45 protein-coding genes, 6 pseudogenes and 1 other annotated feature (1 of these 52 running past the window's edge) are annotated in these 57,671 nt (G+C 50.3%); of the genes and pseudogenes, 45 read left to right on the forward strand and 6 right to left on the reverse strand.

All coding sequences use genetic code 11. From position 1 onward, the window contains the following. Positions 1-210 precede the first annotated feature (210 nt). The 13 genes and pseudogenes from DXA97_RS22265 to leuS all read left to right on the forward strand — a co-directional run bounded on the left by DXA97_RS22265 (position 211) and on the right by leuS (position 15,271). On the forward strand, positions 211-924 hold the full coding sequence (locus DXA97_RS22265) for a DEAD/DEAH box helicase (protein WP_347561604.1): 714 nt from the start codon (positions 211-213) through the stop codon (positions 922-924). Continuing rightward, positions 921-2,255 (forward strand): RecQ family ATP-dependent DNA helicase, encoded by a 1,335-nt coding sequence (locus DXA97_RS12895; protein WP_347561605.1) that lies wholly within the window; start codon positions 921-923, stop codon positions 2,253-2,255. The genes DXA97_RS22265 and DXA97_RS12895 overlap by 4 nt, the downstream gene beginning before the upstream one ends. 130 nt (positions 2,256-2,385) lie before the next feature. After that, a complete protein-coding gene (locus DXA97_RS12900) occupies positions 2,386-3,621 on the forward strand; it encodes a DNA polymerase IV (RefSeq protein WP_118720535.1) in 1,236 nt (411 codons plus the stop codon). A gap of 47 nt (positions 3,622-3,668) precedes the next feature. Continuing rightward, positions 3,669-4,433: a tRNA-dihydrouridine synthase family protein gene (locus DXA97_RS12905; RefSeq protein WP_347561606.1), complete on the forward strand. Its 765-nt coding sequence runs from the start codon at positions 3,669-3,671 to the stop codon at positions 4,431-4,433. 348 nt (positions 4,434-4,781) lie between these two features. Further along, positions 4,782-5,171: a response regulator gene (locus DXA97_RS12910; RefSeq protein WP_118720608.1), complete on the forward strand. Its 390-nt coding sequence runs from the start codon at positions 4,782-4,784 to the stop codon at positions 5,169-5,171. A gap of 78 nt (positions 5,172-5,249) precedes the next feature. Further along, positions 5,250-6,407, forward strand: coding sequence for an FprA family A-type flavoprotein (locus tag DXA97_RS12915; protein ID WP_118720537.1), 1,158 nt, complete (start codon positions 5,250-5,252; stop codon positions 6,405-6,407). Between the two features lie 169 nt (positions 6,408-6,576). After that, complete coding sequence (locus tag DXA97_RS12920) at positions 6,577-6,963, forward strand: metalloregulator ArsR/SmtB family transcription factor (RefSeq protein ID WP_118541015.1); 387 nt, start codon at positions 6,577-6,579, stop codon at positions 6,961-6,963. 64 nt (positions 6,964-7,027) lie between these two features. Continuing rightward, positions 7,028-7,252: a cation transporter gene (locus tag DXA97_RS12925; RefSeq protein WP_118720539.1), complete on the forward strand. Its 225-nt coding sequence runs from the start codon at positions 7,028-7,030 to the stop codon at positions 7,250-7,252. Positions 7,253-7,288: 36 nt separating this feature from the next. Then, positions 7,289-9,150, forward strand: a pseudogene (locus DXA97_RS12930) (heavy metal translocating P-type ATPase). Positions 9,151-9,514: 364 nt separating this feature from the next. Next, complete coding sequence (gene glnA, locus DXA97_RS12935) at positions 9,515-10,852, forward strand: type I glutamate--ammonia ligase (protein ID WP_118720541.1); 1,338 nt, start codon at positions 9,515-9,517, stop codon at positions 10,850-10,852. 68 nt (positions 10,853-10,920) lie between these two features. Further along, entirely contained in the window at positions 10,921-11,463 is a 543-nt protein-coding gene (locus tag DXA97_RS12940; RefSeq protein WP_118720543.1) for an ANTAR domain-containing protein, read from the forward strand. Between the two features lie 93 nt (positions 11,464-11,556). Continuing rightward, positions 11,557-12,372, forward strand: coding sequence for a diaminopimelate epimerase (gene dapF, locus DXA97_RS12945; protein ID WP_118720545.1), 816 nt, complete (start codon positions 11,557-11,559; stop codon positions 12,370-12,372). A gap of 147 nt (positions 12,373-12,519) precedes the next feature. Next, positions 12,520-12,795 (forward strand) — a binding site (T-box leader). A 64-nt stretch (positions 12,796-12,859) separates the two neighbouring features. Then, positions 12,860-15,271 carry a leucine--tRNA ligase gene (gene leuS / locus DXA97_RS12950; RefSeq protein ID WP_118720547.1) on the forward strand — a complete coding sequence of 804 codons (2,412 nt, stop codon included), beginning with the start codon at positions 12,860-12,862 and terminating at the stop codon, positions 15,269-15,271. 18 nt (positions 15,272-15,289) lie between these two features. On the opposite strand, the gene DXA97_RS12955 is transcribed toward leuS, so the two are convergent. Both DXA97_RS12955 and DXA97_RS12960 read right to left on the reverse strand, forming a co-directional pair. Beyond that, complete coding sequence (locus DXA97_RS12955; protein WP_118720549.1) at positions 15,290-15,577, reverse strand: hypothetical protein; 288 nt, start codon at positions 15,575-15,577, stop codon at positions 15,290-15,292. Positions 15,578-15,617: 40 nt separating this feature from the next. Continuing rightward, positions 15,618-15,902 carry a hypothetical protein gene (locus DXA97_RS12960; protein WP_118720551.1) on the reverse strand — a complete coding sequence of 95 codons (285 nt, stop codon included), beginning with the start codon at positions 15,900-15,902 and terminating at the stop codon, positions 15,618-15,620. 217 nt (positions 15,903-16,119) lie between these two features. Between DXA97_RS12960 and DXA97_RS20230 the strand changes: the two genes are divergently transcribed. Next, a complete protein-coding gene (locus tag DXA97_RS20230; RefSeq protein ID WP_182436895.1) occupies positions 16,120-16,272 on the forward strand; it encodes a hypothetical protein in 153 nt (50 codons plus the stop codon). Between the two features lie 167 nt (positions 16,273-16,439). On the opposite strand, the gene DXA97_RS12965 is transcribed toward DXA97_RS20230, so the two are convergent. Both DXA97_RS12965 and DXA97_RS12970 read right to left on the reverse strand, forming a co-directional pair. Continuing rightward, complete coding sequence (locus tag DXA97_RS12965) at positions 16,440-16,664, reverse strand: chorion class high-cysteine HCB protein 13 (RefSeq protein ID WP_118720553.1); 225 nt, start codon at positions 16,662-16,664, stop codon at positions 16,440-16,442. A 143-nt stretch (positions 16,665-16,807) separates the two neighbouring features. After that, positions 16,808-17,044, reverse strand: a complete 237-nt coding sequence (locus DXA97_RS12970; protein ID WP_118720554.1) for a polya polymerase — start codon at positions 17,042-17,044, stop codon at positions 16,808-16,810. A gap of 300 nt (positions 17,045-17,344) precedes the next feature. Between DXA97_RS12970 and DXA97_RS12980 the strand changes: the two genes are divergently transcribed. Together DXA97_RS12980 and nifJ are read left to right on the forward strand one after the other, a co-directional pair. After that, positions 17,345-19,306, forward strand: a complete 1,962-nt coding sequence (locus tag DXA97_RS12980; protein ID WP_118720558.1) for a VanW family protein — start codon at positions 17,345-17,347, stop codon at positions 19,304-19,306. A 317-nt stretch (positions 19,307-19,623) separates the two neighbouring features. Beyond that, the gene (gene nifJ, locus DXA97_RS12985) at positions 19,624-23,163 is read left to right on the forward strand and encodes a pyruvate:ferredoxin (flavodoxin) oxidoreductase (RefSeq protein WP_118720560.1); all 3,540 of its coding nucleotides are present in this window, start codon (positions 19,624-19,626) and stop codon (positions 23,161-23,163) included. A 153-nt stretch (positions 23,164-23,316) separates the two neighbouring features. On the opposite strand, the gene DXA97_RS12990 is transcribed toward nifJ, so the two are convergent. Continuing rightward, entirely contained in the window at positions 23,317-23,826 is a 510-nt protein-coding gene (locus tag DXA97_RS12990) for a small multi-drug export protein (RefSeq protein WP_118720562.1), read from the reverse strand. 279 nt (positions 23,827-24,105) lie between these two features. Here DXA97_RS12990 and DXA97_RS12995 point away from each other — a divergent pair, with 279 nt between their 5' ends. Beyond that, positions 24,106-26,016, forward strand: coding sequence for an alkaline phosphatase family protein (locus DXA97_RS12995; protein ID WP_118720564.1), 1,911 nt, complete (start codon positions 24,106-24,108; stop codon positions 26,014-26,016). Continuing rightward, positions 26,013-27,602 carry a cardiolipin synthase gene (gene cls, locus DXA97_RS13000; protein WP_118720566.1) on the forward strand — a complete coding sequence of 530 codons (1,590 nt, stop codon included), beginning with the start codon at positions 26,013-26,015 and terminating at the stop codon, positions 27,600-27,602. Before DXA97_RS12995 ends, cls begins: the two co-directional genes overlap by 4 nt. 47 nt (positions 27,603-27,649) lie before the next feature. On the opposite strand, the gene DXA97_RS13005 is transcribed toward cls, so the two are convergent. After that, complete coding sequence (locus DXA97_RS13005) at positions 27,650-28,795, reverse strand: adenylyltransferase/cytidyltransferase family protein (protein WP_118720568.1); 1,146 nt, start codon at positions 28,793-28,795, stop codon at positions 27,650-27,652. Between the two features lie 425 nt (positions 28,796-29,220). Here DXA97_RS13005 and DXA97_RS13010 point away from each other — a divergent pair. The 27 genes and pseudogenes from DXA97_RS13010 to DXA97_RS13125 form a co-directional block, all read left to right on the forward strand. Next, positions 29,221-29,921, forward strand: a pseudogene (locus tag DXA97_RS13010) (ATP-dependent Clp protease proteolytic subunit). Positions 29,922-29,969: 48 nt separating this feature from the next. After that, the gene (locus DXA97_RS13015) at positions 29,970-33,317 is read left to right on the forward strand and encodes a DNA translocase FtsK (protein ID WP_347561607.1); all 3,348 of its coding nucleotides are present in this window, start codon (positions 29,970-29,972) and stop codon (positions 33,315-33,317) included. Between the two features lie 106 nt (positions 33,318-33,423). After that, positions 33,424-35,092, forward strand: a pseudogene (locus DXA97_RS13020) (formate--tetrahydrofolate ligase). Positions 35,093-35,218: 126 nt separating this feature from the next. Next, on the forward strand, positions 35,219-36,664 hold the full coding sequence (locus tag DXA97_RS13025; protein WP_118720570.1) for a UDP-N-acetylmuramoyl-L-alanyl-D-glutamate--2,6-diaminopimelate ligase: 1,446 nt from the start codon (positions 35,219-35,221) through the stop codon (positions 36,662-36,664). 138 nt (positions 36,665-36,802) lie between these two features. Further along, a complete protein-coding gene (gene murF / locus DXA97_RS13030; protein WP_118720572.1) occupies positions 36,803-38,179 on the forward strand; it encodes a UDP-N-acetylmuramoyl-tripeptide--D-alanyl-D-alanine ligase in 1,377 nt (458 codons plus the stop codon). A 132-nt stretch (positions 38,180-38,311) separates the two neighbouring features. After that, entirely contained in the window at positions 38,312-39,367 is a 1,056-nt protein-coding gene (locus tag DXA97_RS22270; protein WP_347561609.1) for a DEAD/DEAH box helicase, read from the forward strand. A gap of 35 nt (positions 39,368-39,402) precedes the next feature. Further along, entirely contained in the window at positions 39,403-40,155 is a 753-nt protein-coding gene (gene priA / locus DXA97_RS22275) for a primosomal protein N' (protein ID WP_347561611.1), read from the forward strand. Between the two features lie 64 nt (positions 40,156-40,219). Then, on the forward strand, positions 40,220-40,423 hold the full coding sequence (locus tag DXA97_RS22280; protein WP_347561612.1) for a hypothetical protein: 204 nt from the start codon (positions 40,220-40,222) through the stop codon (positions 40,421-40,423). Between the two features lie 97 nt (positions 40,424-40,520). After that, positions 40,521-40,999 (forward strand): annotated as a pseudogene (gene def / locus DXA97_RS13040) (peptide deformylase). 4 nt (positions 41,000-41,003) lie between these two features. Then, complete coding sequence (gene fmt, locus DXA97_RS13045) at positions 41,004-41,945, forward strand: methionyl-tRNA formyltransferase (protein ID WP_118720574.1); 942 nt, start codon at positions 41,004-41,006, stop codon at positions 41,943-41,945. A 2-nt stretch (positions 41,946-41,947) separates the two neighbouring features. Then, positions 41,948-42,663: pseudogene (locus tag DXA97_RS13050) on the forward strand (zinc metallopeptidase). Continuing rightward, positions 42,656-43,996, forward strand: a complete 1,341-nt coding sequence (rsmB, locus tag DXA97_RS13055) for a 16S rRNA (cytosine(967)-C(5))-methyltransferase RsmB (RefSeq protein ID WP_118720576.1) — start codon at positions 42,656-42,658, stop codon at positions 43,994-43,996. Before DXA97_RS13050 ends, rsmB begins: the two are co-directional and overlap by 8 nt. A 93-nt stretch (positions 43,997-44,089) precedes the next feature. After that, positions 44,090-45,142: a 23S rRNA (adenine(2503)-C(2))-methyltransferase RlmN gene (rlmN, locus tag DXA97_RS13060; protein ID WP_118720578.1), complete on the forward strand. Its 1,053-nt coding sequence runs from the start codon at positions 44,090-44,092 to the stop codon at positions 45,140-45,142. Positions 45,143-45,146: 4 nt separating this feature from the next. Then, positions 45,147-45,890 carry a Stp1/IreP family PP2C-type Ser/Thr phosphatase gene (locus DXA97_RS13065; protein WP_118720580.1) on the forward strand — a complete coding sequence of 248 codons (744 nt, stop codon included), beginning with the start codon at positions 45,147-45,149 and terminating at the stop codon, positions 45,888-45,890. After that, on the forward strand, positions 45,887-47,485 hold the full coding sequence (gene pknB / locus DXA97_RS13070; RefSeq protein ID WP_118720582.1) for a Stk1 family PASTA domain-containing Ser/Thr kinase: 1,599 nt from the start codon (positions 45,887-45,889) through the stop codon (positions 47,483-47,485). The genes DXA97_RS13065 and pknB overlap by 4 nt, the downstream gene beginning before the upstream one ends. Before the next feature lie 8 nt (positions 47,486-47,493). Continuing rightward, entirely contained in the window at positions 47,494-48,117 is a 624-nt protein-coding gene (locus tag DXA97_RS22285) for a PASTA domain-containing protein (protein ID WP_347561613.1), read from the forward strand. Positions 48,118-48,134: 17 nt separating this feature from the next. Further along, the gene (rsgA, locus tag DXA97_RS13080; protein WP_118720586.1) at positions 48,135-49,016 is read left to right on the forward strand and encodes a ribosome small subunit-dependent GTPase A; all 882 of its coding nucleotides are present in this window, start codon (positions 48,135-48,137) and stop codon (positions 49,014-49,016) included. A 92-nt stretch (positions 49,017-49,108) separates the two neighbouring features. Beyond that, a complete protein-coding gene (rpe, locus tag DXA97_RS13085; RefSeq protein ID WP_118720588.1) occupies positions 49,109-49,771 on the forward strand; it encodes a ribulose-phosphate 3-epimerase in 663 nt (220 codons plus the stop codon). Further along, complete coding sequence (locus tag DXA97_RS13090) at positions 49,772-50,428, forward strand: thiamine diphosphokinase (protein ID WP_118720590.1); 657 nt, start codon at positions 49,772-49,774, stop codon at positions 50,426-50,428. A 168-nt stretch (positions 50,429-50,596) separates the two neighbouring features. Beyond that, positions 50,597-51,193, forward strand: coding sequence for an ECF transporter S component (locus DXA97_RS13095; RefSeq protein WP_118720592.1), 597 nt, complete (start codon positions 50,597-50,599; stop codon positions 51,191-51,193). A gap of 229 nt (positions 51,194-51,422) precedes the next feature. Then, the gene (locus tag DXA97_RS13100) at positions 51,423-52,526 is read left to right on the forward strand and encodes a BMP family ABC transporter substrate-binding protein (protein ID WP_118720594.1); all 1,104 of its coding nucleotides are present in this window, start codon (positions 51,423-51,425) and stop codon (positions 52,524-52,526) included. A 251-nt stretch (positions 52,527-52,777) separates the two neighbouring features. Beyond that, positions 52,778-52,954 carry a hypothetical protein gene (locus DXA97_RS20235; protein ID WP_182436896.1) on the forward strand — a complete coding sequence of 59 codons (177 nt, stop codon included), beginning with the start codon at positions 52,778-52,780 and terminating at the stop codon, positions 52,952-52,954. Positions 52,955-53,133: 179 nt separating this feature from the next. Next, positions 53,134-53,493 (forward strand): helix-turn-helix domain-containing protein, encoded by a 360-nt coding sequence (locus tag DXA97_RS13105; RefSeq protein WP_118720596.1) that lies wholly within the window; start codon positions 53,134-53,136, stop codon positions 53,491-53,493. Positions 53,494-53,496: 3 nt separating this feature from the next. Further along, positions 53,497-54,272, forward strand: a pseudogene (gene udp / locus DXA97_RS13110) (uridine phosphorylase). 73 nt (positions 54,273-54,345) lie between these two features. Beyond that, positions 54,346-55,875 carry a YjjI family glycine radical enzyme gene (locus DXA97_RS13115; protein WP_347561616.1) on the forward strand — a complete coding sequence of 510 codons (1,530 nt, stop codon included), beginning with the start codon at positions 54,346-54,348 and terminating at the stop codon, positions 55,873-55,875. Continuing rightward, the gene (locus tag DXA97_RS13120) at positions 55,876-56,718 is read left to right on the forward strand and encodes a YjjW family glycine radical enzyme activase (RefSeq protein WP_118720600.1); all 843 of its coding nucleotides are present in this window, start codon (positions 55,876-55,878) and stop codon (positions 56,716-56,718) included. 68 nt (positions 56,719-56,786) lie between these two features. Then, a protein-coding gene (locus DXA97_RS13125) for an ABC transporter ATP-binding protein (protein WP_347561614.1) crosses the window boundary here: on the forward strand, positions 56,787-57,671 show its 5' portion. The gene runs 663 nt beyond the window's last position; 885 of the gene's 1,548 nt are visible here — the first part of the coding sequence; it begins with the start codon at positions 56,787-56,789; its stop codon lies beyond the right edge, outside the window.

Consider the following 57,671-nt stretch of genomic DNA (forward strand, 5'->3'; position numbering starts at 1 on the left):
AAGAAATTGATATGCCCGTAACCGGGCTGAGCAGTACAAAAACAATAAAAGTAGCTGTGTAACCCACCTGGGTAGCAGTAAGGGTGTCATGGACGCACCCCTGAAACTACGGAGCTATGCTTCGTAATCAGATGCTCGGTAATTCAATTGCCAATGTAGTTCACAATGTTGTACAGTACATAATGATTCAGAAAAAAAGTGGGAGTTATCATGAGCAACAATCCGAATACAAAGGATGGGTACCCGGACGATCCATCCTGGGAAAGCCTGTTTGAAATGGCCGGGGACTATGAAGGCCAATACGAAGACCAGTATGAAAACCAATACGAAGACCAGTATGCCGGGGCTGGTCCGGAAACAATGCAGGATTATGATCCGGCAAATTTTTATGAAGATTCCTCGCAGCAGGAAACGCAATACCATACGCCGGAGGAGGCCTTGAAAGTTCTGTTCGGATACGATTCCTTCCGGCCTGGGCAGAAGTCAGTCATCGACAGTATCTTATCTGGAAGGGATGCATTTGCTGTCATGCCGACCGGGGCCGGAAAGTCCGTCTGCTACCAGATCCCGGCTGTCCTGCTTCCTGGCATTACGCTCGTTGTTTCACCACTGATCTCGCTGATGCAGGATCAGGTGAAGGCATTGAACCAGGCTGGCGTTTCTGCGGCATACATCAACAGTGCACTGTCGGAGAAAGCCTTTTTTGAGACCGTGGATAAGGCAAGACAGGGCCGGTATAAGATCATTTACGTCGCGCCGGAGCGTTTGCTCACCGATGGATTTTTAAACCTTGCAAGAGAAGTCCAGATTTCCATGGTAACGGTCGATGAGGCCCATTGTATTTCGCAGTGGGGACAGGATTTCAGGCCAAGCTACATGAAAATCGTGGAATTTGTAAACCTTCTGGCAAACGGCCTGTTATGAGTGCATTTACGGCGACTGCGACAGAGCGTGTGCGGGAGGATATCGTATGCACCCTTGGACTGATCAATCCCTATACGCTGATAACTGGATTTGACCGGGAAAATTTATTTTTCCAGGTGGACAAGCCAAAAAATAAAGACCAGTATATTGTAGATTATATTGGAAAACATCCGGGTGACAGCGGGATCATTTACTGCGCAACGAGAAAAAATGTAGACAATCTGTATGAACTGCTAAAGGGCAGAGGCATCTCGGTTGCGAAATATCATGCCGGAATGGGTGCGGCCCAGCGAAAGCAGATGCAGGATGATTTTGTATTCGATTATACCAGTATCGTGGTTGCGACCAACGCGTTCGGTATGGGAATCGATAAGTCGAACGTCCGGTTTGTCATTCATTACAATATGCCGCAGAGCATGGAGAATTATTACCAGGAGGCTGGCAGAGCGGGAAGGGATGGACTGTATTCCAAGTGTATCCTGCTGTTCTCGCCGCAGGATATCGCGATCAACCGCTTTCTGTTAGACCATAAAGACCTGTCGGATCTCGATTATGCAGACCGGGAAACGGTGAAGGAGCGGGATCTGAGCCGGCTTTTGGTCATGGAACGCTACTGCTATACAACGGAATGCCTGCGTAATTATATCTTAAAATATTTTGGAGAAAACCCGGGAAAGCCCTGCGGGGATTGCGGCAACTGCCTGCGGGAATTTGAAACGCTGGATATGACGCAGGCGGCCAGGCAGATCATAAACTGTGTCTATGAAGCAAAGGGCCGGTATGGAAAGACGATCATCATCGATACGGTGGCGGGAGCAAAGACCGCACGATTAGCGGAAATCGTGGCAAATGCATATAAGTCCTATGGGGTTCTGGCTTCCTTTAAAAGAAACCTGCTGCGGCGTCTGGTGGACCAGCTGGTGCTGGAGGGTTATCTGCAGGTTGGAGACTACCAGGTGATCCGGATGGGAGATATCAGCGCCCTGAAAGATCCGGATACCAAGGTATTGGTTAAGATCACCGATGAGGATAAGATGCCGGAGAAAACGGCAAAACCGAAGAAAACAGCCAGAAGAACGGAAGCACTTACCTCTGCCGGCTTTCAGCTGTTTGATAAACTTCGTACCCTCCGCCTGGAGATCGCCCGGGAAGAGCACGTACCGCCTTATATTATTTTCAATGACAAGACTTTGATTGACATGGCTGCGAAGGCACCTGCTTCCCGGGAAGAAATGCTGGATGTGTCCGGCGTAGGCGAACACAAATATGCGAAATACGGGGAACGGTTCCTTGCTGTCATCGAGGACTGGGCGCGTGTCCGCAAACAGTAGCGGCATGGGCGTAACCGTGATCGATGCATCTACCCGAGGACTGGGCGCGTGTCCGTAAACAGTAGCAGGTGAAAAAAGTGAGAACATTGGAAACAAGTTACGATATACGATAGGAGCGGCGAGATCATATATGGACCGGTTGATTTTTCATGTTGATGTAAACAGCGCATTTTTATCCTGGGAGGCGGCAAAGCGTGTCCGGGAGGGCCTGCCCGATCTTCGGGAGATTCCGTCCTGCATTGGCGGGGACCCGAAGTCGCGGCGCGGCATTGTTGTGGCAAAGTCGATTCCGGCGAAAAAATATGGGGTAACTACGGGCGAACCCGTGTCCATGGCACTGCAAAAATGCCCGGGACTTGTCTGTGTGCCGGGTGATTTTGTGCTTTATGAAAGATGTTCCCATGCTTTTAAGGATATCTGTGCTTCCTATGCACCCGTTATGGAGTCATTTTCCATCGATGAAGTTTTCCTCGATATGAGCGGCACGCACCTGGTCTATCCGGACCCGGTGGCACTGGCACATGAGATCAAAGATAAGATCCGCGATGAGCTCGGATTTACCGTTAACATAGGAATTGGAACAAATAAGCTTCTGGCAAAGATGGCATCGGATTTTGAAAAGCCGGATAAAGTCCATACCCTGTTTCCTTCCGAAATTCCGGCAAAAATGTGGCCACTCCCGGTGCGGGATCTTTTGTTTCTGGGGAAAGCTTCCGAGCAGAAGCTTGTGCAGTCTGGGATCAGAACGATCGGGGAGCTGGCGCATTATCCGGAGGATGGACTGAAACGCCTGCTGGGGGAGAAGGCCGGGCATCAGATGCATCAGTATGCAAATGGCGCCGACGATTCCCCGGTCCGGGCAGAACGGGAAGAAGCCAAAGGCTACAGTGCGGAAACGACGACAGAGGAAGACCTTGTGACCTACGAACAGGCCTTTGCGATATTGCTGGCCCAGTGCGACGTGGTTTCTGCCAGAATGCGTCGTGATGGGAAAAAGTGCAGCTGTGTAGGTGTTACTTACCGGACGCTGGACTTTAAGACAAGATCGCATCAGAAAAAGCTTGCAAATTCTACCGATGTGACGGAAGAAATCTTTGCGCAGGTAAAGACCTTGCTGTATGAATGCTGGAAATGCCAGCCCCTGCGCCTGATCGGCCTTTCCTTAACGGATCTGACGTCAGACGATTTCTGGCAGATGTCGATGTTTGAGGACGACAGAAAGCATGAGAAGCAGAAAATGGTCGACGGGGCGGTCGATGATATCCGCAAGCGCTTTGGCAATGGCATGATCGTACGCGGCAGCACAATGAATACAGCCGCCCAGGTTGCCCGCAAGGCACGAGCGCAGATGGATCATAAGAAATAACCGTTGCTGTTTGCAGATTTGAAATGTGAAGTATACAGGAGACAAATATGGAGTACTTATTTGCGCCGATGGAGGGCATTACCGGCTATGTGTTCCGGAATGCCCATCACCGGCACTTTCATGGAATAAAGGAGTATTACACGCCATTTATTTCCCCAAACCAGACACGGAAGCTGACTCCGCGGGAATTGCAGGATGTGCTTCCGGAGCACAATGAGGGGATTCCGGTCATTCCCCAGATCCTGACCAACAAGGCAGATGATTTTTTGTGGGCTGCAGAGCGGCTGAAGGAGCTTGGATACCGGGAGGCCAATCTGAATCTGGGGTGCCCGTCTGGTACGGTGGTGGCAAAAAAACGCGGATCGGGCTTTCTGGAATATCCGGTTGCGCTTGATGAATTTTTGTACCGGGTTTCAGATGGCATCGAAAGGCTGGATATGGAATGGTCCATAAAAACGCGGATCGGAAAATCGGATCCGGAAGAATTTGAAGAGCTGCTTTCTATTTATAACCGCTATTCCTTAAAAAACCTGATCATCCACCCAAGGGTCCAGACGGATTACTATAAAAATCATCCGCATATGGAAGCGTTTGCCCTTGCGGAACAGGAAAGTAAAAATCCGGTTATTTACAATGGGGATCTGTTTTGCGGTGATGATATAAAAAGGTTTGCGGATGCTTATCCGAAGGTGTCTGCCGTGATGCTGGGGCGCGGGCTTTTAACCAATCCGCACTGGCTGAGGATGCAGCCCGGCTTTCTGAAACGGATAAAGGGACACTTCTTACGGCAGCCGGATCCGGGCGTTCCATGAGGATGTGCTGGAGGGATACCGGAAAGTCATTCCCGGAGACAAGAATGTACTATTTAAAATGAAGGAGCTCTGGACCTATCTGGCGAAGCGTTTGAGGACAGCGCAAAGCCTATGAAAAAGATCCGCAAGGCCCAGCGGATGGAGGAATACCGTGCAGCTGTGGAAGCTCTTTTGCTGGAGAAGCCGGTCTGCAGTGTGCCAAGATTTCCGGGTTGGAATCGCTAGGCTGGGAAATGGGTGGTTTGTAAAACCGCATATGGAAGCCGGAGACAGGCTGAAAGCAGGAAGGAAAGACAGCGGGTATGCATGCGCGTTCAGGGAGCAAATGAGGAAGCGGGGGAAAGAATTATGGCAGTGAATGTAGTTGCGGTGGACAATGCACCGGATCTGCTGGAGAAGATCACATACATTTTCCAGAATATGGAGGGAGTCAATCTGCTCGGGACCTTTGAGGAAGCAGTGGCGGTTGTGGAATTTGTAAAGGAAAATCCGGTAGATATGGTGTTTACGGATATTGTAATGCCAGATATCAGTGGCATCAGCCTGGCCTCGGAGCTTCATAAGCTCGAGTCAGCTCCGGCAGTGGTCCTGATGTCCAGTATCCCGGGCTTTTCACTGGAGGCGTGGAAAATCCAGGCGTATGGTTTTATCGAAAAGCCCTATACGAAACACGATATCGTAAAAATGGTAGAACGCTACCGTATAGAAAAAAATATGGAAAAACAAAATGAAAGTTGACGTGGCTTTTGGGCGGAATTATAATGAGAAAAGCAAAAAAACCAGAATGAAAAAAGCGAAAAATCAGGAGGAGTAATTATGAAAGATATTTCAATTTCCGATGCGGTTCTTTATGTAGGTGCAGATGATAAAACACTGGATATTTTCGAGAGCCAGTACCCAATCCCGAATGGGGTCAGCTATAACTCTTATGTGATCATGGATGAGAAGATAACGGTAATGGATACCGTAGATAAGCGGGCAACCGATGAGTGGTTTGCAAATCTGGCCAGAGTGCTTGGAGACAAAAAACCAGCTTATCTGGTCGTATCCCATATGGAGCCGGATCATGCTGCAAACATCAAGAATTTTGCAGACCGTTACCCGGAGGCAAAGCTCGTAGGAAATGCAAAAACCTTTGCGATGATGGACCAGTTCTTTGAGATGGACCTGACAGACCGCAAGGTTGTTGTAAAAGAAGGTGAGACCTTAAGTCTTGGCGCACACACCCTGCAGTTCTTTATGGCACCGATGGTCCACTGGCCAGAGGTTATGGTAGCTTATGAGCAGAGCGAGAAGATCCTGTTTTCTGCAGATGGCTTTGGCAAGTTTGGTGCACTGGATGCAGAAGAGGAGTGGGATGAAGAGGCAGCCCGCTACTTCCTTAACATTGTAGGAAAATACGGCGTGCAGGTACAGGGCCTGTTAAAGAAGGCCTCTGGTCTGGACATCCAGATGATCTGCCCGCTGCACGGCCCGGTCTTGAAAGAAAACCTGGGCCACTATATCGGAAAATACCAGACCTGGAGCACCTACAAGCCTGAGAAGCATGGTGTAATGGTCGCATATGCCTCCATTCATGGCAATACCGCACAGGCAGCAGAGGAGATGGCAGAAATGCTCCGGGCAAATGGGGAAGAGGCAGAGATCTTCGACCTGGCCCGCACCGACGTTTCTCTGGCAGTGCGCAAGGCATTTTACTATGACCGTCTGGTGCTGGCAGCAGCAACCTACGACGGCGGCGTATTCCCGTGCATGGAAGAGTTTTTACTGCACTTAAAATCCAAAAACTTCCAGAAGCGTACCGTTGGACTCATTGAGAACGGTTCCTGGGCACCGCTCGCAGCAAAGATCATGCGCGGCATCTTAGAGCCGATGAAGGATGTCCATGTCCTGGAGCAGGTGGTAACCATCAAATCCGCAGTGCATGAAGACACCAGAGAAGCCATGAAAGCGATGGCAGATGCGCTGAAGTAAACAATTTAAACATTATTATTAAAGTATTAGGACCGTGGAAGTTGCCTTCGGCACTTCCACGGTCCATTATTTTATGATCAATTGTTATATTTGCTTGACATTCACACAATATGTGGTAATATAAACATATGAATAGTTGTTCATGTGAATGTAGAAACGGAGGAATGCTATGACTGAGGCGGAAAAAATCCAGATCGAGCAGGAAGTGGAAGAGGGCTCCTGCGAATTCATGCATGTTCATGAGGAAATCGTGAAAAAAGTGGAAGGCGTCATGCCGGACGAGCAGCAGCTTTTAGACCTGTCAGAGTTTTTTAAGGTGTTTGGGGATTCTACCAGGATCAAAATCCTGTACGTCCTCAGCCAGTCGGAAATGTGTGTCTGTGACATTGCAACACTGCTGCAGATGGGGCAGTCGGCGATTTCCCACCAGCTCAGGGTATTAAAGCAGATGCGTCTGGTATCATTCCGGCGCGACGGAAAAACCGTATTTTATAAGCTGGCCGATGCCCATATCCAGGCAATCCTGGCTCAGGGCATGGAGCATATCAGCGAGTAGGACGCAGTGGAACATGAAAATAATAAAAATACAAAAAGAAAATGATAGAAAAGGAGATCATATCATGAAGAAGATCATCAAATTAGAGGGTTTATGCTGTGCAAACTGTGCTGCAAAGATTGAGGAGGGCGTGAAAAAATTAGATGGCGTGAACAGCGCCAGCTTAAGCTTTATGACCCAGCGTCTCATTATGGAAGTAGAGGACGGCAGAGAAGACGAGCTGGTTGAGGCAGCAAGAGCCGTGGCTGCAAAGATTGAACCGGAGGCTGAATTTAAAGTGCTTCGTTAGTCTGGCTATTCTAATCTCGCACGGAAAGGAAAATCTATGACAAAAAAACAGAAAAAAATGGTGATCCGCCTTGCGGTCAGTGCCGTTTTCTTTGTGATTGCCATGAGTTTGGAAAAAAAGGTTTCCTGGGCCTGGATCCCATTTGTATTATCGTATCTTGCAGCAGGCTATGATATTCCGCTGCGTGCCTGCCGGAACTTAAAAAACGGGCAAGTGTTCGATGAAAATTTTCTGATGACCATTGCTACGTTTGGCGCTTTTGCAATCGGCTCCCTGGAAGAGGCGGTTGCGGTCATGCTGTTTTATCAGGTTGGTGAGCTTTTCAACGACTATGCGGTGAATAAATCCAGAAAGTCTATTACCGACCTGATGGATATCAACCCGGAATATGCCAATCTGTTAAGAGATGGCGCAGAAGAGCAGGTCGATCCTTACGAGGTGGAGATTGGTGATACCATCATCATCGGCCGGGAGAGAAGGTCCCGTTAGACGGTATTGTGCTGGAGGGAAGCTCCACACTGGATACCAAGGCGCTGACCGGGGAATCGATGCCGGAAGAGGTAAATGCCGGACAGAATATCGTGAGCGGTTCGATCAACTTAACCGGTGTCTTAAAGGTACAGACCACAAAGCTCTTTGACGATTCAACCGTAGCAAAGATCCTGGAGCTGGTGGAAAACGCAAGCTCCAGAAAGGCAAAGGCAGAGGCCTTTATCACCCGCTTTGCCCGTGTATACACACCGGCAGTTGTGATCTTAGCTGCACTTCTGGCGGTGCTTCCTCCGCTTGCTTTGGGTGGGGCATGGAGTACCTGGGTTTACCGTGCGTGCAGCTTTCTGGTTGTTTCCTGCCCGTGCGCACTGGTTATTTCTGTTCCGCTGAGCTTTTTTGGCGGTCTTGGGGCAGCATCCAGACAGGGCATTCTTATGAAAGGAAGCAACTATCTGGAAGCCATGGGCAGTCTGGATACGGCAGTGTTTGATAAAACAGGTACCCTGACAACCGGTAAATTTGAAGTGACTGATGTTGCACCGGTGCATGGCAGCAGGGAAGAACTTCTGGAGCTGGCTGCACTTGGGGAGTACAATTCCAACCACCCGATCGCGCTGTCGGTTAAGAAGGCTTATGGAAAAGAGGCAGATACCAGCCGGATCGGTGAAGTGGAAGAAATCTCCGGCCATGGTATCCATGCGCAGATCCTGAAAGATGGGGTCTGGAAGAATCTGTACATTGGAAACCAGAAGCTGATGGACAGCCAGAAGGTGAAGGTGGATACTCCTGCAGCAGTCCTTGGGACCACCCTGTATCTTGCAGAGGAGGACACCTATTTAGGCTGTATCGTGATCTCTGACAGTGTCCGCCCGGATGTTCCGGCTATGCTGGCAGGGTTAAAGAAGCAGGGCGTAAATAAGCTGGTCATGCTGACCGGAGACAAAGAAGAGGTTGGCAAAAAGGTGGCAGAATCCATTGGGATTACCCATGTATTTGGAAACCTTCTCCCGGGCGATAAGGTTGCAAAGGTGGAGCAGCTTCTGAAAGAAAAGCCGGAAGGAAAGACGCTGGCCTTTGTCGGGGACGGCATCAACGATGCGCCGGTTTTAGCCCGTGCAGATGTTGGCATTGCTATGGGCGGAATCGGATCCGATGCGGCAGTGGAGGCAGCCGATGTAGTCATCATGGATGATGAGCCGTCCAAGATCGTAGATGCGATCTGCATTGCCCGAAAAACCGTAGGGATCGTGAAACAGAATATCATCTTTGCAATCGCGGTAAAAATCCTGGTGCTGGTCCTGGTTGCCCTTGGTTATGTAGGCATGTGGGCAGCAGTATTTGGCGATGTTGGTGTTTCGGTGCTTGCGATCCTGAATGCGATCCGGGCTTTGAGCTACAAAAAATAATGCAAGTTCTGGCACACCTTAGACCGTAGGGCATTACAGGAATGTGCAATGGCTGCAATAATAAAAAGTTATGCCAGATAAGAATATTTGGCATAGGAAACAGAAATAGTCTCATGTTGACAAAAAAGAGGGAAGCTGTTATCATCAGTAACATGAAAATCCCTTTGTTGTTGGTGCAATGGGACGTAACGGAACGAGGGCGTTTCAGAAAAGCCGTGAATGCGGCTTTCTTGGTGCCCTCGTTTCTTTGATTTCATATGATCATGTCGGAGTCAAAAGGTCAAAAATCCTCATGCGAGCAAGCTTGCACCGGATTTCCGGCCTTTTGTTCCTGGTATCATCATATCATGGAAGGGAGATTGGCATGAGCAGATATACAAAAAAAGATATTATCCGCATGGCGGAGGAGGAAGATGTGGAGTTCATCCGCCTTCAGTTTACAGATATTTTTGGAATGCTGAAAAATGTAGCGATCACGGTAAGCCAGCTGGAAAAGGCATTAAACAACCGCTGCATGTTTGATGGTTCTGCCATAGAAGGATTTGTCCGGATCGAGGAATCCGATATGTACCTGTACCCGGATCTGGATACCTTTGCGATTTTTCCGTGGAGACCGCAGCAGGGTAAGGTTGCCCGCCTGATGTGCGATGTATACCGCCCGAATGGCGAGCCGTTTGAGGGGGACCCGCGTTATGTGTTAAAGAAGGTATTAAAAGAGGCCGCTGATATGGGCTATGAGTTCCACGTGGGGCCGGAGTGTGAGTTCTTCTTATTCCATACCGATGAGGAAGGAAGACCGACCACCAATACCCACGAAAATGCCAGCTACTTTGATGTAGGTCCGATCGATCTGGCTGAAAATGTGCGCCGGGACATTGTCCTGAATCTGGAGGATATGGATATTGAGGTGGAGGCTTCTCACCATGAGATTTCTCCGGCCCAGCATGAGATCGATCTGGAATATACCGAAGGCCTGATGGCGGCTGACAATATCATGACCTTTAAAATGGCAGTCAAGACCATTGCAAAGCGTCATGGACTCCATGCAACCTTTATGCCGAAGCCAAAGGCTGGCGTAAATGGTTCCGGCATGCACATCAATATGTCTTTGGGCGATGTACACGGCAACAACATGTTTGTGGATGAGAGTGACAGCCTTGGCCTGAGCAAGGTGGCATACCAGTTTATGGCTGGAATTCTGGCTCACATTAAGGAAATCACGCTTCTGACGAATCCGCTTGTTAATTCTTATAAGCGTCTGGTCCCGGGCTATGATGCACCGGTCTGCATTGCCTGGTCTTCCCTGGCAAACCGCAGTGCCCTGATCCGCATCCCGAGCTCCAAGGGTGACAGCACCCGCATTGAGCTGCGCTGCCCGGATTCTGCCGTGAACCCGTATCTGGCACTTGCAGCCTGCCTTGCAGCTGGCCTGGATGGCATCAAAAAAGAGATGACCCCGCCGCCGAGTGTGGACCGAAACGTGTTTGCCCTGACAGACGAGGAAATCCGCAGCCTTGGTATCGAGCAGCTGCCGCAGACGCTCGGAGAAGCCATCGATGCCTTTGCCGGCAGTAATTTTGCAAAAGAGCTGCTTGGAAACCACATTTATACCAAATATCTTGAAGCAAAGAATTCAGAGTGGAAGAAATTCCGTGCAGAGGTAACGGACTGGGAGGTTCAGGAATATTTGTATAAGTTCTGATCCGGCCATGTCTGGTTATGGAAACAGCTTTCAGAATCACCGGATAACAAAACCTGGAGGTGAGTAGTTTGGCGAATATCATTGTGGCATTTTCCAAGCCGGAAGACGCAAAAAGCATAAAAAACATACTGCTGAGAAACGGCTTTCCAGTGATCGCTGTATGCACCTCCGGAGCGCAGGTACTGTCTCAGCTGGATGATCTAAACAGCGGGATCATTGTGTGCGGTTACCGTCTGACGGATATGCTGTATTCGGAGCTTCATGACTGCATGAGCCTGGAATTCAGTATGCTGATGATCTCATCCCCAAGCAAATGGTCGGCCGGTACCCCGGAGCAAGTGGTCTGCCTGCCGATGCCCTTAAAGGTGCATGATCTGGTCGGAACACTGGAGATGATCGTCCAGGCGCAGGAGAGACGCAGAAAGAAGCTGCGCCAGCAGCCGAAGCAGAGAGATGAGAAGGAGCGGGCCATCATCAACCAGGCGAAGGCCCTTCTTATGGAGCGCAACAACATGACAGAGGAAGAGGCACACCGCTACATACAAAAGTGCAGCATGGACAGCGGGACCAATATGCTGGAGACGGCCCAGATGGTCATCAGTCTGATGTAAGGAGAAGGTGGCAGATCCTGCAAACGTTTTGCGGATGCTGGCTGTGTCAGACAGATGATTTACAGAAATAAAAAAATACAGTTGGAGGAGTTTATGAAATTTACAAAAATGCAGGGAATCGGAAACGATTACGTCTATGTGAACTGTTTTGAGGAGACCGTGGAGGATCCGGCGCGCGTGGCAAAGCTGGTGAGTGAACGTCATTTTGGCATTGGTTCCGATGGCCTGATCCTCATCTGCCCGTCTGAGGTGGCAGATTGCCGCATGCGGATGTTCAACGAGGATGGCAGTGAGGGCAGTATGTGCGGAAACGGCATCCGCTGCGTCGGAAAATATGCGTATGATCATGGAATTGTAGACAAGCCGCAGATCTCCGTGGAAACCCTTGGCGGCATCAAATATCTGGATATGCAGGTGGAAAACGGAAAAGTCAAAACCGTAAAAGTAGATATGGGGGTTCCCAAACTGACCAGTGAGCTGCCGGAGAAAATCCAGATCGAAGGAAGAATCCTGGAATTTACCGGAATCGATGTGGGAAATCCGCATGCCGTTTATTATGTCGACGATGTGGACTGCCTGGATTTAGAGAAGATCGGACCGGCTTATGAGATGCATGAGCGCTTCCCGGACCGGGTGAACAGTGAGTTTATCCGTGTGATCGACCGGACCCATCTGCAGATGCGTGTCTGGGAGCGGGGTAGCGGGGAAACCTGGGCCTGCGGAACCGGAGCGACGGCCAGTGCCGTTGCGAGCATGATGCTGGGACTGGTAGAGGATACCGTGGAGGTCCAGCTGATCGGCGGAAACTTAGAGATCACCTGGGACCGCGAGAGCGGACATGTGTTTATGACCGGACCGGCGGTGGAGGTATTCTCCGGCGAGATTGATCTGGGGCAGTATGAAAAGTAAACAAAGACCTGCCAAAGCACCGGCAAAATCCCGTTGCCGGGCACATGCGCACGGAAGCATGACGAAATCCACCCTTGACACAGATTTCCAATTATGCTAAATTAAAAGGCATGGAAATGTTACCGTTCGTTTCTATGAATAGTAACGGAAAATGCAATGAAGGGAAAAAGTATGCGTGACGGACTTTTCAGAGAGCTGCCGGAAGGTGCAAGACAGTAAGAATGTGCGCAGAAACTGGTCTCGGAGCAGCCCGCCGAACCCTTTTCGTTTCGTAATGGTTTCGTATTCATACCGTTGCGTTTCTAGTGGAAAGTAGGCCGGGACGGACATCCGCCGTTATCGGATCAAAAGCGCATGCGAAAGCATGAAGCAGAGTGGTACCGCGTAAGGATCAAAAGCGAAAGAATATCCTGCGTCTCTGACACTAAGTCCAGAGGCGCATTTTTTATTGCTTTCATTCCTTAAAAAGCAATCAGGAGGAAGAATCATGGCAAGTTACAACCATAGCGCTATTGAGAAAAAGTGGCGTGAAAACTGGGAGAAAAACCCGATCAATGTCAATGACGGCAAAAAGCCGAAATATTACTGCCTGGATATGTTCCCGTATCCGTCCGGCAGCGGACTTCATGTAGGTCACTGGAGAGGCTACGTTATCTCCGACGTATGGAGCCGTTACCAGATGTTAAAGGGCCATTATGTCATCCATCCGATGGGCTGGGACGCATTTGGTCTTCCGGCAGAGAACTATGCGATCAAGATGGGCGTTCATCCGGCAAAATCTACCGCTGAGAACATCAAGAACATCAAACGCCAGATCAACGAGATCGCAGCAATTTACGACTGGGATATGGAAGTAAATACTACCGATCCGGAGTTCTACAAATGGACCCAGTGGATCTTTGTACAGATGTTCAAGAAAGGCCTTGCTTACGAGAAAGAGTTCCCGATCAACTGGTGCCCATCCTGTAAGACCGGTCTGGCAAACGAGGAAGTAGTAAACGGTTGCTGCGAGCGCTGTGGTTCCCCGGTTACCAAGAAGAACCTGCGTCAGTGGATGTTAAAGATTACCGCTTATGCGGACCGTCTCTTAAACGATCTGGACAAGCTTGACTGGCCGGAGAAGGTGAAAAAGATGCAGAGCGAGTGGATCGGCAAATCCTACGGTGCTGAGGTTGATTTCCAGGTTGAGGGAAGAGATGAGAAGATCACTGTTTACACCACCCGCCCGGATACCCTGCACGGAGCTACTTTCATGGTACTGGCTCCGGAGCATGCTATGGCAAAGAGCCTGGCTACCGACGAGACCAGAGAGACTGTTGAGAAATACATCTTCGATTCTTCCATGCGTTCCAACGTAGACCGTATGCAGGACAAAGAGAAGACCGGCGTATTCACCGGAAGCTATGCGATCAACCCGTTAAACGGTGCAAAGGTTCCGATCTGGCTGTCCGACTATGTACTGGCAGATTACGGTACCGGCGCGATCATGTGCGTACCAGCTCACGATGACCGTGACTTCGAGTTCGCTAAGAAGTTTAACATCCCGATCATCCAGGTTATCGCAAAAGACGGCAAAGAGATTGAGAACATGACCGAGGCTTATACCGAGGCATCCGGCACCATGATCAACTCCGGCGACTGGAACGGTATGGAGTCTTCCGTACTGAAGAAAGAAGCTCCGGAAATGATCGAGAAGATGGGCTTTGGTAAGAAGACTGTCAACTACAAGCTGCGTGACTGGGTATTCTCCAGACAGCGTTACTGGGGTGAGCCGATCCCGATCGTTCACTGCCCGAAGTGCGGCAACGTAGCGGTTCCGGAAGAGGAGCTTCCGTTACGTCTTCCGGAGGTTGAGAGTTATCAGCCGACCGGTACCGGTGAGTCACCGCTTGCTGCCATCGATGAGTGGGTAAACTGCAAGTGCCCGCAGTGCGGAGGACCGGCAAAGAGAGAGACCAATACCATGCCGCAGTGGGCTGGTTCTTCCTGGTACTTCCTGCGTTATGTGGACAACCACAACGACAAAGAGCTGGTTTCCAAAGAGAAGGCTGATAAGTATCTGCCGGTTGATATGTACATCGGCGGCGTAGAGCATGCAGTGCTGCATCTTCTCTACTCCCGTTTCTACACCAAGTTCCTGCACGACATCGGAGTCGTAGATTTCGATGAGCCGTTCAAGAAGCTGTTCAACCAGGGTATGATCAATGGTAAGAATGGTATCAAGATGAGTAAGTCCAAAGGAAACGTGGTTTCCCCGGATGACCTCGTAAGAGATTACGGCTGTGACGCACTGAGAATGTATGAGCTGTTCGTAGGACCGCCGGAACTGGATGCAGAGTGGGATGACCGCGGTATCGAGGGTGTTTCCCGTTTCTTAAGCCGTTTCTGGAACCTGGTTCAGGACAGCAAGGATAAAGAGGTAGCTGAGACCAAAGAGATGGTTCGTCTGCGTCATAAACTGGTATTCGATATCGAGCAGCGTTTCAACCAGTTCAGCTTAAATACTGTGGTATCCGGTTTCATGGAGTACAACAACAAGCTGATCGAGCTGGCGAAGAAGACCGGCGGTATCGATAAAGAGACCTTAAAGACTTTCACTGTTTTACTTGCTCCGTTTGCACCGCATATCGGCGAGGAAATCTGGCAGGAGCTCGGCGGCACCGACAGCGTATTCCACGCTCAGTGGCCGGAGTGCGACGAGGAAGCCATGAAGGATGATGAGATTTCCATCGGTGTTCAGGTCAACGGTAAGGCAAGAGGCGTTGTGACCATTCCGGCAGACGCTTCCAAAGAGGTTGCCCTTGCAGCAGCAAAAGAGGCTGTTGCAGACAAGATCACCGGAACCATCGTAAAAGAAATCTACGTACCGGGCAAGATCATCAACATCGTTTGCAAATAAGAATTTCGAAAATGGCTGTCAGGAGGACCTGGCAGCCATTTTTTTTGCGAGGATATGCAGCATTTCAATCTTCTTTTTTTCATCGGGAGGCATATTTGCCGTGATGATGGAAACCAGAAGCTCCGTTTCTGCATCAGTGAAAGAAATGCGCTTCTTTTTTGCATCCGCCTGAAGGGAGAGCAGGACTGGGAGAAGCTGTTCTTTTGACTGGGAAGAGAGCTGCTTTGCAAGGGCTTCTATGTACTGCAGCTTGACCGGGTCCATATTTGCAAGTCTTGGATCATTTTTCCATTCACCTGTGTTCATAATACCTCCTTGATGATCTGAAAATTTTCCAGCATCTCGATCATTTCCCGTCCTTCGGACTGGCATACGGTTTGATGATCTGCAAAAGCTGCATGGGAGTTGTGGGCTTTGGGGCAGAAGGAGAGAGCCCCATGGCAGAGACCTCTTCTTCCTCGAAGATGGACTGTGCCCGTTTTACCTCCTGAACCTTTACAAAGAGAGAGAAGACCCGCTGCTGTGCAACTGGAAGATAGGGAATGGCAGCCTTTAACATCTGCAGCCTGGGGTCCGCTGTTAAATAATCAAAGTCCGTCATTTTGAACTGGTTTTCATTCTTTTCATTCATAAAAGAACCCTTGTGTTGCTGTATGCACAATGCGTGAACGAACAGCAACGTCCTTGTCTTTTTGAAACAGTATATGCAGTGGAATCCCATATCATGCGGAAGCATACGTGCATATCATAGAGTAGAAGAGAAACTGACCTGAACTGGATGAAGCATGATTGTTTATGTTTTGCGCAGGCAATCAGAAAGAATCCGGTCCAGGAGCCGGAGTGATGGAATGAAAACGAGACTGATCATAGATGGAAATGCAGTATATGAGATTGATGAAGAGTGTGAAGCCTGTCTGCGTGGACGGAAACTATTTCTGGAAGAAGAGAAGCAGAAAGAAAAAGTGAAGGAAAAAGAACAAAATAAAGAAGAACAAAAATAAAGAAGAGGATAAGGACCGTTAAAAAAGCTTCCCCACCAGTCCGGGAGGGGAAGCTTTGAGAGCGCTGTGTCCGCATGCGTGTCGTGTCAGGCAGTGCATGCTGGCATTACGCCCGCATACGTCTCAGAGCGCGTTTATTGTCATAGTTCCTGCATATGCGAAAGATACTAGCAGAATCCTCCACATCCGCCATTGCCGCCGCCACAGCAGCATAACAGCAGGATGATCCAGATCCAGTTACAGCCGTTATTATGTTCGCATCCGCATCCGGAACCAAATCCGCTGCCGCCACAGCAGCATAAGATCAGGATCAGCCAGATAATGTTACAGCCATTTCCTCCTGAATTACAGTCACATCCACATCCACAGTTTGTTGCAGCCAGATCGCTCATATGAAAAGCCTCCGAAAAGATATTTACAATCCATCATATGAGATGTGGCCTGTCACTGTTTCCGGTTTTGCGAAAACAATTTAGCTTTTTGGATTCTGCAAAAAAACGGCACCGCCATAGAAATGCGGTGCCGTTTGTAAAAATTATTCGCCCTGATACATATATTTGATCAGACGGTCAATATCTTCTTTGTCCTGGGCAACAATGTCGAGCTCTTTGATATAGCCGTTGGAGAATATGGTTGCCATGGAAAGATACTGGGACAGCTTGGATTTTAAGTTGATGCGGTCACCTTCCGGAGATACCAGCTCAACCGGTCCTTTGCACTGATCGATGATTTTGAAGAAGCTTTCTACGTCGTTGATATTCTGAATTTTCATTTAGGATCCCTCCTATGTGCTTTTACTTACTTGGTTATCTTTTTGACAAGCAAAAGTATAGCAAAACTTTAACAATCCTGCAATTGCCAGAATTTCCAAAAATGTACGGAAATAAATACAGATTCAATGCAGAAATACAAGAAATGCCGTGCTGGGAAGGGAAAATTACCGTCAAAAAATATAATAAAAAATTCCTTGTTTTTTCTAAAAATTAGTGGTTCTTTTTTTGAACGGATATGTTATACTGTCTTAGTGCGTTATGAGCGTAAAGATTATTATAGAAGAAACACAGGTGAAATCATGAATCAGTACGAGAATGGCAGAAATTCCGGAACAGGGCGCTCCAGGGCCAGAAGCAGTTCCTATTCCGGCAGCGGAAGAAGCACTTCTGCTGGAAGACAGACAAGAACATCGGCTACAGGTGGAAGAAGCAGTGCAGGAACATCGTCCAGAAGTACCGCTCCGCGAAGCACAGCTGCAAGGGGAACTACGGCTGGCACTGCAAGACGCAGCACGGGAAGCAGAACATCTGCATCTTCCAGAACAGACCGTTATTATAATGAAACAAGAAGACCTTCCTCCGGGCGGCGGGGCGGCAGACGCGGAGGCAAGGGACCGGATTTTGTGAAGCTTGCCATTGCCGGTGTCGTTTTGATCCTGGCTATTTTCTGCGTTACGCTTTTAATAAAGAAGGTAACCGGTTCAAAACCAGGCCAGACAGAGGCTGAAACGGAAATCACGGTTCCGGAGACAGAGCTGGAAAAAGAAGTAACGGTGGACGGCATCAATATTACCGGTATGTCCCGCGAGGAGGCAAAGGCTGCGATCTTAAAGGACTTCCCATGGGCCATGAAGGTGACCTGGCAGGACCAGAACTACGATGTAAACGATCTCATGTCTGCAAAGGTTGATGCGATTTTACAGGAAATCTATACTGGAGAGCCAAAGGAAAGCTATACGCTGGATACGACTGGTCTGGAGGAGGCCGTTGCAAAAGAGGCGGAGAGCGTGGCAGCACTCTGGAATAAAAAAGCAAAAAACGGTTCCATCTCTGAGTATGATTCCCAGAACGATAAGTTTTTATTTAAAGGGGCAGAGAATGGTCTGGAAGTAGACCAGGAACAGTTAAAGACGGATATCCAGGCGGCTTTAAACCGCAAGGATTTCAGCGCATCCATTGCAGCGACGGTAAATGAGGTAGAACCGGAGTTTTCCGAGGCAACCGCAAGGGAAAAATATAAAACGATCGGAACCTTTACGACCAATACAACTGCAAACCAGAAGCGAAACACCAATGTAAAATTGGCAGCGCGGGCAATCAATGGCATTGTGCTCCAGCCGGGAGAGGAGTTTTCCTTTAACAACCGGGTGGGAGAGCGTACCGAGGCGAAGGGCTATCAGGCAGCCGCAGCTTACAATAACGGTGAAGTGGTACAGGAGATTGGCGGCGGTGTCTGCCAGGTTTCCTCCACCATGTACAATGCAGTCGTGAAGGCAGGACTGAAGACGACCATGCGCCGTTCCCATACCTTTGAGCCTTCCTATGTAACGCCGGGAACCGATGCAACCGTAAGCTGGGGCGGACCGGATTACAAGTTCGTGAATAACTCCAGTGCGGCCATCGGTATCCGCGCAAGCTATTACAATCAGACCTGTACGGTATCCATTTATGGAATCCCGGTGCTGGAGGATGGCGTGACCCATTCCTTAAAGTCCACAAAGCTCAGCGAGACCGACCCGCCGGCTCCGACCTACGAGGAGGATCCGACACTTGCACCTGGCACGGAAAAGGTGAAGAGTGCAGGAAGCAAGGGCAGCAAGTGGGAAACCCGCCTGATCGTAACGAAAAACGGAGAGGTGGTCAGCCAGGATGTAGACCACAGCGTCACCTATAAGGGCCATACCCCGGTTGTATTAAGAAACAGCAGCGGTACCACGGCAGCAGCTGCATCGTCCGCAGCAGATGCTTCTAGCTCTGCAGCAGATGGAACTACCGTAGCACCATCCAGTGCAGCAGCGGGCTCTTCCTCTGCAGGAGAAAGCCATAAGGCCAGTGAGGCAGCAACCACGGCAGCTTCTCACACAACCGCGGACAAGACAACAGCCGCAGACAAGACAACGGCAGCATCCCAGCAGCAGGTATCCCATCCGACAGCAGCCGATTCCGGCAACAGCAGCTCCGGTGGCAATAGCTCCGGAAATGCGCCGACAGCAGCCGATTCCGGCAATGCACCGACGATCGCACCGAATCCGGGTGTGTAAAAACAAACTGGAAAAGAAATCCGGACCTGTAGAAAAATTAACAAAACAGAAGCGCTTTTTTGCGGCGCTTCTGTTTCTTTTTTTCAACAGAAAATCCAGGAATAAGCAATTGCTAACTTTGGTTTTGGGCAGATTGTATGCAAAATAATACGCGAATTTCCTGTTTTCGTGTTTGCAAATCGATAAAAAGTTGCTATAATATACACAGGTCAGTCTCCTTATGCGAGGAGACTTCTCTTTCCGGTGCATTTTTCTCACTGGAAACTTCCCGGTTTTACCGGGCAAAAGCATATTCACATTTGTAGGAGGATAATCAAATGGCAAGAAAAATGAAAACCATGGATGGTAATCAGGCCGCTGCTCATGCTTCATACGCATTTACCGAAGTTGCAGCTATGTACCCGATTACTCCGTCTTCCGTAATGCCTGAGCATACGGATGAGTGGGCTACTGAAGGCAGAAAGAATATCTTCGGCCGTACAGTACAGATCACTGAGATGCAGTCTGAGGCTGGTGCAGCTGGTGCTGTTCACGGTTCTCTGGTAGCAGGCGCTCTGACCACTACCTATACCGCTTCCCAGGGTCTTCTTCTGATGATCCCGGATCTGTACAAAATCGCTGGTGAGCAGTTACCGGGCGTTATCGATGTATCTGCACGTGCAGTATCTTCTCACGCTCTGAACATCTTCGGCGATCATTCCGACGTATATGCATGCCGTCAGACCGGCTGCGCTATGCTGTGTGAGTCCAGCGTACAGGAGGTTATGGACTTAACTCCGGTTGCTCATCTGTCTGCAATCAAAGGTAAAGTTCCGTTCATCAACTTCTTCGATGGATTCCGTACCTCTCATGAGATCCAGAAGATCGAAGAGTGGGATTACGACGATCTGGCTGAGATGGCTGACTGGGATGCAATTGCAGAATACCGTGCAAAAGCATTAAACCCGAACAACCCGTCCCAGAAAGGTTCCGCACAGAACCCGGATATCTTCTTCCAGGCTCGTGAGGCATGCAACTCTTACTACGATGCTCTTCCGGCAGTAGTACAGATGTACATGGACAAAGTAAATGCTAAGATCGGTACCGACTACAAACTGTTTAACTACTACGGCGCTGAGGATGCTGAGCAGGTTATCATCGCTATGGGTTCCGTTAACGATACCATCGAGGAGACCATCGATTACATGAGAAAGTCTACCGGTGCTAAAGTTGGTGTTGTTAAAGTTCGTCTTTACAGACCGTTCAGCGCAGAGGCTCTGATCGCAGCTATCCCGGATACTGTTAAGAAGATCACTGTTCTTGACAGAACCAAAGAGCCAGGTTCCTTAGGCGAGCCGTTATACCTGGATGTTGTTGCAGCATTAAAGGGCAGCAAGTTCGACCAGGTTGAGATCTTCTCCGGCCGTTATGGTCTTGGTTCCAAAGATACCACCCCGTCTCAGATCGTTGCTATCTATGAGAACAACACCATCAAGAGATTTACCACTGGTATCGTAGATGATGTTACCAACCTGTCCCTGCCGGTAGGTGCTCCGCTTGTTACCACTCCGGAAGGAACCACTAACTGTAAGTTCTGGGGTCTTGGTGCAGATGGTACCGTAGGTGCTAACAAGAACTCCATCAAGATCATCGGCGATAACACCGATATGTACGCTCAGGCTTACTTCGATTATGACTCCAAGAAATCCGGCGGTGTTACCATGTCTCACCTTCGTTTCGGTCATAAGAAGATCAAATCCACCTACCTGATCCATCAGGCAAACTTCGTAGCATGCCACAACCCGGCATACGTTCGTAAGTACAACATGGTTCAGGAGCTGGTTGACGGCGGTACTTTCCTGTTAAACTGCCCGTGGACTCACGAGGAGCTGGACAAGCACCTTCCGGGACAGATGAAGAAATTCATCGCTGATCACAACATCAACTTCTACACCATCGACGGTGTTAAGATCGGTATCGAGACCGGCATGGGCCCGACCCGTATCAACACCATCTTACAGTCCGCATTCTTCAAACTGACCGGTATCATTCCGGAGGAGAAAGCAATCGACCTGATGAAGGCTGCTGCTCAGAAGACCTACGGCCGTAAGGGTGAGGACGTTGTTAAGAAGAACTGGGCTGCTATCGATGCTGGTGCAACCGGCGTTGTTAAGGTAGAGGTTCCGGAGAGCTGGAAGAACTGCGAGGATGAGGGACTTGATTACAAGACCGTTTCCGGCGACAGAAAAGACGTTGTTGATTTCGTTAACAACATCCAGACCAAAGTCAGCGCTCAGGAAGGTAACAACTTACCGGTATCTGCATTCAAAGAGTATGTAGATGGTAATACCCCGTCCGGTTCTGCAGCATTCGAGAAACGTGGTATCGCTGTAGACGTTCCGGTTTGGAATTCCGAGAACTGTATCCAGTGTAACTTCTGTTCTTATGTCTGCCCGCACGCTGCAATCCGTCCGGTTGCTATGACCGAGGAAGAGGCTGCTAAGGTTGAGGGCGCTACCTTACCGTTAACCGGTATGCCGCAGTACAAGTTCACCATCGCTGTATCTGCACTTGACTGTACCGGTTGTGGTTCTTGTGCAAACGTATGTCCTGGCAAGAAGGGCGAGAAGGCTCTTACCATGGATAAGCTTGACAAGCACCTTGATGAGCAGAAGACCTTTGATTACGCAGTAACCCTGCCGATCAAAGAGGATGTTGTTGCTAAATTCAAAGAGACCACCGTTAAGGGTTCCCAGTTCAAACAGCCGTTACTTGAGTTCTCCGGCGCATGTGCTGGATGTGGTGAGACTCCGTACGCTAAGCTGATCACCCAGCTGTTCGGTGACAGAATGTACATCTCCAACGCAACCGGATGTTCTTCTATCTGGGGTAACTCTTCACCGTCTACTCCTTACACCGTAAATGCTAAGGGCCAGGGTCCGGCATGGGATAACTCCCTGTTCGAGGATGCTGCTGAGTTTGGTTACGGTATGTTACTGGCTCAGAACGCAATCCGTGATGAGTTAAAGGAGAAGGTAGAGCAGGTTGCAGCAAACGAGAACGCTTCTGAGGAAGTTAAGGCTGCATGCAAAGAGTACTTAGATACCTTCACCGTAGGTGCTACCAACGGTACCGCTACCGATAAGTTAGTTGCAGCTCTGGAAGGCATTGACTGCCCGACCTGCAAGTACATCGTAGCTAACAAGAACTATCTGGCTAAGAAGTCCCAGTGGGTATTCGGTGGTGACGGATGGGCTTACGATATCGGCTTCGGCGGTGTAGACCATATCCTTGCTTCCGGTAAGGACATCAACGTTATGGTATTCGATACCGAGGTTTACTCCAACACCGGCGGTCAGTCCTCTAAGGCTACCAAGACTGGTGCTGTAGCTCAGTTCGCAGCTGGCGGTAAAGAGACCAAGAAGAAAGACCTTGCAAGCATCGCAATGTCTTACGGTTATGTATACGTAGCTCAGATCTCTATGGGTGCTGATTATGCTCAGACTGTTAAGGCTATCGCTGAGGCAGAGGCATATCCGGGTCCGTCCCTGATCATGGCTTACGCTCCGTGTATCAACCACGGTATCAAGAAGGGCATGAGCAAAGCTCAGACCGAGGAGAAACTGGCAGTTGAGACCGGTTACTGGAACAACTTCCGTTACAACCCGGCTGCTGAGAAGAAGTTCACCCTGGATAGCAAGGCTCCGAACATGGAAGGCTATCAGGACTTCTTAAAGGGCGAGGTTCGTTACGCATCTCTGGCTATGAAGAATCCGGAGAGAGCAGCTACCCTGTTCGCTAGAAACGAGGCAGAGGCTAAGGAGCGTTACGAGTACCTGACCAAGCTGGTTAAGCTGTACGGTGACGATAACGAGTAATCGTTCGTGAAGAAATCAATATAAATCGTTCATGACTATCCCCGGTCCGCCGGGGCGGACGTGAGCGGGTCAGTTCCGGATGGAATGGCTTGTGCTGTAACAGAAAAAAAGCTCCCGGCCTGCGAAAGCAGGTGCGGGAGCTTTTTTGTACCACTAGGCGAAGAGTGCGCCAAGCAGTCCGTAGGATAAAAGGGACATGATCACGGTGGCCATGACGATTCCGCAAAGAATCGCGCCAATGGCTTTGCCGAATTTCATGTGGAGCAGGGCTGCGACCAGGGAGCCGGTCCAGGCGCCGGTGCCGGGGAGCGGGATTCCTACAAAGAGAACCAGACCCCAGAAACCGAATTTCTCAATCTGGCTTTTATTTTTGTCAGCTTTCTGGCGAACCCAGATTGCTACTTTGCTTAAGCCCGGTACACGCTCCATACCGTTTAAAACCTTTTCGATGAGAAGAAGGATGAACGGGATTGGAAGCAGGTTTCCAATGATGCAGATTGGAATTGCCTTTAAGATCGGAACATTCAAAAGAGCGGGAGATGCAGCAAGCAGTCCGCCACGCAGTTCCAGGATCGGGATCATGGAGATGATAAAGATGATGGCTTCCCCGGATACTTTTCCTCCGAGAAGTGAAGCCAGACCCTGTACCAGAGTATCAGTCATAACATATCCTCACTTTTCTGTATAAAATTGTATGAATTTGTGACAATTCTGCGGCCAATTGTGATCGCGTTTGCGCGATGCGTGAACTGTAACAGGACTGTTGCATTGACCGTAAAAAGCCACATACGCTTCATTATAGGAGAAAACACAAAAAAATTCAATTGCTTCTGCCTGCTCGTTTATAAAAAAATACTATGTAGATTTCTCGCAGAGTATGCTAAAATGAAAAGTACGGTTATAGATACAGGACAGATATAGAAAGGAACGGAAGATAAAGCTATGAAACGTCTGTGGAAAATACTGGGAATTTTGGTTGCAACGGCAATTTTACTGAACGTAGTAACAGAAATATTGAACCGGAAATCGCTGATCGGTGGAATTGGATTTGCCTTGCATACACCGCTGGTATTTTTGCTGAACAGTCTGTTGTTTCTGACGCCGTTTTTGCTGGTTTTCTTTACCAGGCGGAAGGTGTTTCTGGCGGTTGTGCTTGTGGTGACTGGCCTGACGATGGCGATTGCCAACAGTGTTCTTCTGGTATTCCGGACCACACCGTTTACGGCAGCGGACCTTCGCCTGGTAAAGTATGCAGCCACACTTCTGACAACGTATCTGACCTGGTGGCAGATTGTGCTGATGGCAGTGGCTGCAGTGGCCGCGATTTTATTTTGTGCAGTGCTCTGGAAAAAAGCGCCGGTGGACCAGCAGAAGGTGAATCTGACGGAATCGGTCTGTGTATCGGCGGTTTCCATGCTGGTGATCTGGGGGGTTTTAAATTTCTCCATTGCGACAGGCGCAGTGGCGCTTCATTTTGGAAATATCGGACAGGCTTATAAGGATTATGGATTTGCCTATTGTTTTTCCAATTCACTTCTGAATACCGGAATTGAGAAACCGCAAAGCTATGATCAGGCGGCTGTGGAGGAACTGGAAAGCGAAGAGCAGACCCAGACCGAAGATGCAAAAAACATAGAAGGCCGCTACCCGAATATCATTATGTTGCAGCTGGAATCTTTTTTTGATCCGCTTTTGTGGAAGAACAATCCGGTACAGGGAGATCCTATCCCGATGTTCCATTTCCTGGAGAGGAATTTCCCATCTGGTTATTTGAGTGTTCCTTCGGTAGGCGCCGGAACAGCAAATACGGAGTTTGAGTGCATCAGTGCCATGAATCTGGATTTCTTCGGACCGGGTGAGTACCCGTATAAGACGATTCTCCAGAAGACATCGTGTGAGAGCATGGCATTTGATATGAAGAATCTGGGTTATAAGGCACATGCGGTGCATAATAATGAAGCAACGTTTTATGACCGCCACAAGGTCTTCTCCCAGCTTGGCTTTGATACCTTTACGCCGATCGAGTATATGTATGATATTGAGCGGAATCCGACCGGCTGGTGCAAAGACAAGATCCTGGTCGGGGAGATTGAAAAGGTGCTGGATTCTACCATGGGAAGTGATTTTATATACACGATCTCCGTGCAGGGACATGGCAAGTATCCTTCGTTTGAATATTACTGCGAGCAGATCCATGAGATGGATGAGTTTATCGGGCAGCTGATTAATATGCTGAATACACGCATGGAGCCGACCGTTCTTGTGATGTACGGTGATCATTTGCCGGGGTTTGAGTGGACGGCAGAGGAGATGGAGAATGGCTCACTTTTCCAGACCAAGTATGTTGTCTGGAATAATGTGAATCTTCCTGTGGTAAAACGGGATGTGGAAGCTTACCAGCTTGCTGCCCACGTATTAAACATGCTGGATATCCATGAGGGGACCATGATCCGTTTCCACCAGCGTCATTTAGACCAGCATGATACGGATACGCAGGAATATCTGGATGCCATGCAGATTTTACAGTATGATATTCTTTATGGCGATCACGAGGTGTATGGAGGGGAATCGCCCTATCAGGCAACAAAACTGGAATTTGGCGTCACCCCGGTCATTCAGGGGACAACGGTCCATAATACGGATCAGGTCATCATATTTGGCGGGCCATTTAACAGCTGGTCTAAAATCTGTGTAAATGGAAAAGCCGTGGATACCCAGTATTACTCGAAAACAAGGCTGATTGCGAAGGGAGTTCCAGTGAAGACGGGAGAAGTGATCACCGTCCAGCAGGTGGGACGCGACAAGATTCATCTTGGGACAGCAAGAAAGAGACAGGAGACGATAAAACGATGAATATTCAGGAAGAGTGGGAGCTGCATAAGCCCAAAAAGAAGACATGGGGACGCTTTTTACGTGTCATTTTTGGCCGTACCACGTTTGTGATCACAGCGCTTCTGATCCAGTTTATTACGCTGCTTTACAGCTTTCAGTGGCTGAGTGAGCATGTGTTTTACTTGTACGGTGGTTTTGTAGGCTTAAGCGCAGTTGTTGTGATCTACATCATCAATAAAAACCAGAATCCATCTTACCAGCTTTCCTGGATCATCCCGGTTCTGGTATTTCCGGTATTCGGTGCTTTGTTTTATCTCTTTGTGGAGGCACAGCCGGGAACCAGAATGATCGACCGGAGACTGAAAGCAAATATCGAAGAAACAAAACCATTTTTAAAACAGCAGCATCAGGTTATGGAGCGTCTGTACCGGGAAAGCCGCGGAACAGCGCGGCTGGCTTATTATATGAACGAATATGGCGGGTATCCGATCTGGGAAAACACCAGTGCACAGTATTTTCCATTGGGCGATGATATGTATCCGGTGCTTCTGGAAGAACTGAAAAAAGCAGAGCGCTATATTTTCATGGAGTATTTCATCGTGGAAAAAGGAGAAATGTGGAACACTATCCTGGAGATATTAAAAGAAAAGGCGGCATCCGGTGTGGAAGTCCGCTTTATGTACGATGGGATGTGCAGCCTGACCTTAGTACCGTACGGGTATCCGAAGCAGCTGGAGCAGTATGGGATCCGCTGCAAGATGTTCTCCCCGGTGCGCCCGGTCCTTTCTTCCGCACAGAATAACCGGGACCACAGAAAGATCACGGTGATCGACGGACATACTGCATTCACCGGAGGGATCAATCTGGCAGACGAATATATCAACCGGAAGGTCCGTTTTGGACACTGGAAGGATACGGCGATCATGTTAAAGGGCGATGCCGTGACCGGATTTCTGATGATGTTTTTGCAGATGTGGAACATTACGGAACACCAGGCGGATGATTATGCCAGATATCTGTGCAAGCCAGATTACCAGTACCCGGCAGGACTGGACCGCTCGGGCTTTGCGATGCCGTACGGGGACAGTCCGCTGGATAATGAGCTGGTGGGACAGCACGTTTACATGGATATTTTAAATGAATCCCGTTACTATGTGCATATGATGACGCCCTATTTGATCCTGGACAGTGATATGATCACGTCGCTGACCTTTGCGGCGAAGCGCGGCATTGAGACGATCATCATCATGCCGCACATCCCGGATAAGATTTATGCGTACCTGCTGGCGCGTTCCTACTACGCGGAGCTTTTGCAGGCAGGTGTAAAGATTTATGAGTATACACCGGGCTTTGTCCATGCAAAGGTATTTACTAGCGATGACACCAAGGCGGTGGTTGGTTCTATCAATATGGACTACCGGAGCCTGCACCTGCATTTTGAATGTGCAGTTTATCTGTACCGGAATCCGGCCGTGCAGCAGGCAGAGGCAGATTTTCAGGCAACCTTAAAACAGTGCCAGGAGATCACACAGCAGGACTGCAAAAATTATCCGATCCCGAAGAAAATCGCGGGAAAGGTGTTGCGGCTGTTTGCTCCCCTGATGTAAAGCAGCAATATCGCACAGTGCGTATCAGAGATGCAGGATTTCTTCTATTAGTAATGCCGTACCTCTGCGGCTGCCCGGATCTTCTGAATGACAGGCTCGGCGGCTGCGGAGGTGAAATATTGGAAGGTGCATGCTGGCACCTTCTTTTTTAATGCCTCAAAATCTCTGTCTTTGATCAGACAGCGCACGTCGGACGCGCTGATGGCACCATCTGTGTCGGCTTTCCTTGGAATGATATTGCAGGTCAGGCCGGCGGCGGACAGCTCCTCAGCCATGACCTGGTTGTAGATGCCGGTTACCTGGCTGAAGGGTTCTTCCCCGACAAAACGGTCTGTGATGGAAAGAGCATTGGCAATGCGTAAAAACACCTGGATATCGAGCTTGGCATGAGATCGGATGACCGTGTCGGAGTCCTTTAAAAAGTAGGACGGGAAGGTCGCATTGGAGATCATGTAAGGACCGGTCTCGTGGCAGATCACATTGGAAAGGTCTGCGCAGCCGTCTGCAACCAGCTGTCTGCGGACGGAGAATGGAACCAGGGAAGCATCCTCTGAGACAACAAATACATGGAGCAGGTCTACCGAAACAGCCGCCTGCTCGATCAGGTAACGGTGACCGAGTGTGAATGGATTTGCGTTCATGATAACGGCACCGATTCTTTGTGCGCCGGATGTCGTCGAGGCATCTGTGTCGTTTCTATCGCGGAAAGTTCCATGACAATCTGTTTGCGTCAATGCAACTGGTTTGCTCTGGTTTGCCAAGAAAGCGTCTGTTTCACTCTGCAATCGTTTCAGATAATCAGCAAAGCCGGTCCGGCGGTTTTCCATAAAGACAACTTTTCCTTCGACCCGTGCGATTTCGTAAAATCCAAGATCACCAAAAAAGCGGGCAGTATTACATTTAGTATATAAGAAGAGACTGGTGTTGCCGCGGCTGTACTGGTACTCGATCAGATGCGAGATCACCTGGTTCATCAGACCTTCGCCCTGATGTTCCGAGGAGACAGCCATGCAGCGCAGTGTGTTGGCAAAGCAGGAACCGGTTGCAACCAGGTTGTAGTCATCGTCGAACAGACCGATGCTGTAATCGAGATTTTTGTCTCGCTCGATTCCTTCTTTTTCCAATAGGGCGTCCATCTGGCGCACAGCGCGTTTATCGGTGGGAGATATTCTGCTGACGGTATAATCTGACATAATAAGAAGTCCTCCGTGTTTTATTTTGAATACGTTTCGAAATGTCAAGTTTTCCGGCAGTCTGTGAAATCTGAATATGGAAACAGGAATGCCAGAACTGTGTTTAGTATAGCGTATTTCCAGTAAAAATGCGAATACTTCCTAAGTTATGGGGAATATTGGATTATGATGATGATTTGTAGCAAGGATGTTCAGTATGGAAAATTCCAAGCACAGTTGGTGTGTAAAAGAATTTTGTCAATGCCTGCAGGCAGAAAGGAATGAAATCACAGATGGGTAAACGGAAAATGAAAAATAGAAACAAACAGACAGAAAAGTGGAATGCGGAAGATGGTGGAAAACAAATATCTGAAGTCAATAGCATGAACGAAGAAAATGCCAGGAAAAGGGAAAAAACAGATGTGCCGGTGAATGGAATGGAACGAATGCAAAATGGAGGCGAGCGGGTCCAGAACGGCGGAAATGAAGCGTTTGGTCTGGACTATGCGCAGGCTACGCTGGATGGTGGAAATGGCAAACATAAAATCCATCTGCTTTCCATCATCGGGGAAGTAGAGGGCACGAAAATCTGTCCGGAAATACGAAGGTTACAAAATACGATCAGATTCTGCCCAGGCTTGCCGAGCTGGAGGATGATGACAGTGTGGAAGGCTTGCTGGTTCTTCTGAATACGTCCGGTGGGGATGTGGATGCAGGGCTTGCCATTGCAGAGATGATCGCGTCCCTTTCCATGCCAACCGTTTCTTTGGTGTTGGGCGGCAGCCATTCCATCGGGGTACCACTTGCAGTTTCGACCGATCACTCTTTTATTGTCCCGACCGGGACGATGATGGTGCATCCGGTGCGCATGAGCGGAACGGTGATCGGAGCATCACAGACTTACGAGTATTTTGAAATGATCCAGGACCGGATCCTGACCTTTGTCAGCGACCATGCGCAGATCGCGTATGACCAGGTGAAGCAGCTGATGCTGAATACGGAAATGCTGACCCGGGACCTGGGAACGGTGCTGGTAGGAAGTGAAACCGTAAAAGCCGGACTCATCGATGAGGTCGGGGGGATCCGGGAGGCACTTGGGTATCTGTACCGGAAAATTGAAGAAGGATGGGCGTCTTGCATTTCCTGATAATTTTTTGTATACTAAGAACATTGGGAAAGAGGAGGCTGGATTTTTGTGGCAGCGAAGAAACAACAAAACAAAGTAAATTCAGATAAAACAGCAAGAACAACAGGCAGCCGGAAATCAGCAGGAACCGGGGCGAAAAACGCGGCAAACAGCAGAAAAAAAGCTGGAAGAGCGAGACAGCTCCAGGAACCGGAGCCGCTGCCAGAGGAGGAAGGCCTGGTACGCGCAGAGGTGATCGTTCTTGGGTCTTTCGCGGCGGCAGTGCTTTTATTTTTGAGCAATTTCCATCTTTGCGGCTTTGCGGGTGATTTTTTGCGAAGCATCCAGCTTGGGCTGTTTGGCTTACCTGGCTACATTGCCCCGCTGGTGCTGTTCGTAGGAACCTGTTTTTACCAGGCAAACCGCGGAAACCGTGTGGCTTTGCACAAGAATGCTGCTTCGGCAGCAGCGTTTTTTCTGCTCTGCGGTTTTTCGCAGATGATTTTTGGACAGCAGCCAGAGGCAGGAAAGGGAATATTGGAATATTACCGTCTGTCTGCGGCATCCGGCATGGGTGGAGGACTGGCCGGAGGACTTTTGTTTGGTGTACTCCGTTCTGTGCTTGGAAGCATTGGTGCATTTCTGATTCTGGCAGTTGGCATGATCCTGTGTATGGTGTGCATCACCGGGCGTTCGTTTGTGAAGGCGGTGAAGCATCACAGTGATGCTGCTTATCAGTATGCCAGGGAGGACATGGAGCGCCGCCGGGAAATCCATGCGGAGCGCCAGGAAGAGCGCAGGAAACTTCGTGAAGAACAGCGGGTGCGCGGCGTGAATCTTGGTTCCACGTATCTGCCGGCGAAAGAAGACGAGTACCTGGAGGAAGATCCAGAAGCAGATTACGGCGAGCGTTACGAGGATGATTATGATAACGGCTATGATGATGGCAGTGCCGACAATCATGACAGCGGCTATCATGACAACTATGCTGACGGTCATGCGGAACATTACGATGACAGCTATGATTATGGTGACAGCGATAGCGGCAGCTATGGTGAAAGTTATGGCACCCGTGGAAGGGCAGAGCATGCTGCAAGCCGTCCGCGTCCGAAGCGGCAGACACCGGACCAGGCAGACGTGTTTACCGGAAGTATTTCCATGCCGGATGAATACCGGGATGAAAAGCCGGATGTTCCTGCTTATTCAACCAATCTTCCGGCCGGGGAAGTGGTACCGCCGGAGCCGGAGGATGATTACGATCTGGAGGCTGCAGCCAGAAAACTGACCGAGTCTGGCTTTGGGCGCTTTGAAGAAGCCGGGGAGGTTTTCACCGGCGGTGCAAGAAAGCTTGACGGGCCAGTGAAAACGGACCGGGCAGAGAAAGCGGATACTTACGAGGATGTGGCTCCGTGGGATGAGCCGGATACATATACAGAGAATCCATACACAGAAAATTCGTATACAGCAGATCCTTATGCGCAGCAGCAAGCTGAAATGCGGAACGGACAGAAGATGCAGCAGGAGCAGACGAAAGCAGTCCAGGCAGCTTCCGCAGAAAATGCGACGCTGAACCGGGTGCAGAAACCGGCACAGGGAACCGGGCAGGAATTGCAGACAGAATCAGCGCAGCAGATGTGGGAGACCGTGCAGGAACCACAGCCGGAGCCAGTGCAGCGGATGCAGGAGCCATCTCCGTACATGCCGGAGCCTGCCCCGGAGGAGTACCTCCCGGAGCCGGATGTGGCTTACACGGTAAAAACGGAGCAGAACACCGACTTTGCGATTCCGGAGGAAAGCAAACATGTGGTCACTGCGGGAGGCAAGGTCATCGAGACCGATACGGAGGCCCTTCAGAAGAAACTGGAATCCACAAAAAAGGCGGAGACAGCAAAACGCGAGGCCGAGCAGGCCGACAGCGAAGCTGCACTACAGCAGAAGATCCAGGAAAAGGAAGAACAGCCGAAAAAACCATATATTTATCCGCCGCTTAGCCTGTTAAAGCGTGGCAGCCGGAATCCTGGCGGTTACTCGGAGCAGGAATACCGGGAAACTGCAGTGAAGCTGCAGCAGACGCTGCGCAACTTTGGCGTTGGCGTTACCGTGACCAATATCAGCTGTGGACCTTCCGTCACCCGATATGAGCTGCACCCGGAGCAGGGCGTAAAGGTCAGCAAGATCGTCGGACTTGCCGATGACATTAAGCTGAGCCTGGCGGCAGAGGATATCCGTATTGAGGCACCAATCCCGGGCAAGTCTGCAGTGGGTATCGAGGTGCCGAATAAAGAGAAGACATCCGTATTCTTGCGCGATCTTCTGGAGTCCGATACGTTCCAGAAGCATCCGTCCAGACTGGCTTTCGCAGTCGGAAAGGATATCGGCGGTCAGGTCGTGGTAACCGATATCGCCAAGATGCCGCATCTTCTGATCGCGGGCGCGACCGGATCCGGTAAGTCGGTCTGCATCAACACGATTATCATGAGCATCATCTACAAGGCTGACCCGGAGGATGTCAAGCTCATCATGGTGGATCCGAAGGTCGTGGAGCTGAGCGTATATAACGGCATTCCGCATCTGCTGATTCCGGTTGTGACCGATCCGAAGAAAGCATCCGGTGCCTTGAACTGGGCAGTAGCCGAGATGACAGACCGCTACAAGAAATTTGCGAAATACGGTGTGCGTGACTTAAAAGGCTACAATGCAAAGATTGAGACGATTCAGGATATTGATGACGCAGACAAGCCGAAAAAGATGCCGCAGATCGTCATCATCGTGGACGAGCTTGCGGATCTGATGATGGTGGCTCCGGGCGAGGTGGAGGATGCAATCTGCCGTCTGGCCCAGCTGGCGCGTGCGGCAGGCATTCATCTGGTCATCGCGACCCAGAGACCGTCGGTCAATGTCATTACCGGACTGATCAAGGCAAACGTACCGTCAAGAATCGCATTTTCCGTTTCTTCCGGCGTGGATTCCCGTACCATCATCGATATGAACGGTGCGGAGAAGCTTCTCGGAAAGGGCGATATGCTCTTTTATCCGGCGGGGTTCCCGAAACCTCAGCGTGTGCAGGGCGCCTTTGTCTCCGACTCGGAGGTCCAGCAGGTAGTGGACTTCTTAACCGAGCAGGGATTGACAGCCCAGTACAGTCCGGAAGTAGAAAACAGTATGAACGCGGCTCCTTCTGCGACAAGCTCCGGCCCGTCTAACAGCCGGGACGAGTACTTTGAGCAGGCCGGCCGTTTCATAATAGAAAAAGAAAAGGCATCCATTGGTATGCTGCAGCGTATGTTCAAGATCGGATTCAACCGTGCCGCAAGGATCATGGACCAGCTGGCGGAGGCCGGTGTGGTCGGCGAGGAAGAGGGAACAAAGCCCCGTAAAGTCCTTATGACTATGGAAGAATTTGACCAGATCATTTAACCCAGGATGAAACGGTACAGGCTGCCGGCGCATTGCGTGCAGACAGGAGATCAACAGCTGACAGTTTCATTCAGACCACAGGAAAAAGAAAGGGAGGATACTGGATATGAAGACAGATATTGAAATCGCGCAGGAGGCGGTAAAGCTTCCAATCAAAGAGGTTGCAGAGAGCTATGGAATCGTTGAGGATGATCTGGAACTGTACGGCAAGTACAAGGCAAAGATCACCGATGAGCTGTGGCAGCAGGTGAAGGACGTCCGGACGGAAAGCTGGTTCTGGTCACTGCGATCAACCCGACTCCGGCAGGCGAGGGCAAGACCACGACCAGCATCGGTCTGGCAGATGCCCTTACAAGACTTGGCAAGAAGACCATGATCGCCTTGCGTGAGCCGTCCCTTGGACCGTGCTTTGGCATTAAGGGCGGAGCAGCAGGCGGCGGTTTTGCCCAGGTTGTTCCGATGGAGGATTTAAACCTTCACTTCACCGGAGACTTCCATGCGATCACATCCGCGAATAACTTACTGGCAGCACTGTTAGACAACCATATCCAGCAGGGCAATGCCCTCAGATCGATACCAGACAGATCCTCTGGAAACGCTGTCTGGATATGAACGACCGTGTACTCCGCAATGTTGTGGTAGGCCTTGGCGCAAAGGCAGATGGTGTTGTGCGTGAAGATCATTTCGTGATCACGGTTGCTTCTGAGATCATGGCAATCCTTTGCCTGGCAAACGATATGAACGACTTGAAAGAGCGTCTCGGCAAGATCATCGTTGCATATAATTATGCCGGAGAGCCGGTTACTGCAGCACAGCTGCATGCAGTAGGAGCAATGGCAGCGCTGTTAAAGGATGCCATCAAGCCGAACCTGATCCAGACCCTGGAGCATACCGGTGCCCTGGTACACGGCGGACCGTTCGCAAACATCGCACATGGCTGCAACAGCGTGCGTGCGACCAAGACCGCGTTAAAGCTGGCGGATATCGTGGTAACCGAGGCAGGCTTTGGCGCAGATCTGGGTGCAGAGAAGTTCATGGACATCAAGTGCCGCAAGGCAGACTTAAAGCCGGATGCAGTTGTTCTGGTGGCAACCGTGCGTGCATTAAAGTACAACGGCGGTGTGCCGAAGACGGAACTGGCGGCAGAGAATCTGGATGCGCTGAAGAAAGGTATCGTAAACCTGGAGAAGCACATCGAGAACCTGCAGAAGTTTGGTGTTCCGGTTGTAGTAACCTTAAACTCCTTTGTGACCGATACCGAGGCAGAGTACGCATTCATCCGCGATTTCTGCGAGGCACGCGGCTGTGAATTCGCGCTCTCTGAGGTATGGGCAAAAGGCGGCGAGGGCGGTGAAGCCCTGGCAAACAAAGTGCTGGAGACTCTGGCAAACAAGGAGAGCCATTACCATGCCCTGTACCCGGATGAGATGAGCTTAAAGGATAAGGTCAAGACTATTGCCACCGAGATCTACGGTGCAGACGGCGTTTCCTACGCTCCGGCAGCATCTAAGGCCCTGGCACGCATCGAGGAGATGGGCTTTGGCAATCTTCCGGTCTGCATGGCAAAGACCCAGTATTCCCTGTCTGATGACCAGACCAGGCTGGGACGCCCGGCCGGATTCACCATCAATGTGCGCGATGCTTATGTTTCCGCAGGCGCAGGCTTTGTGGTTGTTCTGACCGGCGCGATCATGACCATGCCGGGACTTCCGAAAAAACCGGCTGCAGACGGCATCGATGTCGATGAAAACGGCGTGATTACCGGACTGTTCTAGAAAAAACGCCTGTAATCTGGCACAGGCCGGATTGCAGGCATGAAACATGCATGCGGGGCAGCAGGATTGTATGTCGTGCATGCGTGGACAGAAAACAAAAACGTGTGGAAAGGATAGACGAAGAGTATGACGATAAGAGACTGGTTAGAGGGACTTTCTTACAAGCTGGTACAGGGAAGCCTGGACGTGGAAGTAAACGAAGTCGTATACGATTCCAGAAAAGCGGCTCCGGGAGCTGTATTTGTCTGCATGAAAGGAACAAAGATCGATTCCCATGATTTTGTGGGACAGGTAACGGATGCGGGTGTGAAGGTGCTTGTGACTGAGCATGCAGTAGAGGCACCGGCAGATGTGACGGTCGTGGAGACAGCAAATGGCAGGGAGGCACTGGCGCTTTTATCGGCAGCACGGTTTGGCTATCCTTCCCGCAAGCTGACCATGATCGGTGTCACCGGAACCAAAGGAAAGACAACGACCACCCACATGATCAAGACGATTCTGGAGACAGCCGGAAAGAAAACCGGCATGATCGGAACCAACGGTGTCTACATCGGCGAGGAGCATTTCCCGACTGTGAACACGACGCCGGAATCCTATGATCTGCACCGCTATTTTGCAAAAATGGTGGAAGAGGGCTGTGCGTGCTGCGTGATGGAGGTTTCCTCCCAGGCAATGAAGATGCACCGGGTCGCAGGCATCCAGTTTGATTACGGCTTGTTTACCAACATTTCCCCGGATCATATCGGAAAAGATGAGCATGCGGATTTTGCGGAGTACTTATACTATAAAAAGCAGCTTTTTGCGCAGAGTAAGCGTGCCCTGGTCAATGTCGATGATGAGCATATCGAGGAAATTGTAAAGGATATCCCGTGTCCGTGGACCGGATTTGGCTTAAAAGAGGGAGCAGGCTTCCAGGCAGAGAACATCCACTATGTCTCCGAGCCGGATTTTGTTGGCGTGGAGTTTGACATCAAGGGCGAGCATCAGATCCCGGTGCGTGTCAGCATCCCTGGCAAGTTTAATGTATACAATGCGCTGGCGGCAGCAGCAGTTACGCTCTGGGTGGGCGTTCCGGCAGATAAGCTGCAGCATGCCCTGGAGCATTTAAAGATTAACGGCCGTATGGAGATTGTCTATACCTCCGAAAAATGCTGTGTGATTGTGGATTATGCCCACAATGCAGTCAGCATGGAAAGCCTTCTCGAAACGCTCAGGGAGTATCATCCGAAGCGCCTGGTGGTTGTATTTGGCTGCGGTGGAAACCGCTCAAAAGACCGCCGTTATTCCATGGGTGAGATCGGCGGCCGCATGGCAGATCTTTCCATCATTACCGCAGATAACTCCCGCTTTGAGAAGGTGGAGGATATCATTGCGGATATCCGCGGCAGCATCGAGAAAACCGGCGGAAAATTCATCGAAATCCCGGACCGGAAGGAAGCCATTACCTACAGCATCACCCATGCCGAGCAGGGAGATATGATTGCCATCATCGGTAAGGGACATGAGGATTATCAGGAGATTAACGGAGTGCGTTATCCGTTTTTGGACCGCGCGTGGTGGAAGAGGTTGTGAAGACCTTGCAGTAAAACGCATGCAGAATCCATGATGGAAAATGGCATGGCATTGCGAAACATGCTGTATGTAAAAATGACATAGAGCATTGCCAGAATGGCAGCATGTAAAAAATAGAAACAGAAAAGAGAACCGGACATGGAAAAGATAACGGTAAAGGATATTGTAACAGCAGTAAATGGAACGCTTTTATGCGGGGATGAGAATCATCCGGTGGAGCATCTGAGCATTGATTCCAGAACCATGAAGGGCAACGACTTGTTTGTGCCGCTCATCGGCGAAAAGGTAGACGCCCACCGCTTTATCGAGCAGGCCTTTGGCGCAGGAGCTGTGGCGGTGCTGACCTCCGAGCACGATCATGCAGAGGATGCAGATCATGCGTGGATCCGGGTGGCCGACACCAAAAAGGCACTGCAGGAGATTGGCCGCTATTACCGCAGCCACTTAAGTCTGCCGATCATCGGCATTACCGGAAGTGTCGGAAAGACAACCACCCGTGAGATGGTGGCAGCAGCACTTTCTGCAAAATACCGGGTTTACAAGACCCCGGGTAACTCCAACAGCCAGGTCGGTGTGCCGATCACGCTGTCCGAGATTACCTCTGCGGATGAGATCGGTGTCTTAGAGCTTGGCATGAGCATGCCGGGAGAGCTGACCGTGATCGCGAAGATCGCACAGGTGGATATGGCGGTGATCACCAATGTCGGCATTACCCATATTGAGCAGCTTGGAAGCCAGGAGAATATTTACCGCGAAAAACTGACCATTCAGGATGGTTTAAAGGAAGGCGGCATTCTCTTCTTAAACGGGGATGACCCGCTGCTAAAGGAGACAAAAGCAAAAGCAGGATGCCGTACCGTCTATTATGGAACCGGGGAAAATTCGGAGTACCGCGCGGAGGATATCCGCAGTGAAGACGGGTATCCGGTGTTCACAGCAAACTGCCGCGGGGAAAAATACATGGTGCGATTAAGCATTATGGGCCGTCACAACGTGTTAAATGCGATGGTAGCACTGGCTGTGGCAGATCTGAGCGGAGTTCCGCTTTCTGATGCTGTGAAGACTCTGGCTGCGTTTACCGGCTTTAAAAACCGTCAGCAGATCGCGGAAAAGAACGGGGTCATAGTCATCGATGATACCTATAACGCAAGTCCGGTTTCCATGAAAGCAGGACTTGAGGTGTTAGAGGCGAAAGCAAAAGGGCGCCGGATTGCAGTCCTTGCCGATATGAAGGAGCTGGGACCGGATTCTGCCAAATTCCATTATGAGGTAGGAAGCTGGATGAAATCGCATCCGGTGGATGTATTATTTACATACGGAGAGCTTGCCCTTCAGATTGAAAAAGGCGCAAAGCGTGCCGGTATGAAGGCAGAATACCTGCATTTTGATGAAAACCAGAAAGAAGCAATGGTAGATGCCTTAAAAGCAAAGCTTCAGACGGGTGACTGCGTGCTCTTGAAGGGCTCCAACAGCATGCGCCTGGGCGAGGTGGCGGCAAAGCTGCTGGCTGAGTAAAAAATTACTGTTTGCGCAGCACGTGAAGAGTAATGAAAGAAGCATGATAGCCAGCTGCACAAAGAATTGCCCGGTTTTGTGCGGGCAGGAATGAAAACATGGGTCGTAAGACCTCAAAAGACAGGAGTATTTATGGCAGAACAATATGCCAGTATTATCATAGATATTTCCCATGAAGACGTAGACCGGGTATTCCAGTACCGGATCCCGCCGGCGCTTTTGCCGCAGATCCGTGTCGGGGTGCAGGTCTGCGTCCCTTTTGGTTCAGGAAACAGAAAACGGACCGGCTATGTGGTGGAACTCACCGACAAGCCGGATTATGATAAAGATAAGATCAAAGAAATCATCGGAGTCACGGAAAAGAGCATTACGGCAGACAGCCGTTTCATTGAGCTGGCCTGGTGGATGAAAGAGCAGTACGGCTCCACCATGAATCAGGCATTAAAAACCGTGCTTCCGGTGAAAAAAAAGGTGAAGGCCCGCAATAAAAAGATTGTGGAAACCATGACCGGGATGCCGCAGTTGCCCGGAACGAGTCTGCAGGACGAAAACAAGACTGGAACCAGCGCAAATGCGGCAGACGCAGGAAATGCAGCAGGAGCAGAAAACACAGTACCAGCAGCAGGAAACAGCTCTGCGGTTGTACTGAATCCGGAACAGCAGGCAGTTGTGGATGCCTTCTGCTCCTCTTGCGATACCGGAGACCGCACTCCGTGTCTGCTCCATGGTGTTACCGGAAGCGGAAAAACCGAGGTTTACATGGCGATGATCGACCATGTGTTAAAACAACAGAAACAGGTGATCGTGCTGATCCCGGAGATTGCCCTGACCTACCAGACGGTGAGCCGGTTTTACAGCCGGTTTGGAAGCCGGATCTGTGTCATGCATTCCCGGCTTTCCGCGGGAGAAAAATGCGACCAGTTTGAGCGGGCGAGAAAGGGCGAGACGGATATTATGATCGGTGCCCGGTCGGCATTGTTTACGCCGTTTCCGAATCTGGGTCTCATCATTTTGGACGAGGAGCATGAAGGTGCCTATAAGAGCGAGACCACGCCCCGGTATCATGCCAGGGAGGTGGCTGAAAAGCTGGCAGAGTTAAACGAAGCCGCCTTTGTCATGGGCTCTGCCACGCCGTCTGTGGAGGCATACGCAAAGGCACAGGCAGGAATCTACGCCTGTTTACCCTGAAAAAACGTGCCAAGGCAGGAAGTGAGCTGGCTGCTGTGGAGATCGCGGATCTGCGAAAAGAGATGGAAGCCGGAAATAAGTCCATCTTCAGCCTGCGTCTGCAGGAGCTGATCAAAGACCGGCTGGCGAAAAAAGAACAGGTGATGCTGTTTATCAACCGGCGCGGATATTCCAGCTTTGTCTCCTGCAGAAGCTGCGGCGAGGCATTAAAATGCCCGCACTGCGATGTGTCCCTGACACTTCATAACCATCAGCGGCTGGTGTGCCATTACTGCGGATACCAGATTCCGATGCCGAAGAAATGCCCGCACTGCGGTTCTCCGTATCTGGCGGGCTTTGGCATCGGCACCCAGAAGATTGAGGAGATGGCAGCGCAGATGTTTCCGGAGGCAAAGCTTCTCCGGATGGATCTGGACACTACCTCAAAAAAAGGCGGTCATGAAAAGATTTTGTCCGCATTCGCAAAGGGCAAAGCCGATATCCTGATCGGCACCCAGATGATCGTAAAAGGACATGATTTTCCGGGCGTGACACTGGTTGGTGTACTCGCAGCCGACGTCTCATTGTATGCGCCGGACTACACCGCAGCGGAGCGGACGTTCCAGCTTTTAGTGCAGGCCGCAGGGCGTGCGGGACGCGGCAGAAAAGCTGGAATTGCACTGATCCAGACCTATATGCCGGAGCATTACAGCATCCAGACAGCCACCTCGCAGGATTATGAGAGCTTTTTTAAGCAGGAGATGGGCTACCGCAGGCTGATGCAGTACCTCCGGCCTGTCATATGCTGAGCATGCAGGTGGCAGGGGAAAATGAGGAGCTGATGACCCGGATCATGGAGCCATTGCCGCTTCTGTGCGGAAACACTTTGAAGAACAGACCCAGATCATCGGGCCGGTTCCGGCACCGGTGTACAAAGTTAATGATATTTACAGAAAAATTTTATATATGAAACAGGAAAACTATGATATACTAATAAAAATCCAGAAGTATGTCAAAATGCGCTGGGATGAAACAGAAAGCTGTAAAAAACTAACCCTGCAGTGCGATTTCACGTAAACTGCAGCGGAAATAATCAGGGGACGCGTCACGGATGCCGACCCGATAAGCAGAAAATGACTTATACTATCGAACGAATACAGAAAGGAACAGATAAATGGCAATCAGACAGGTAAGAACCATTGGAGACGATATTTTAAGAAAGGAATGCAAACCGGTAAAGGAGATCACCCCGCGTATCGCAGAGCTGATCGAGGACATGTTTGAGACCATGTACGAGGCAAACGGCGTGGGACTTGCGGCACCGCAGGTTGGCGTGTTAAAGCAGATTGTAGTCATGGATGTGGATGACGGCAACCAGTATGTGCTCATCAACCCGGAGATCATCGAGCAGAGTGGAAGCCAGACCGGTCAGGAGGCTGCCTGAGCGTGCCGGGAAAGGCTGGCATGGTAACCCGTCCGAACCACGTTGTGGTACGCGCTTATGACGAGAACATGGAGCAGTTTGAGTTAGAGGGCGAAGAACTTTTAGCACGCTGCATCTGCCATGAGTGTGCACACCTTCACGGAGAACTCTATGTAGATTTAGTGGAAGGCGAGCTGATGGATGTAACTGCAGAACCGGAGGAAGAATAAGCATATGAGAATTGTATTTATGGGAACACCGGATTTTTCGGTGCCGACACTGGAAGCATTAGTTGCTTCCGAGCATGAGGTGGTTGGTGTGGTAACCCAGCCGGATAAGCCAAAGGGCCGTGGCAAGGAAATCCATATGTCACCGGTAAAAGAATGCGCTTTGCAGCACAACATCCCGGTGTACCAGCCGGTGCGCGCAAGGGATGAGGCATTTGTGGACGAGATGCGTGCATTAAACCTGGACGTTATGGTTGTGATTGCGTTTGGGCAGATCCTGCCGAAGAGTCTTCTGGAGCTGCCGAAATACGGCTGTGTCAACATTCACGCATCCCTGCTGCCGAAATACCGCGGCGCAGCCCCGATCCAGTGGGCAGTCATTAACGGTGACGAGGAAACCGGAATCACCACCATGATGATGGATGTCGAGATGGATACCGGCGACATGCTGGAGAAAACCGTTGTGAAACTGGACCCGGAGGAAACCGGCGGAAGTCTGTTTGACCGTTTGAGCCTGCTTGGCGGAGACCTGATCCTTTCTACCTTAAGTAAGCTGGAAAAGGGTGAGATCACCCCGGTGCCTCAGGACCATGAGAAGGCAACCTACGTGAAGAAAATTTCCAAATCCATGGGCGATATTGACTGGACTATGGATGCGGTTTCCATTGAACGCCTGGTGCGCGGCTTAAATCCGTGGCCGAGTGCGTTTACCAGATGGAATGGAAAAATGTTAAAGATCTGGGAAGCAAAAGTACTTCCGGATCCGGACGTGAAGTTTCCCTGCGGCAGCGTGATCAGTGCATCCGACGAGGGTTTAAAAATTCAGACCGGAGCAGGTGTTTTGTGCGTGACCAGTCTGCAGCTGGAAGGAAAGAAGCGGATGGATACCGCGGCATTCCTCAGGGGATACCAGGTGGCAGTCGGTTCTATGATGGAAAGGAGTGAGTAATCATGTATGGTGGTTACTACGGGCTGGGCTACAGCCTTTTTGATCCTACAATGATCCTTGTTTATATTGGAGCGCTGCTCTCCATGTGGGCATCTTCAAAAGTAAACAGTACGTTTCAGCGTTATTCCCGCGTGCGCAGTATGACCGGTATGACCGGCGCGGAGGCGGCAAAACGTCTTTTGCAGTCCAGGGAATCTACGACGTTACGGTCCAGCCGGTGCGCGGACAGCTTACCGACCATTATGACCCGCGGACGAAAACCGTGAATTTATCGGAATCGGTGTATGGCAGTACTTCCGTTGCAGCAGTAAGCGTTGCGGCACATGAGTGCGGACATGCGATCCAGGATAATGTGGGCTATGCACCGCTGCGCCTGCGTTCCGCGTTCGTGCCGATCGCAAACTTTGGAAGCAAGATTTCCCTGCCGCTCATCATCCTTGGGTTCTTTATCGGACTGACTCCGTTTATCGAGATCGGCATCTGGATGTTTGTCCTGGCAGTCTTATTCCAGATCATCACCCTCCCGGTAGAGTTCAATGCTTCTTCGAGAGCCGCAAATCTTCTGGACAGTCTTGGAATTTTGCAGGGCGATGAGGTGAGCGGCACAAAAAGAGTACTGGGGGCAGCAGCCCTGACTTATGTGGCAGCTGCGGCAGCTTCCATCTTACAGCTTATGCGGCTGATCATCCTGTTTGGAGGACGCAGACGAAATGATTAAGCAGAACGGCCCGACCAAAGAGCGGGAACTGATCCTGGATATCTTAATGGAAATACTGGAATATGGCGGTTACAGCCATGTAGTATTAAAAAAAGCACTGGATAAGCACCAGTATCTGGAAAAGCAGAGCCGTGCGTTCATTACCCGCGTGACGGAAGGAACGATTGAGTATCTCCTTACCATCGATGCGGTCATTGACCAGTGTTCCAAGACAAAAGTAAAGAAAATGAAACCCGTGATCCGAACTATTCTCCGCATGTCGGTGTACCAGATTTTAAAGATGGACCGGATCCCGGACAGCGCAGTGTGCGACGAGGCTGTGAAGCTTGCGGTGAAGCGTAAGTTTCATGGCCTGAAAGGCTTTGTAAACGGTGTTTTGCGCACCGTGGCAAGAGAGAAAGAAACCTTCGTATTTACGGACTGGGAAAGAAAGTATTCCATGCCGGACTGGATTATTGAGTTGTGGAAGCAGCAGTATCCGGCAGAAACCGTGGAAGGGATCATGAAGGCATTTTTAGAGGAACGTCCGACTTCGGTGCGCTGCAATCTGGACCGTGCCTCCATGGAGAAGATCCTTACAAGTCTCGAAAAGGATGGAGCAACGGCTCAGAAAAATCCGCTTGCGAACCATGCACTTTTTCTTTCCGGCTACGACTATCTGGATGCTTTAGAGGCATTCCGGAAAGGATGGATCACCGTGCAGGATGTCAGCTCCTCCTTTGTGGGAGAGGTGGCAGACCCGAAGCAAGGCGATGTGGTTCTGGATGTGTGCGGTGCGCCGGGCGGAAAGAGCCTGCACATTGCAGATAAGCTTGCGGGAACCGGACAGGTTGTCGTAAGGGATCTAACCGAGAACAAGATCTTACTGGTAGAAGATAACATCCGCCGCACCGGATTTACCAATATCCGGGCGGAGGTCTGGGATGCCCTTTTGGAGGATCCATCCTGGGAAGAAAAGGCAGATATTGTGATCGCAGATCTGCCCTGCTCCGGTCTTGGCATCATCGGGAAAAAGCCAGATATCAAGTACCAGGTAACAGAAGAGGACTTAAAAGACTTGGCAGACCTTCAGAAGGATATTTTGTCGGTGGTCTGGAAGTATGTAAAACCGGGCGGGAAGCTGATCTACAGCACCTGCACGGTCGACCATCTGGAAAATGAAGACCAGCGTGCCTGGTTTTTAGAGCATTTCCCGTTTGAACCGGTAAGCATTGAGGGGGCATTTGGCAGCCAGGTAAGCGAAGAAACCATGAAAGACGGTTATATCCAGCTGCTGCCGGACAAGTATCCGTGCGATGGATTCTTTATCTCCGCATTTCGGAGAAAACTGTAACATGACGCGGCTGCGGACAATGGAAAGCAGCCACAAAATCCTGTTGCCGGGCACGCATGCGTGAACAGCAATAAAGAAAGCAGATAATAGATTATGGAAAAGCAAGATATCAAGTCCATGACGCTGGAGGAGCTGACAGAAAGCATCCGGCAGATGGGAGATAAGCCCTTCCGGGCAAAACAGATTTACCAGTGGCTGCATCAGAAGCTGGTGACAGAGTTTGATGAGATGAGCAATCTTTCTAAGCCACTCCGTGAAAAATTGAAAGAGCAGTTTTTTCTGACGGCGCTGTATCCGGCTGATGTAAAGATCTCACAGATTGACGGGACCAGAAAATATCTGTTCCGGCTTGCAGACGGCAATGTCATTGAGAGCGTGTGGATGCAGTACCACCATGGAAACAGCGTGTGCATTTCGTCCCAGGTAGGCTGCCGCATGGGCTGCCGCTTCTGTGCTTCTACCTTAGACGGTCTGGAGCGGAACTTAACACCGGCAGAGATGCTGGACCAGATCTACCGGATCCAGTCTCTGACCGGGGAACGCGTTTCCAACATTGTCATCATGGGTTCCGGTGAGCCGATGGACAACTACGACAATGTGATCCGGTTCATCCGCATGATCACCGACGAAAACGGATTGAACATCAGCCAGAGAAACATTACACTGTCGACCTGCGGCATTGTGCCGGGAATCTTAAAGCTGGCAGAAGAAGATGTCCAGATCACGCTGGCATTATCTTTGCACGCTCCGAATGATGAGGTGCGAAAGACGCTGATGCCGATCGCAAACCGTTATGCCTTAAAAGATATCCTGGCGGCCTGCCAGACTTATTTTGAGAAAACCGGGCGCCGCCTGACCTTTGAATACAGCCTGGTAAGCGGGGTTAACGATAATCTGGATGAAGCAAAAGCCCTGACCGCCCTGATCAAACATATGCATGGCCATGTGAATTTGATCCCGGTCAATCCGATCAAGGAGCGTGACTACCGCCAGTCTGACCGGAAGGCGATTGAGGCATTTAAGGCATATCTGGAGAAGAATGGAATCAATGTGACGGTCCGCCGGGAAATGGGCCGCGATATCAACGGTGCCTGCGGACAGCTGCGAAAGAGTTTTCTGGAAGAGGAAGGTAAAGGAGGGATCTAACGCCATGGAGGCATGTGCACTGACGGATGTAGGACAGAAGCGGAGCATGAACCAGGATTTTATCTATGCGAGCACTGAGCCGGTCGGGTCCCTGGAGAATCTTTTTATTGTGGCAGATGGCATGGGCGGTCACCAGGCCGGTGATTTTGCATCCCGCTTTGTAGTAGAAAACCTGGTACGTTTTTTTGAAACACCTTACCCGGACCGGGATGTTCACGGAATCCTGAAGGAGGGAATCCGTAAGGTGAACAGGGAGCTTTATGAGCGCGCCAGCAAGACTCCGGAGCTAAATGGTACAGGAAGTACCCTGGTACTGGCTACGATCAAAGGAAATGTCCTGTATGTGGCGAACATCGGGGACAGCCGTCTGTATCTGCTGCGCGGAGAGCTGGAGCAGATCACCAAAGACCATTCTTATGTGGAAGAGCTGGTGGCCATGGGAAAGCTAAAGCGTGGCAGCCGGGATTACATGGAAAAGAAGAATATCATCACCAGGGCGGTTGGCGTCAGTGAAGAGGTGGACACGGATCTGTTTGCGCTGAAATTAAAGAGCAGGGACCAGATCTTAATGTGTTCGGACGGACTGAGCAACATGGTAGATGAATTCGAGATGGAATACATCATCCGTTCTGAGGACGGGGTAGAGGCCAGGGCAAAGGCTCTGGTGGATGCAGCAAACCGGAGCGGCGGCCAGGATAACATTTCTGTACTCCTGATCGAGCCGCAGATAAGTGAGGTGAGCTTATGATACTGAGACCTGGAATGTTTTTACAGGACCGCTATGAGATCCTGGAGCAGATCGGCTCCGGCGGGATGTCTGTGGTCTACAAAGCAAAGTGCCATAAGCTAAACCGACTGGTGGCCATCAAGGTTTTGAAGGAAGAATTCTGCAATGACAGTAACTTTGTCAGCAAATTCAAGATGGAGGCCCAGTCTGCAGCAGGCTTATCCCATCCGAACATTGTCAGTGTTTACGATGTTATCGATGAGGGCAAGCTTCATTACATAGTCATGGAGCTGATCGAAGGCATTACCTTAAAAAGCTATATCCAGAAAAAGGGCAGGCTTGAGGTCAAGGAAACGATCGGGATCGCCATTCAGGTGGCCCAGGGAATAGCAGCAGCCCATGAGCAGCATATCATCCACCGTGACATTAAGCCGCAGAACATGATCATCTCCAAGGACGGCAAGGTGAAGGTGGCAGATTTCGGTATTGCAAGGGCAGTATCGGCCCAGACCATGACCTCGTCTGCCATGGGATCGGTCCATTATATTTCCCCGGAGCAGGCCCGGGGCGGATTCAGCGATGAGCGCAGTGATATTTATTCGCTGGGCGTTACCATGTATGAGATGGTGACCGGCCGGGTACCATTCGAAGGCGACAATACCGTGGCCATTGCCATTGCACATTTAGAAAATGCAGTGGTTCCGCCAAGTGTTTACAATCCGGAGATTCCGGTCAGCCTGGAGAGGATCATTCTGACCTGTATGGAGAAAAAGCCGGAGCGCCGTTACCGCAGTGCGCAGGATGTGATCACGGACCTTAGGTCTGCACTGATCCATCCGGATGGGGAGGGCATAATCAGCCCGGCAAGTGTGCAGGAGCGTGCCTTAAATGGGGAAACGGTCCAGATTAGCAGTGAACAGCTCTCCAAGATCAAGCATTTCCGGAAAACGGAGCGGGTGGAACCGAATCGCCGGGAAAGCTATGAACGGGAGGCGAAGGCAGCCTGGCAGGCGTATCAGGATGAAGGCGCACAGAACACTATGGAGCCAGAGCGGGAAGGCCCGGAAGCAGAATGGGAAAGAAAAATGGCAGGCCCGGACCGGATGCCGGCAAGACGCCGGGTGCGCGGGGAGGAGCCAGACAGCGACCGGGCGAATCCGCATATCGAGCGGATCCTGGCAGGAGCCGGCATTGTAGCAGCAATCGTGGTGGTGGCAGTTTTGATCGTGGTATTTGCCAAGCTTGGTGCGTTTTTTAAGGCAGGAAGCGGAATCCTTGGAAACTCCCAGACGGAGAGCGTTCAGACGGAAACCGGTGAGCTGGTCTTAAAGGATACCGAGGTGTCGATGCCGTCTGTCCTTGGCATGACAGAGGATCTGGCAGAGAGTACCTTAAAGCAGAGCTCCCTGACCATGAAGCGTACCTATGAATATTCGGACGATGTGGATAAAGGCCATGTGGCAAAGCAGGACCCAGAGGCCGGAAGCGTTGTGTTAAAGGGCGGACAGGTTAATGTTGTCATCAGCAACGGAAGCGACAAGATCGACCTTGATAAGCTGGAATCGCAGAGCTGGACCAGAAAACGGCAGTTACCTTTCTGGAAAGCAAGGGACTGAAGGTCCAGGTGACAGAGGAGGAGAGCGAAACGGTGGAAGCCGGTACGGTAATGCGCTACGAACCGAAGCTGGTAGCGGATGGAGGCACCGTATACCTGTATGTCAGCAGCGGCCCTCATGTAGATAAGGTCCCGGCACCATATCTGGTAGGTAAGACCGAGGAGGAGGCCATTGCGCTTTTAGCAGAGAATGAACTGATGCCTGGTAATACCTCGACCGAATCCAGCGATACCGTGGAAAAGGGATCGGTCATCAGCCAGTCAGTGACCTCGGGCACCCAGTTGGAAAAGGGAAGTAAGATCGATTACGTGGTCAGCAGTGGGCCGGAAGTAAAGCACCAGCGCTATCTAGCATCCATCAACGAGGTCTATGACCTGAGCAATCTGATCGGACCGGGCGCGGGAACCTCCAGCGTTACGATCATGATCCGCCTGCGCCAGGGAACTGCGGATAATCCGCATTATAAGGTTCTGACCCAGTCCACCACCATCAAAGGAGATGTGCTTCTCCCGGTAAACTTTACCAGTATTGAGAGTATGGATGGCACCGATCAGGGGTCATTAGAAATCGTGGATGTCAATTCCGGCGCAGTCATCAAGACTTACCCGCTGACATTCTTCCCGATGGATTAGAAAGAGAACAAAGAAACATGACAGGAAAAATCATTAAGGGAATCGCAGGCTTTTATTATATCCATGACGGAGTGGACAAAGTGTATGCCTGCAAAGCAAAGGGAATCTTCCGAAACCGGGGCATCAAGCCGGTGGTAGGAGACAATGTAGAATTTACCGTGCTGGATGAGGAGGCACTGGAGGGAAATATCGATGAGATCCTTCCCAGAAAAAATGTGCTGGTGCGTCCGGCATCGGCGAATATCGATCAGGCACTGGTGGTGTTTGCCGTTACCCAGCCGGATCCGAATTTTAATCTTCTGGACCGCTTCCTTATTATGATGCTGGCGCAGGACATCCCGGTGACGGTCTGCTTTAACAAGACAGATCTGGAAGCCGGGGAAAAGCAGGAGGAGTACCGGAAAATCTACGAGCAGGCCGGCTATCCGGTGATGTTTGTCAGCACCTATGAGAAAACCGGAGTGGAGGCTGTGCGGGAGTATCTGCGTGGAAAGACCACAATCTTAGCCGGTCCTTCCGGTGTGGGAAAATCTTCGCTCACAAACCTTCTCCAGCCGGAGGCGGCGATGGAGACGGGAAGCATCAGCGAAAAGATCAAGCGGGGAAAGCATACGACCCGCCATGCGGAGCTGTTCTGTGTGGAGGAGGATACGTACCTGATGGATACGCCAGGCTTTTCTTCCATGTATCTGGAAGAAATCGAACCTCAGGACCTGAAGGATTACTTCCCTGAATTTGAAGCGTATGAGCCTGCATGCCGGTTTGCGGCAGACTGTGTTCACATTGGCGAACCGGTATGCGGTGTCAAGGCAGCGCTTGCAGAAGGAAAGATCAGCCAGAGCCGGTATGACAATTACGGACTCTTATATCAGGAGCTGAAGAACCGCAGAAAATATTAATATTTGGCAGCTGTGTGTGGAAGCATTCCAAATGCTGCACGGGACACAGCCATGCTGAATGATTCGAAAAAGGAATGAAGGAGTAAGAGATCATGTATATTTTAGCACCATCCATTCTTGCAGCAGATTTTGGAGATTTAAGAAAGGAAGTCCAGACCGTGGCAGAGGCAGGCGCACAGTACATCCACATTGATGTGATGGATGGCATGTTTGTGCCGAGTATCTCGTTTGGCATGCCGGTCATCAAGAGCATCCGATCCTGCACCGATAAGGTTTTTGACGTTCACATGATGGTGGAAGAGCCGGGACGCTATGCGGCAGACTTAAAAGAGGCCGGGGCAGACCTTCTCTGCGTGCACCAGGAGGCATGCTGTCATCTGGACCGCACGATCAATCAGATTAAGGAGCTTGGCATGAAGGCTGGTGTGGCATTGAATCCGGCAACTCCGGTGGAAACGCTTTCCTGCGTACTGGACCAGGTAGATATGATCCTCTTAATGTCTGTGAACCCGGGCTTTGGCGGGCAGAAATTTATTCCTTATACGGTAGATAAGATCAAAAAGCTCCGCGCTATGCTGGATGAGCGCGGTTTGAAAACCGACATCCAGGTAGACGGCGGAGTCGGACTTGGCAATGTAAAGGAACTGATGGAAGCAGGAGCCAATGTCTTTGTAGCAGGCAGTGCCGTATACAAAAACGACGCTGCAGCCAATGTAAAGGCATTCTTAAACATTTTTGAAGAGGCTGGGAAATAAATGAAACGGTGTCTGGTTATGACGGGCGGAAAGCTGGATCTGGCTTTCGCCCGCTCCTTTTTGGAACATGAAACATTTGATAAGATCATAGCAGTGGACGGCGGCTTAAAAGCGGTGAAAGAGCTGGGGCTCGTGCCGGACTACATTGTAGGGGATTTCGATTCGGTCTCAAGTGAGGTCCGGGAAGAATTCCGGCAGTACCCGTACATCGTCTGGGAACAGCATAAGCCGGAGAAAAATGAGACCGACACGGAGCTTGCGAGAAACCGGGCCCTGACTCTTGCCTGTAACGAGATCGTATTTCTTGGTGCGACCGGAGGCCGCATTGACCATATGATCGGCAATATCCATGCGCTGAAAACCTGTATGGAGCGCGGAATCAACGCTTATATTGTTGATTCCCAGAACCGGTTATATCTGCTGGACGGGGAGCGTGAGTTTTCCAAAGAAACGCAGTGGGGAAAATATGTTTCCTTTGCCCCGTACACAGAAGAGGTGACGGGGATCACGCTGACCGGCTTTAAATACCCGTTAAAGGATAAGACCATCCGCCGCGGTGAAGAGGTGGGGCTTTGCGTCAGCAATGAGATCGCGGAAGATACAGCGAAGATTACGCTGGAGGATGGGGTGCTGATCTGTATCGAATCCAGGGATTAGGGGGCAGGAGCTTCTGGCTGTTTTGCAGGCTGGAAGGCACACGAAAACTGGACTGGTTAAAAAGTTTAAAACTGGCTATTAATATCATTCCACTTGCGTGCTATGATATGCGACAAGATCGTTGTTGCCGGCACAACATAACTACAAAAGCAGCAAGGGAGAATGATTATGAAAAATAAAGAAAATGACAAAGTATATAAGCTGGTGCTGACTGCGCTGATGGCGGCCCTGTGTTATGTGGCCTTTACCTTCTTAAAGATCCCGATTCCGACCCCGGGCGGAGACACCACGGCACTGCATATCGGAAATGCATTCTGTGTCCTGGCAGCCCTGCTTCTGGGCGGTGGCTACGGCGGCGTGGCAGGTTCCCTGGGTATGACGATTGCAGACCTCTTAGACCCGGTTTACATTACCAGTGCCCCGAAGACCTTTATTTTAAAGCTCTGTATCGGCCTGATCGCTGGTTTTGTGGCACACAACATCGCCCATATCACCGAGGACCACGACAGCAAGTACATTATGAAGTGGTCCCTGATCGCTTCCATCGCAGGACTCGGCTTTAACGTGGTCATGGACCCGGTTGTGGGTTACTTTTATAAGAACTACATTCTTGGAGTCCAGTCGGATGCAGCAAAAATCATGGCAACCTGGGCAGCAGGTGCAACCCTCGTCAATGCCATTGTCGGAACCATTGTAGTTGTAGTGGTTTACATGGCAGTGCGCCCGGTCTTAAAAAAGGCTGGCCTTTTCATGAAGATCAAATAAGACCAGGCTGAAGCAGTGACAAAACGATAAAAGCAGAACAAAAACAGAACAAAAACAGAACAAAAACGGAACAAGAAGCCGGGAAAACAGGATAATTTCTCATGATATTTATTTATAAGTAAAAATAAGTAAAATTCATGTTAAATTATCCTTTCCTTTTATAGGAATTAATGATATTATGGGAATAAGGCTTTTTTTTGCCCGAGAACCCAAAAAGGAGAGAGAACTTATGAAAAAGAAAATGCTGGCTGTATTATTAGCTGGTACCATGGCAGCATCCATGACCGCATGCGGAGGCAGCAGCTCCAGTAACACTGCAGACACCACTGCAGCAGCAAAGGAGGCTGGCGACAGCGCAGAACAGACCGGGGAGGCAAAAGCAGACGCAAAAGACGCTTCCGAATTCAAAATCGGCCTGATCACCGATGTAGGCGGCGTAAATGACGGATCCTTCAACCAGTCTTCCTGGGAAGGTCTTGAGAGAGCCGGCGAGGAGCTGGGCGTGACCGTAAACTACTTAGAGTCCGCTACCGATGCTGACTACGCTCCGAACATGGAAACCTTCGTAGATGAGGACTATGACCTGATCATCAGTGTCGGCTACATGCTTGCAGATGCTACCAGAGCAGCAGCAGAAGCAAACCCGGATACCAGATTCGCAATCATCGATGACGCAACCATCGACCTTCCGAACGTAACCAGCCTGATGTTCCGTGCAGAGCAGGCTTCCTATCTGGTAGGTTATGTAGCTGGTCTGACCACCAAGACTAACAACATCGGTTTTGTTGTAGGTATGACCAATGAGACCATGAACCAGTTTGGCTACGGCTACTGCGCAGGTGCGATCGACGCTAACCCGGACATCACCGTTCAGCAGTTCAACGCAAACTCTTTTGCTGATTCCGCTACCGGTAAGACCATGGCAAACACCGCGATCACCAACGGTGCTGACATCGTATTCCAGGCTGCAGGCGCAACCGGCCTTGGCGTTATCGAGGCATGCCAGGAGGCTGGTGTTTACGCGATCGGCGTAGACAGTGACCAGTCCAGCATTGCTCCGAACACCGTTTTAACTTCCGCTATGAAGCGTGTAGACAACGCAGTATACGAGGCAGTTCAGGAGCTGATCGACGGTTCTCTTGAGGGCGGCGTGAAGACCTTTGACCTGGCAGCAGGCGGCGTAGACATCGCTCCGAGCCAGGATCTGATCGCACCGGAAGTAATCTCTGCAGTTGACGAAGTAAAAGAAAAAATCGTAAACGGCGAAATCGAGGTTCCGGATGACAAGGAGTCCTTCGAGGCAAAATACGGTGATGTATATCAGTTAGACTAATACAGATGCTATTATCGTGTTACATGACACATTACGTGAATCGTAACATGACAGATACTGCATGGCAGACGCGGGGTTCGCAGATTTGCGGACCCCGTATTTCTATGCAGAATTTTATTTCATGGGAAAATCTGCCAAGTGGCATAAAAATAATGGAAATCGAGAATAAAAGTGACATTTGTCCTTTCTTGTTTATGGGAAATGTGGTATAAAAAAGGTATCATGAGAATAAAACCGGGGAAATGAATAAAATGAGCGAAGCAGATGACGTGATCAGCAAACTGAGTCCGAAACAGCAGAATTACTTAAATCGTTACTTTACTTATGCGCCGGAAGCCTTAAAAAGCAGCATGCAGGTGGTGCGGATGCCGGCGGGAACGACTTTCATTCAGGAAGGAACACTGGTCGATAAGGTGTATATCCTTTAAAGAAGTGTATCCGCAGTTGACTACCGGGTGCGTGAGACGGTCTATGGTTTCTGCCACTTTGAGCCGATTGAAATATTCGGGACCATGGAGATCCTTGGGCAGACGAACTGCTATAAGACAACACTGGCTACGACGCAGGACAGCCTGCTTTTAAAGATACCGGGAGATATCTGCAAAAAATGGCTCTTAAACGATGTATCTGCCTGCGCATGGAAACCGAACGCATCATCGGCTACCTTCTGGACCAGTCCAGAAAGGAACGCCTCTATGTGATGCTGCCGGGAAATGAACGGGTTTATCTCATTCTTACGAATTTATATGAAACCTACGGAAAATGCGATACGTACCGTGTTTATTTAAGCAGAAAAGACTTTTCTGAAGTTACCGGTGTCTCTGAGCGGACCATTACCAGGGCCTTAAAGGATCTGGAGGAAAAGGGGCTGATCGCAAGAGACGGCTGGAGCATCGTTATGACATGGGAACAGTATCAGAAAATCCGCGAACTCGTAGGAGTACAGATCAATGAAACGGGGGAATGACAAATGAAGTATTCAGAAAATCCAGATAAGCAGTACCATATTCAGGTAGGGGAGGGCGAAGTGGGGCGCTATGTGATCCTTCCGGGCGATCCGAAGCGCTGTGCCAAGATCGCCGCTTATTTTGATGACGCAAAGCTGGTTGCAGACAGCCGCGAGTATGTTACCTATACCGGGTACCTGGACGGGGTCAAAGTGAGCGTGACCTCCACTGGCATCGGCGGTCCGTCCGCATCCATTGCCATGGAAGAGCTGGTCAAATGTGGGGCAGACACCTTTATCCGCGTCGGCACCTGCGGCGGCATGCAGCTTGATGTAAAAAGCTCGGACGTCGTTGTGGCAAGCGGTGCATCCGCATGGAAGGAACCAGTAAGGAATATGCGCCGATCGAATTTCCGGCAGTAGCCGATCTGGACGTGACCATTGCACTTCGGGAGTCCGCGAAAAAACTGGGACAGACCTGCCACGTTGGCGTGGTGCAGTGCAAGGATGCATTTTATGGCCAGCACTCCCCGGAGACCATGCCGGTCAGCTATGAGCTTTTAAATAAGTGGGAGGCCTGGAAACGTCTTGGATGCCTGGCATCGGAGATGGAATCCGCAGCTCTCTTTATCGTAGCCAGCACACTGCATGTGCGCTGCGGTTCCGTATTTCTGGTTATGGCTAATCAGGAGCGGGAAAAACAGGGACTGCCAAACCCGGTAGCCCATGACACCGATATGGCTATCCGTGTGGCAGTCGAAGCCATCCGGAAACTGATCCACGAAGATGCTAATAAATAGCTGCGAAACTATAAAACTTATCAATCATATTTATCACATGTAGGAGGAAGTTGTTATTATGCGTGACATTTCTATGGAAAGAGTCAACGAAACCAGAAAAAACATTCTTGAGATCATTGAGAGCGCGACGCTCACCCATGAGCAGAAGCTGACCTGTCTGGCAAACCAGGCAGATTCCCTGATGGAGGTCTTAGATCTTCCGGAAGGACTGGATGAACTGTTAAACGTGCCGATCGACAGAAAGTGCATCTGCGATTTAAGCGAGGGTCATGCGCCGATGCGTCCGCGTTACATCATCCCGGATTATGCGAAATTCTTAAAAGAAGGAAGCAAATTCCTCCAGTTAGATCCGCCGACCGACCTGTACGAGGCATTAAACAGCCTGATGATCTTCTATAAGCATGTTCCGAGCGTTACCAACTACCCGGTTTATGTGGGCCAGTTAGACGAGCTCTTAGAGCCGTATATTGACACCGTGGACGAGGCACAGGCAAAGAAGATGCTGAAGCTGTTCTTAACCCAGATGGACCGTACCATCCTGGATTCCTTCTCCCACGCAAACATCGGACCGCGTGAGACCAAGGCAGGACGTCTGCTCTTAGAGGCAGAAAAAGAGCTGGAAAATGCCGTTCCGAATTTAAGCTTCAAGTACGACGAGGATATCACTCCGGATGATTTTGCACTCAAAGCGATCGACTGCGCAATGCACAGCGCAAAGCCGAGCTTCGCAAACCACAAGATGTTCAAGAGCGAGCTTGGTGAGAATTATGTTATTGCAAGCTGCTACAATGGCCTGCTGCTTGGCGGCGGCGCTTACACTCTTTGCCGTCTGGTGCTTGGCAATATCGCAAAGCGCGCAAAGAATATCCAGGATTTCATGGAGAGAGAACTTCCGTACGTACTGGATATCATGGCACGCTATATGGATGCCCGTATCAAATTTGAGGTAGAAGAGAGCGGCTTTTTTGAGAACAACTTCCTGGCAAAAGAGGGCTTCATCCACAGAGACCGTTTCTCTGGTATGTATGGCCTGGTAGGTCTGGCTGACTGCGTCAACATCCTGTTCGAGAAAGAGGGCATCAAGGGACGTTTCGGCCACGACGAGAATGCAAATAACCTTGGTGTAGAGATCATGGAGATCATCAAGGAGTTCAACTTAAACCATAAGAATAAATACTGCGAGGGAACCGGCGGACATTTCCTGCTTCATGCACAGGTAGGCCTGGCAGAGGACGAGAACGTAACTCCGGGAACCAGAATTCCGATCGGCGAGGAGCCGGAGGAGCTGATCGACCAGCTGAACGTGTTAAGAAAGTTCCACAAGTACTTTACATCCGGCACCGGCGATATCTTCCCGATCGATATGACTGTGCACAGAAACCCGGAGTACGTTCTGGATATCATCAAAGGTTCCTTCAAGATGGATCTGCGTTACCTGTCCTTCTATTCCAGCGACAGCGATGTGATCCGTGTAACCGGTTATCTGGTAAAACGTTCTGAGCTGGAGAAACTGGCTGGCGGTGAGGCTGTCCTTCAGGATACCACTGCACTGGGACTTGGCGCGGCAAGAAATGGCCACATTCTGGAAAGAAAGGTGCGCTAAATGAAAGCAATCGTAAACCGGATCATCCCGTTCAGCAGTGTGGATGGTCCGGGAAACCGGACAGCCATCTTTTTACAGGGCTGTAATATTGACTGCAAATACTGTCATAACCCGGAAACGAGAAAACTTTGTGTACAGTGCGGAAAATGTGTGGTAAACTGTCCTGCAGGAGCATTAACCATGGGAGAGGATAAGAAGGTTGTTTTTGACCCCCAAAAGTGCGTACAGTGCGATACCTGTATCCACATCTGTCCGCATGACAGTTCTCCGCGTACCTGCGAGATGACACCAGAGGAAGTCTATGAACGCGTGAAAAAGCAGATCCCGTTTATCCGGGGCATCAGTGTTTCTGGCGGCGAGTGCATGCTTTGGCCGGAATTTTTAACAGAGCTGTTTAAGCTTGCGAAAAAAGATGGTCTTGGAACCCTGATCGACAGTAATGGCATGGTCCCGTTCGAACAGTATCCGGAGCTTATGGAGGTTTCCGACGGTGTGATGCTGGACATCAAAGCGTTTGAGGCAGCAGAGCATGAGCGGGTGGCAGGGGTCACCAATGAAATGGTGCTTCAGAATGCGGATTATCTTGCAAAAACCGGAAAGCTTTACGAGGTACGCGCGGTGATTGTCCCGGATCTTTACGATACGGAAAAGAGTGTGCGCGAGATGGGCGATTTTCTGTCTCCATATCTGCAATACGGAGACATCCGCGTAAAGATCATTGCATTCCGTCCCATGGGAGTGCGGGAACAATATTCCCATTTCCAGGTGCCTGACCAGAAGTATCTTTCTTATCTGGCAGACATTTTAAAAGAAAAAGGATTCCAGCATATTACGCTGATCTGATGAGGAAAGATTGCTGTTACGCGCTTGCGCAGACAGCAGACGATAAAAGAAACAGGAGGGACCAAGCCGTGGCAAGAACGAGCCATATGGATGAAAGTAAAGTCGTAATTCAGATGAAAGACATCGTCAAGAAATTCGGCGACTTTACGGCGAATGACCACATCAACCTGACCGTGCACAAAGGAGAGGTGCACGCGATCTTAGGTGAGAACGGAGCCGGAAAGAGTACCATGATGAACGTACTCTGCGGACTGTACAAACCAACCAGTGGACAGATCTTTATCAATGAAAAAGAAGTTCACTTCAACAGCCCGAAGGATGCGATCGACATCGGTATCGGTATGGTACACCAGCATTTCATGCTGATCCAGCCATTCACCGTAACCGAGAATATTATTCTGGGTATGGAGCCGGTTAAGGGCTTAAGTGTTGACAAGGAAACTGCAAAGAAAAAAGTGCTGGAGCTGTCCGAGCGTTATGGCATGAAGGTAGACCCGGACGCAAAGGTAGAAGATATTTCCGTAGGTATGCAGCAGCGTGTGGAGATCCTGAAGGTATTGTACCGCGGTGCGCAGACCCTGATCCTGGATGAGCCGACTGCGTCCCTGACCCCGCAGGAGATCGAGGGCCTTATGGAGATCATCTCCAACCTGACTGCAGACGGAAAGAGTGTCATCCTGATCACTCATAAGTTAAAGGAGATCACCGCATCCTCCGATAACTGTACCATTATCCGTCAGGGTAAATACATCCAGACTGTAAAAGTAGCCGATGTCGATGAGAATGCCCTGGCTGCCATGATGGTAGGACGAGACGTTAACTTTAAGGTCGACAAAAAAGACCAGGAAGCAGGCGAGGTTGTCCTGCATGTAGAAAACCTGCACGCAAAGGATTACCGCGATGTGGAAATCTTAAAAGGCTTTAACTTAGATGTAAGAAAAGGCGAGATCGTA

Source organism: Clostridium sp. OF09-36, assembly GCF_003481985.1.
Classification (GTDB): Bacteria; Bacillota; Clostridia; order Lachnospirales; family Lachnospiraceae; genus Brotaphodocola.

What these genes read in the sequence shown, in the direction of transcription:
- DXA97_RS13005 (WP_118720568.1), bottom strand. Translation starts at nt 28,795, where the DNA reads ATGTCAGATTATACCGTCAGCAGAATATCTCCCACCGATAAACGCGCT.
- rlmN (WP_118720578.1), top strand. Translation starts at nt 44,090, where the DNA reads ATGGAAAAGCAAGATATCAAGTCCATGACGCTGGAGGAGCTGACAGAA.
- DXA97_RS12990 (WP_118720562.1), bottom strand. Translation starts at nt 23,826, where the DNA reads ATGACTGATACTCTGGTACAGGGTCTGGCTTCACTTCTCGGAGGAAAA.
- DXA97_RS12900 (WP_118720535.1), top strand. Translation starts at nt 2,386, where the DNA reads ATGGACCGGTTGATTTTTCATGTTGATGTAAACAGCGCATTTTTATCC.
- DXA97_RS13115 (WP_347561616.1), top strand. Translation starts at nt 54,346, where the DNA reads ATGGAAAGAGTCAACGAAACCAGAAAAAACATTCTTGAGATCATTGAG.
- fmt (WP_118720574.1), top strand. Translation starts at nt 41,004, where the DNA reads ATGAGAATTGTATTTATGGGAACACCGGATTTTTCGGTGCCGACACTG.
- DXA97_RS20230 (WP_182436895.1), top strand. Translation starts at nt 16,120, where the DNA reads ATGAAAACGAGACTGATCATAGATGGAAATGCAGTATATGAGATTGAT.
- rsgA (WP_118720586.1), top strand. Translation starts at nt 48,135, where the DNA reads ATGACAGGAAAAATCATTAAGGGAATCGCAGGCTTTTATTATATCCAT.
- leuS (WP_118720547.1), top strand. Translation starts at nt 12,860, where the DNA reads ATGGCAAGTTACAACCATAGCGCTATTGAGAAAAAGTGGCGTGAAAAC.
- DXA97_RS22270 (WP_347561609.1), top strand. Translation starts at nt 38,312, where the DNA reads ATGGCAGAACAATATGCCAGTATTATCATAGATATTTCCCATGAAGAC.
- DXA97_RS12915 (WP_118720537.1), top strand. Translation starts at nt 5,250, where the DNA reads ATGAAAGATATTTCAATTTCCGATGCGGTTCTTTATGTAGGTGCAGAT.
- glnA (WP_118720541.1), top strand. Translation starts at nt 9,515, where the DNA reads ATGAGCAGATATACAAAAAAAGATATTATCCGCATGGCGGAGGAGGAA.
- DXA97_RS13120 (WP_118720600.1), top strand. Translation starts at nt 55,876, where the DNA reads ATGAAAGCAATCGTAAACCGGATCATCCCGTTCAGCAGTGTGGATGGT.
- DXA97_RS12965 (WP_118720553.1), bottom strand. Translation starts at nt 16,664, where the DNA reads ATGAGCGATCTGGCTGCAACAAACTGTGGATGTGGATGTGACTGTAAT.
- DXA97_RS12895 (WP_347561605.1), top strand. Translation starts at nt 921, where the DNA reads ATGAGTGCATTTACGGCGACTGCGACAGAGCGTGTGCGGGAGGATATC.
- rpe (WP_118720588.1), top strand. Translation starts at nt 49,109, where the DNA reads ATGTATATTTTAGCACCATCCATTCTTGCAGCAGATTTTGGAGATTTA.
- cls (WP_118720566.1), top strand. Translation starts at nt 26,013, where the DNA reads ATGAATATTCAGGAAGAGTGGGAGCTGCATAAGCCCAAAAAGAAGACA.
- DXA97_RS12910 (WP_118720608.1), top strand. Translation starts at nt 4,782, where the DNA reads ATGGCAGTGAATGTAGTTGCGGTGGACAATGCACCGGATCTGCTGGAG.
- DXA97_RS12955 (WP_118720549.1), bottom strand. Translation starts at nt 15,577, where the DNA reads ATGAACACAGGTGAATGGAAAAATGATCCAAGACTTGCAAATATGGAC.
- DXA97_RS13025 (WP_118720570.1), top strand. Translation starts at nt 35,219, where the DNA reads ATGACGATAAGAGACTGGTTAGAGGGACTTTCTTACAAGCTGGTACAG.
- DXA97_RS12925 (WP_118720539.1), top strand. Translation starts at nt 7,028, where the DNA reads ATGAAGAAGATCATCAAATTAGAGGGTTTATGCTGTGCAAACTGTGCT.
- DXA97_RS13100 (WP_118720594.1), top strand. Translation starts at nt 51,423, where the DNA reads ATGAAAAAGAAAATGCTGGCTGTATTATTAGCTGGTACCATGGCAGCA.
- dapF (WP_118720545.1), top strand. Translation starts at nt 11,557, where the DNA reads ATGAAATTTACAAAAATGCAGGGAATCGGAAACGATTACGTCTATGTG.
- DXA97_RS12970 (WP_118720554.1), bottom strand. Translation starts at nt 17,044, where the DNA reads ATGAAAATTCAGAATATCAACGACGTAGAAAGCTTCTTCAAAATCATC.
- murF (WP_118720572.1), top strand. Translation starts at nt 36,803, where the DNA reads ATGGAAAAGATAACGGTAAAGGATATTGTAACAGCAGTAAATGGAACG.
- DXA97_RS12995 (WP_118720564.1), top strand. Translation starts at nt 24,106, where the DNA reads ATGAAACGTCTGTGGAAAATACTGGGAATTTTGGTTGCAACGGCAATT.
- rsmB (WP_118720576.1), top strand. Translation starts at nt 42,656, where the DNA reads ATGATTAAGCAGAACGGCCCGACCAAAGAGCGGGAACTGATCCTGGAT.
- DXA97_RS13105 (WP_118720596.1), top strand. Translation starts at nt 53,134, where the DNA reads ATGGCTCTTAAACGATGTATCTGCCTGCGCATGGAAACCGAACGCATC.
- DXA97_RS13065 (WP_118720580.1), top strand. Translation starts at nt 45,147, where the DNA reads ATGGAGGCATGTGCACTGACGGATGTAGGACAGAAGCGGAGCATGAAC.
- DXA97_RS12920 (WP_118541015.1), top strand. Translation starts at nt 6,577, where the DNA reads ATGACTGAGGCGGAAAAAATCCAGATCGAGCAGGAAGTGGAAGAGGGC.
- DXA97_RS13095 (WP_118720592.1), top strand. Translation starts at nt 50,597, where the DNA reads ATGAAAAATAAAGAAAATGACAAAGTATATAAGCTGGTGCTGACTGCG.
- DXA97_RS13090 (WP_118720590.1), top strand. Translation starts at nt 49,772, where the DNA reads ATGAAACGGTGTCTGGTTATGACGGGCGGAAAGCTGGATCTGGCTTTC.
- DXA97_RS20235 (WP_182436896.1), top strand. Translation starts at nt 52,778, where the DNA reads ATGAGCGAAGCAGATGACGTGATCAGCAAACTGAGTCCGAAACAGCAG.
- DXA97_RS22265 (WP_347561604.1), top strand. Translation starts at nt 211, where the DNA reads ATGAGCAACAATCCGAATACAAAGGATGGGTACCCGGACGATCCATCC.
- DXA97_RS12980 (WP_118720558.1), top strand. Translation starts at nt 17,345, where the DNA reads ATGAATCAGTACGAGAATGGCAGAAATTCCGGAACAGGGCGCTCCAGG.
- DXA97_RS12905 (WP_347561606.1), top strand. Translation starts at nt 3,669, where the DNA reads ATGGAGTACTTATTTGCGCCGATGGAGGGCATTACCGGCTATGTGTTC.
- nifJ (WP_118720560.1), top strand. Translation starts at nt 19,624, where the DNA reads ATGGCAAGAAAAATGAAAACCATGGATGGTAATCAGGCCGCTGCTCAT.
- DXA97_RS12960 (WP_118720551.1), bottom strand. Translation starts at nt 15,902, where the DNA reads ATGAATGAAAAGAATGAAAACCAGTTCAAAATGACGGACTTTGATTAT.
- pknB (WP_118720582.1), top strand. Translation starts at nt 45,887, where the DNA reads ATGATACTGAGACCTGGAATGTTTTTACAGGACCGCTATGAGATCCTG.